Annotated in this window: 53 protein-coding genes, 6 pseudogenes and 1 riboswitch (2 of these 60 cut by a window edge); of the genes and pseudogenes, 52 read left to right on the top strand and 7 right to left on the bottom strand. The window is 50.5% G+C overall.

The features are described from left to right. Positions 1 to 47 carry the final stretch of an EamA family transporter gene (locus DWX76_RS04550; protein WP_182429725.1) on the top strand. The gene continues 271 nt to the left of window position 1, outside the view, so 47 of the gene's 318 nt are visible here — the last part of the coding sequence; its start codon lies beyond the left edge, outside the window; it ends in the stop codon at positions 45 to 47. Between the two features lie 9 nt (positions 48 to 56). Here the strand turns inward: DWX76_RS04550 and DWX76_RS04545 are convergent, their stop codons facing one another. Beyond that, positions 57 to 2,003, bottom strand: a complete 1,947-nt coding sequence (locus DWX76_RS04545; protein ID WP_118570188.1) for an SUV3 family DEAD/DEAH box RNA helicase — start codon at positions 2,001 to 2,003, stop codon at positions 57 to 59. Positions 2,004 to 2,246: 243 nt separating this feature from the next. Here DWX76_RS04545 and DWX76_RS04540 point away from each other — a divergent pair, with 243 nt between their 5' ends. After that, on the top strand, positions 2,247 to 2,912 hold the full coding sequence (locus tag DWX76_RS04540; protein ID WP_181357208.1) for a Crp/Fnr family transcriptional regulator: 666 nt from the start codon (positions 2,247 to 2,249) through the stop codon (positions 2,910 to 2,912). 68 nt (positions 2,913 to 2,980) lie between these two features. Here DWX76_RS04540 and DWX76_RS04535 read toward each other — a convergent pair whose 3' ends face one another. Continuing rightward, positions 2,981 to 3,925, bottom strand: a complete 945-nt coding sequence (locus DWX76_RS04535) for a LysR family transcriptional regulator (protein ID WP_118293481.1) — start codon at positions 3,923 to 3,925, stop codon at positions 2,981 to 2,983. 383 nt (positions 3,926 to 4,308) lie between these two features. Between DWX76_RS04535 and DWX76_RS04530 the strand changes: the two genes are divergently transcribed. The 10 genes and pseudogenes from DWX76_RS04530 (at position 4,309) to DWX76_RS04485 (ending at position 14,235) form a co-directional block, all read left to right on the top strand. Then, positions 4,309 to 4,986, top strand: a complete 678-nt coding sequence (locus DWX76_RS04530) for a F0F1 ATP synthase subunit A (RefSeq protein WP_107000520.1) — start codon at positions 4,309 to 4,311, stop codon at positions 4,984 to 4,986. A 39-nt stretch (positions 4,987 to 5,025) separates the two neighbouring features. After that, the gene (atpE, locus tag DWX76_RS04525) at positions 5,026 to 5,250 is read left to right on the top strand and encodes an ATP synthase F0 subunit C (RefSeq protein ID WP_022359062.1); all 225 of its coding nucleotides are present in this window, start codon (positions 5,026 to 5,028) and stop codon (positions 5,248 to 5,250) included. 31 nt (positions 5,251 to 5,281) lie between these two features. Further along, a complete protein-coding gene (locus DWX76_RS04520; RefSeq protein WP_118491621.1) occupies positions 5,282 to 5,770 on the top strand; it encodes an ATP synthase F0 subunit B in 489 nt (162 codons plus the stop codon). Then, positions 5,757 to 7,828 (top strand): annotated as a pseudogene (atpA, locus tag DWX76_RS04515) (F0F1 ATP synthase subunit alpha). The gene DWX76_RS04520 and the pseudogene atpA overlap by 14 nt, the downstream one beginning before the upstream one ends. A gap of 14 nt (positions 7,829 to 7,842) precedes the next feature. Next, entirely contained in the window at positions 7,843 to 8,745 is a 903-nt protein-coding gene (atpG, locus tag DWX76_RS04510) for an ATP synthase F1 subunit gamma (protein WP_118570187.1), read from the top strand. Positions 8,746 to 8,786: 41 nt separating this feature from the next. Next, positions 8,787 to 10,187 carry a F0F1 ATP synthase subunit beta gene (atpD, locus tag DWX76_RS04505; protein WP_107000980.1) on the top strand — a complete coding sequence of 467 codons (1,401 nt, stop codon included), beginning with the start codon at positions 8,787 to 8,789 and terminating at the stop codon, positions 10,185 to 10,187. 6 nt (positions 10,188 to 10,193) lie between these two features. Further along, entirely contained in the window at positions 10,194 to 10,607 is a 414-nt protein-coding gene (gene atpC, locus DWX76_RS04500; RefSeq protein ID WP_022359057.1) for an ATP synthase F1 subunit epsilon, read from the top strand. A 94-nt stretch (positions 10,608 to 10,701) separates the two neighbouring features. Further along, positions 10,702 to 11,661, top strand: a complete 960-nt coding sequence (locus tag DWX76_RS04495) for a LysR family transcriptional regulator (RefSeq protein WP_107000515.1) — start codon at positions 10,702 to 10,704, stop codon at positions 11,659 to 11,661. A gap of 533 nt (positions 11,662 to 12,194) precedes the next feature. After that, on the top strand, positions 12,195 to 13,028 hold the full coding sequence (locus DWX76_RS04490; RefSeq protein WP_118570186.1) for a TrmH family RNA methyltransferase: 834 nt from the start codon (positions 12,195 to 12,197) through the stop codon (positions 13,026 to 13,028). 106 nt (positions 13,029 to 13,134) lie between these two features. Next, positions 13,135 to 14,235, top strand: coding sequence for a zinc ribbon domain-containing protein (locus DWX76_RS04485; protein ID WP_118570185.1), 1,101 nt, complete (start codon positions 13,135 to 13,137; stop codon positions 14,233 to 14,235). 2 nt (positions 14,236 to 14,237) lie between these two features. Here the strand turns inward: DWX76_RS04485 and DWX76_RS04480 are convergent, their stop codons facing one another. Next, the gene (locus DWX76_RS04480) at positions 14,238 to 15,128 is read right to left on the bottom strand and encodes a polysaccharide deacetylase family protein (RefSeq protein WP_243022449.1); all 891 of its coding nucleotides are present in this window, start codon (positions 15,126 to 15,128) and stop codon (positions 14,238 to 14,240) included. Positions 15,129 to 15,424: 296 nt separating this feature from the next. Here DWX76_RS04480 and DWX76_RS04475 point away from each other — a divergent pair, with 296 nt between their 5' ends. The 22 genes and pseudogenes from DWX76_RS04475 to DWX76_RS04370 all read left to right on the top strand — a co-directional run bounded on the left by DWX76_RS04475 (position 15,425) and on the right by DWX76_RS04370 (position 40,641). Continuing rightward, positions 15,425 to 16,711 (top strand): aminotransferase class I/II-fold pyridoxal phosphate-dependent enzyme, encoded by a 1,287-nt coding sequence (locus tag DWX76_RS04475; protein ID WP_107000512.1) that lies wholly within the window; start codon positions 15,425 to 15,427, stop codon positions 16,709 to 16,711. An 81-nt stretch (positions 16,712 to 16,792) separates the two neighbouring features. Next, positions 16,793 to 17,230, top strand: coding sequence for a GtrA family protein (locus tag DWX76_RS04470; RefSeq protein WP_107000978.1), 438 nt, complete (start codon positions 16,793 to 16,795; stop codon positions 17,228 to 17,230). A 105-nt stretch (positions 17,231 to 17,335) separates the two neighbouring features. Continuing rightward, the gene (locus DWX76_RS04465) at positions 17,336 to 17,578 is read left to right on the top strand and encodes a hypothetical protein (RefSeq protein WP_118570184.1); all 243 of its coding nucleotides are present in this window, start codon (positions 17,336 to 17,338) and stop codon (positions 17,576 to 17,578) included. Continuing rightward, positions 17,575 to 20,190, top strand: coding sequence for a YfhO family protein (locus tag DWX76_RS04460; protein ID WP_243022448.1), 2,616 nt, complete (start codon positions 17,575 to 17,577; stop codon positions 20,188 to 20,190). Before DWX76_RS04465 ends, DWX76_RS04460 begins: the two co-directional genes overlap by 4 nt. Before the next feature lie 32 nt (positions 20,191 to 20,222). After that, positions 20,223 to 20,747: an adenine phosphoribosyltransferase gene (locus DWX76_RS04455; RefSeq protein WP_022359322.1), complete on the top strand. Its 525-nt coding sequence runs from the start codon at positions 20,223 to 20,225 to the stop codon at positions 20,745 to 20,747. 277 nt (positions 20,748 to 21,024) lie between these two features. Continuing rightward, complete coding sequence (locus tag DWX76_RS04450; protein ID WP_022359323.1) at positions 21,025 to 23,310, top strand: RelA/SpoT family protein; 2,286 nt, start codon at positions 21,025 to 21,027, stop codon at positions 23,308 to 23,310. Between the two features lie 68 nt (positions 23,311 to 23,378). Next, positions 23,379 to 24,023 carry an MBL fold metallo-hydrolase gene (locus DWX76_RS04445; RefSeq protein WP_022359324.1) on the top strand — a complete coding sequence of 215 codons (645 nt, stop codon included), beginning with the start codon at positions 23,379 to 23,381 and terminating at the stop codon, positions 24,021 to 24,023. Next, complete coding sequence (gene hemZ / locus DWX76_RS04440) at positions 24,020 to 25,471, top strand: coproporphyrinogen dehydrogenase HemZ (RefSeq protein WP_118570183.1); 1,452 nt, start codon at positions 24,020 to 24,022, stop codon at positions 25,469 to 25,471. Before DWX76_RS04445 ends, hemZ begins: the two co-directional genes overlap by 4 nt. Before the next feature lie 148 nt (positions 25,472 to 25,619). After that, positions 25,620 to 26,882 carry a histidine--tRNA ligase gene (gene hisS / locus DWX76_RS04435; protein WP_107000509.1) on the top strand — a complete coding sequence of 421 codons (1,263 nt, stop codon included), beginning with the start codon at positions 25,620 to 25,622 and terminating at the stop codon, positions 26,880 to 26,882. A 53-nt stretch (positions 26,883 to 26,935) separates the two neighbouring features. After that, positions 26,936 to 28,744 carry an aspartate--tRNA ligase gene (gene aspS / locus DWX76_RS04430; protein ID WP_118570182.1) on the top strand — a complete coding sequence of 603 codons (1,809 nt, stop codon included), beginning with the start codon at positions 26,936 to 26,938 and terminating at the stop codon, positions 28,742 to 28,744. A gap of 358 nt (positions 28,745 to 29,102) precedes the next feature. Then, positions 29,103 to 29,779, top strand: a pseudogene (locus tag DWX76_RS04425) (response regulator transcription factor). Beyond that, positions 29,776 to 31,533, top strand: coding sequence for a sensor histidine kinase (locus DWX76_RS04420; RefSeq protein ID WP_118570181.1), 1,758 nt, complete (start codon positions 29,776 to 29,778; stop codon positions 31,531 to 31,533). Before DWX76_RS04425 ends, DWX76_RS04420 begins: the two are co-directional and overlap by 4 nt. 384 nt (positions 31,534 to 31,917) lie before the next feature. Further along, positions 31,918 to 32,637: a C40 family peptidase gene (locus DWX76_RS04415; RefSeq protein ID WP_022359330.1), complete on the top strand. Its 720-nt coding sequence runs from the start codon at positions 31,918 to 31,920 to the stop codon at positions 32,635 to 32,637. A gap of 264 nt (positions 32,638 to 32,901) precedes the next feature. Next, positions 32,902 to 33,102 (top strand): hypothetical protein, encoded by a 201-nt coding sequence (locus DWX76_RS04410; RefSeq protein WP_118570180.1) that lies wholly within the window; start codon positions 32,902 to 32,904, stop codon positions 33,100 to 33,102. A 217-nt stretch (positions 33,103 to 33,319) separates the two neighbouring features. Beyond that, on the top strand, positions 33,320 to 33,640 hold the full coding sequence (locus DWX76_RS04405; RefSeq protein WP_117796172.1) for a rhodanese-like domain-containing protein: 321 nt from the start codon (positions 33,320 to 33,322) through the stop codon (positions 33,638 to 33,640). 273 nt (positions 33,641 to 33,913) lie between these two features. Then, positions 33,914 to 35,079: pseudogene (locus DWX76_RS04400) on the top strand (class I SAM-dependent RNA methyltransferase). Then, positions 35,069 to 36,778: a lectin like domain-containing protein gene (locus DWX76_RS04395; RefSeq protein ID WP_118570179.1), complete on the top strand. Its 1,710-nt coding sequence runs from the start codon at positions 35,069 to 35,071 to the stop codon at positions 36,776 to 36,778. The pseudogene DWX76_RS04400 and the gene DWX76_RS04395 overlap by 11 nt, the downstream one beginning before the upstream one ends. Before the next feature lie 115 nt (positions 36,779 to 36,893). Beyond that, complete coding sequence (gene rdgB, locus DWX76_RS04390; RefSeq protein ID WP_118570178.1) at positions 36,894 to 37,493, top strand: RdgB/HAM1 family non-canonical purine NTP pyrophosphatase; 600 nt, start codon at positions 36,894 to 36,896, stop codon at positions 37,491 to 37,493. Then, positions 37,493 to 37,989: pseudogene (locus tag DWX76_RS04385) on the top strand (metallophosphoesterase). Before rdgB ends, DWX76_RS04385 begins: the two are co-directional and overlap by 1 nt. Positions 37,990 to 38,123: 134 nt before the next feature. Next, positions 38,124 to 38,753, top strand: a complete 630-nt coding sequence (locus DWX76_RS04380; protein ID WP_181357183.1) for a DUF3877 family protein — start codon at positions 38,124 to 38,126, stop codon at positions 38,751 to 38,753. A 16-nt stretch (positions 38,754 to 38,769) separates the two neighbouring features. Next, positions 38,770 to 39,630 (top strand): SseB family protein, encoded by an 861-nt coding sequence (locus DWX76_RS04375; protein WP_118570177.1) that lies wholly within the window; start codon positions 38,770 to 38,772, stop codon positions 39,628 to 39,630. 15 nt (positions 39,631 to 39,645) lie between these two features. After that, positions 39,646 to 40,641 (top strand): aldo/keto reductase, encoded by a 996-nt coding sequence (locus DWX76_RS04370; RefSeq protein WP_118491599.1) that lies wholly within the window; start codon positions 39,646 to 39,648, stop codon positions 40,639 to 40,641. 69 nt (positions 40,642 to 40,710) lie between these two features. On the opposite strand, the gene DWX76_RS04365 is transcribed toward DWX76_RS04370, so the two are convergent. Continuing rightward, positions 40,711 to 41,055, bottom strand: coding sequence for a NusG domain II-containing protein (locus tag DWX76_RS04365; RefSeq protein ID WP_182429724.1), 345 nt, complete (start codon positions 41,053 to 41,055; stop codon positions 40,711 to 40,713). Continuing rightward, the gene (locus DWX76_RS04360) at positions 41,036 to 42,061 is read right to left on the bottom strand and encodes an FAD:protein FMN transferase (RefSeq protein WP_118570176.1); all 1,026 of its coding nucleotides are present in this window, start codon (positions 42,059 to 42,061) and stop codon (positions 41,036 to 41,038) included. Before DWX76_RS04360 ends, DWX76_RS04365 begins: the two co-directional genes overlap by 20 nt. 390 nt (positions 42,062 to 42,451) lie before the next feature. Here DWX76_RS04360 and DWX76_RS04355 point away from each other — a divergent pair, with 390 nt between their 5' ends. The 4 genes from DWX76_RS04355 (at position 42,452) to DWX76_RS14900 (ending at position 45,527) form a co-directional block, all read left to right on the top strand. Continuing rightward, a complete protein-coding gene (locus DWX76_RS04355; RefSeq protein ID WP_118491593.1) occupies positions 42,452 to 42,985 on the top strand; it encodes a Gx transporter family protein in 534 nt (177 codons plus the stop codon). A gap of 172 nt (positions 42,986 to 43,157) precedes the next feature. Continuing rightward, positions 43,158 to 44,663: a UDP-glucose--hexose-1-phosphate uridylyltransferase gene (gene galT / locus DWX76_RS04350; RefSeq protein WP_118570175.1), complete on the top strand. Its 1,506-nt coding sequence runs from the start codon at positions 43,158 to 43,160 to the stop codon at positions 44,661 to 44,663. Positions 44,664 to 44,673: 10 nt separating this feature from the next. Beyond that, positions 44,674 to 44,976 carry a hypothetical protein gene (locus DWX76_RS14905; RefSeq protein ID WP_412693987.1) on the top strand — a complete coding sequence of 101 codons (303 nt, stop codon included), beginning with the start codon at positions 44,674 to 44,676 and terminating at the stop codon, positions 44,974 to 44,976. Next, a complete protein-coding gene (locus DWX76_RS14900; RefSeq protein ID WP_412693786.1) occupies positions 44,973 to 45,527 on the top strand; it encodes a hypothetical protein in 555 nt (184 codons plus the stop codon). Before DWX76_RS14905 ends, DWX76_RS14900 begins: the two co-directional genes overlap by 4 nt. A gap of 104 nt (positions 45,528 to 45,631) precedes the next feature. On the opposite strand, the pseudogene DWX76_RS04340 reads toward DWX76_RS14900, so the two are convergent. Further along, a pseudogene (locus DWX76_RS04340) lies at positions 45,632 to 46,652 on the bottom strand (PTS sugar transporter subunit IIC). Between the two features lie 235 nt (positions 46,653 to 46,887). On the opposite strand from DWX76_RS04340, the gene DWX76_RS04335 reads away from it, so the two are divergent. The 12 genes and pseudogenes from DWX76_RS04335 (at position 46,888) to DWX76_RS04290 (ending at position 56,049) form a co-directional block, all read left to right on the top strand. Continuing rightward, on the top strand, positions 46,888 to 47,358 hold the full coding sequence (locus tag DWX76_RS04335; RefSeq protein WP_118293476.1) for a hypothetical protein: 471 nt from the start codon (positions 46,888 to 46,890) through the stop codon (positions 47,356 to 47,358). Between the two features lie 166 nt (positions 47,359 to 47,524). Further along, positions 47,525 to 48,384 (top strand): annotated as a pseudogene (gene metF / locus DWX76_RS04330) (methylenetetrahydrofolate reductase [NAD(P)H]). Then, on the top strand, positions 48,384 to 48,581 hold the full coding sequence (locus DWX76_RS14895; protein ID WP_412693986.1) for a hypothetical protein: 198 nt from the start codon (positions 48,384 to 48,386) through the stop codon (positions 48,579 to 48,581). Before metF ends, DWX76_RS14895 begins: the two are co-directional and overlap by 1 nt. Positions 48,582 to 48,655: 74 nt before the next feature. Then, positions 48,656 to 49,036, top strand: coding sequence for a vitamin B12 dependent-methionine synthase activation domain-containing protein (locus tag DWX76_RS14890; RefSeq protein ID WP_347474974.1), 381 nt, complete (start codon positions 48,656 to 48,658; stop codon positions 49,034 to 49,036). Between the two features lie 31 nt (positions 49,037 to 49,067). Next, on the top strand, positions 49,068 to 51,545 hold the full coding sequence (locus DWX76_RS04320) for a homocysteine S-methyltransferase family protein (RefSeq protein WP_118524544.1): 2,478 nt from the start codon (positions 49,068 to 49,070) through the stop codon (positions 51,543 to 51,545). Positions 51,546 to 51,619: 74 nt separating this feature from the next. After that, positions 51,620 to 51,895: an HPr family phosphocarrier protein gene (locus tag DWX76_RS04315; RefSeq protein ID WP_118570174.1), complete on the top strand. Its 276-nt coding sequence runs from the start codon at positions 51,620 to 51,622 to the stop codon at positions 51,893 to 51,895. Positions 51,896 to 52,023: 128 nt separating this feature from the next. Next, positions 52,024 to 52,389, top strand: coding sequence for an acyl-CoA thioesterase (locus DWX76_RS04310; RefSeq protein WP_243022447.1), 366 nt, complete (start codon positions 52,024 to 52,026; stop codon positions 52,387 to 52,389). A 329-nt stretch (positions 52,390 to 52,718) separates the two neighbouring features. Beyond that, positions 52,719 to 52,823, top strand: a riboswitch (THF riboswitch). A 61-nt stretch (positions 52,824 to 52,884) separates the two neighbouring features. After that, entirely contained in the window at positions 52,885 to 53,448 is a 564-nt protein-coding gene (locus DWX76_RS04305; protein ID WP_022359353.1) for a folate family ECF transporter S component, read from the top strand. A gap of 127 nt (positions 53,449 to 53,575) precedes the next feature. After that, a complete protein-coding gene (locus DWX76_RS04300; RefSeq protein ID WP_022359354.1) occupies positions 53,576 to 54,160 on the top strand; it encodes a biotin transporter BioY in 585 nt (194 codons plus the stop codon). A 311-nt stretch (positions 54,161 to 54,471) separates the two neighbouring features. Beyond that, positions 54,472 to 55,299: an Mrp/NBP35 family ATP-binding protein gene (locus DWX76_RS04295; protein WP_118472159.1), complete on the top strand. Its 828-nt coding sequence runs from the start codon at positions 54,472 to 54,474 to the stop codon at positions 55,297 to 55,299. Positions 55,300 to 55,336: 37 nt separating this feature from the next. Further along, a complete protein-coding gene (locus DWX76_RS14885; RefSeq protein ID WP_412693985.1) occupies positions 55,337 to 55,564 on the top strand; it encodes a hypothetical protein in 228 nt (75 codons plus the stop codon). Continuing rightward, positions 55,561 to 56,049: a GTP pyrophosphokinase family protein gene (locus tag DWX76_RS04290; protein WP_412693984.1), complete on the top strand. Its 489-nt coding sequence runs from the start codon at positions 55,561 to 55,563 to the stop codon at positions 56,047 to 56,049. The genes DWX76_RS14885 and DWX76_RS04290 overlap by 4 nt, the downstream gene beginning before the upstream one ends. 65 nt (positions 56,050 to 56,114) lie before the next feature. Here the strand turns inward: DWX76_RS04290 and DWX76_RS04285 are convergent, their stop codons facing one another. Beyond that, positions 56,115 to 56,996: a GNAT family N-acetyltransferase gene (locus DWX76_RS04285; RefSeq protein ID WP_182427369.1), complete on the bottom strand. Its 882-nt coding sequence runs from the start codon at positions 56,994 to 56,996 to the stop codon at positions 56,115 to 56,117. A gap of 280 nt (positions 56,997 to 57,276) precedes the next feature. Here DWX76_RS04285 and DWX76_RS04280 point away from each other — a divergent pair, with 280 nt between their 5' ends. Together DWX76_RS04280 and DWX76_RS04275 are read left to right on the top strand one after the other, a co-directional pair. After that, the gene (locus tag DWX76_RS04280) at positions 57,277 to 57,642 is read left to right on the top strand and encodes a CidA/LrgA family protein (RefSeq protein ID WP_107000488.1); all 366 of its coding nucleotides are present in this window, start codon (positions 57,277 to 57,279) and stop codon (positions 57,640 to 57,642) included. After that, a protein-coding gene (locus DWX76_RS04275) for an LrgB family protein (RefSeq protein ID WP_107000487.1) crosses the window boundary here: on the top strand, positions 57,639 to 57,671 show its start. The gene runs 660 nt beyond the window's last position; the window shows 33 of its 693 coding nt (coding positions 1-33); the start codon lies at positions 57,639 to 57,641; its stop codon lies beyond the right edge, outside the window. The genes DWX76_RS04280 and DWX76_RS04275 overlap by 4 nt, the downstream gene beginning before the upstream one ends.

Raw genomic sequence — 57,671 nt, 5'->3', positions numbered from 1 at the left:
TTTTTACGGCATTGGTGGTGTTGAACAGCCGGAACGTAAAACGGTAAAATCAAGGGCTAATCGATAATGGAACTGTGACGAAAACACGGATCACAAATCTTAAACGGATATCCAACCGGCAGCATCCGTCCGCAGCGCTGGCAGCGGGCGATGTAGCTTTTTTTGCCTTTGGACAAATACTGCATGATCGTGCCTTCAGTGCGGCTGCGTTCCTGTTCGAGCCAGTCCTCATCGATGATCTTGTCAAAACGGTGGGAGAACTGGTAGTAGAGGTCGAGCTTGCGGTAATATGTTTCGTATTTCTGCAGCCCCAGCTTGGAGCCGGCGCCTTTGTCCGGGTGTTTCAGGCGCTTGTCCGCCGGGTAATCCTTGCAGTAGCGCAGCCATTGCAGGACAACCTGATGATCCTTGATATCGATGGGACAGCTGATCATGCGGTAGAGAATCCGTTTGTCATCGAATCCGTAGATATCGTCTCTGTGGCGTTCTGCCTGTGCATAAAGGCTTAAAATCTCATCGACGCTGACCTTTTCAAACGGAGGTGTCGGCTCAACGGATTTCCAGACTTTGATGATAACGTCCAGCGGCTCGTCCAGATCGAGGAGAATCTGCGGGAAACCGAGGCTGACTTTTTCGATCGGTTCCTCCTCCTGAGTAAGCTGTTCCCGGATATAGTCGAGGGATTCCTGCCCCATCGCATTGACGTAGCCGGTGTCAAAGAGTCCGAAGCGTCCGGCGCGTCCGGCGATCTGCTTGATCTCCGGTACGGACAGACCGCGCCGGGTGGTACCGTCAAATTTCTGGGTCTGTACAAATACGATACGCCGGACAGGCAGGTTGAGTCCCATGCCGATCGCGTCGGTGGCGACGACCACCTTGGTTTTGCCGCTGGTAAAAAGCTGCATCTGGCGGCGGCGGATCTCCGGCGGCAGGCTTCCGTATATAACACTTGCCTTGATACCTTCTTCTTCCAGACGTCCCGCCACATCCAGCACGGATTTTTTGGAAAATACGACGAGTGCATCGCCGGGAAGAACACTTTCCGGGAAGGAAAATGGCGTGTCCTCACAGATGAGTGCAGTTTTGCGCTGATAACGGCAGATGGCAAGGCTGTCGCCGCATAGATGGATCAGGTGTGTGACAGCAGATTCAGCGGCGGGACTCATGCAGACATGGATTTCGTGAGCTTTCAGCCCCAGAATCGCCTTTGTCCAGCAATGCCCGCGGTCTGGATCGGCGGTCAGCTGTGCCTCATCAATCACGGCAATATCGTATTCCTCCGAGAAATCTGCCATCTCGATCGTCGAAGCTGTGATCCGGCTGTCATCGTCGGCGATACACTCCTGACCGGTCAGCATGGTGCTGGGAACGCCGCAGTCGTGCATTTTTTCATATACCTCAAGCGCCAGAAGGCGCAGCGGACCGAGGTAAGTGCCCTTTTTCGCTGTTTTTAAGCGTTCCAGCGCGTGAAATGTTTTGCCGCTGTTGGTCGGTCCGATGTGGAGAATGAAACGGCGGTTCATCGCCATAGTCTCCGGAAATTCCAGCTCTGGGCGGGATGGGACGAGATCCATGATTTTATACTGGATGACGTAGCGCTTATAGATCTGGTAAAGCTCCAGAAGTGTCTGCGTGCAGAGCTGACCATCCAATTCTGTTTCCAGATAATTCAGAAAATCCACGGAAATATCATCGCGCTGGGCGGGCAGAAACATTGCCTCATCCAGGCGGATGAGCTGTGGCAGCAGGCTGGTTTCAATGAGCTTTGTGACAGCATCGTTGTGCGAACGGTACGCAAAATAAGCCAGATTTTTGATCTGGCGGTGCCATTCCTCCAGCGAGAGGCTGGTGACCTGTGTCGGTTTGGTGCGTTTCAGTGTTTTAAACAGCCGGTTGGTCCGCTCGCTCAGATCGCGGGGGCGGGAACTGGTCTTTCTTTTTTTCTTGCTTGCCGCCTGATACTGGCGGATATATGTCTGAAGAAGCTGGTTTGGCTCGATCATTTGAAAGTCTCCTCTTTATGTAAATATCCTGTCCGATAAATCTTCTGGTTTAAAGCTTCATTTGATATAGGAATGTTTCTATTATCGCAGAAGTTGCATGGATGTGCAAGAACGGGAAATCAGATTGCAGAAAAATATAAAAATATTTGATATAATAAGAACACTTAGTTAAAACAGAAAGGTCAACATTATATGGCATCAAACTATAAAACGGGCGCCAGCCTGAATTTAACTCCCTTCGAAATGCAGCTTCTAAGCCGCAGCCCCCTGTTTCGAGGCGCGGGCGAATCCGGAATCGGGGAGATGCTGTCCTGTCTGGGGGCGGAGGAACGCAGTTATGAAAAAGAAGAAATGATTTATCGCGCGGGGAATACGGTCACATCTCTGGGTGTGGTGATGCACGGAAGTGTGATGATTGTCAACGATGATCTGTGGGGCAACCGCAGCATTCTAGACCGGGTAGAACCGGGACAGATTTTTGCGGAGACATATGCGTGCGTGCCGGGGGAAAAGCTGCTGGTCGATGTGTTTGCAGCGGAGGTGACGGAAGTGCTGTTTTTAAATGTTGGAAAAATGCTGTCGCAGTGTCCCAATTCTTGCGGACATCACACGCAGCTTATCCGCAACCTGCTTGCAATCTCGGCGCAGAAAAACTTGCAGCTGTCCCGCCGGATCTTCAATACATCGTCGAAATCCATCCGGGGACGGCTTCTGTCGTACCTCTCCGATCAGGCGGTAAAAAATGAGAGCGAGAGATTTGATATCCCATTCAACCGCCAGCAGCTCGCCGACTATCTGGGCGTGGACCGGTCGGCGCTGTCGGCAGAGCTGGGGAAAATGCAGCGGGAAGGGCTTCTGGAATTTAGAAAAAATCACTTTCATTTATATGAAGAGGTTAGAAGCTTGTAGATTACAAACAAAAATACCCTGTCAGGAGCATTAAAATCCGACCGACAGGGTATTTTTAGTGAAAATCCCTATGGGTGTAACAAGACCGGCTGTCCATTCCCTATACTTTCCTGCACCGGCTGTTTCAGCATATCCAGAAATGCCTGTGCCGCCGGCGTCAGCGGGCGCATCGGGTTTTGCAAGACGAGGATCTGGCGCTTCGGGATAGGAATATTTAGGTGAAGCTGGAACACGCGGTAGTTGAGCAGGTAGTTCCGGGCAAATTCCGAGGGAACAAAGCCGATTCCCAGATTGTGGGAGACGGTCGGGGCGATCAGGTCGTTGGAAGAAACTTCGATGCTCGGGTGCAGATCCAGCCCCTGTTCCTCAAAGAGATTGTCCCAAAAAAGCCGCGTCGTCGTGCCGGACTCCATGCTGACAAGTGGGTGCATACAGAGCTCTTCAAGGGAGAGTGTGCGGTTCTGCAGCTCGGAAAAACGGTTTCCGGCGATGACGATGTCCTGGAACTCGGAAACCGGCATCACGTGAACCAGATCCAGCTCCTTCATGATCTCGTGGATCGGAGAAATGATGACGGCAAAGTCATTTTCCCCGGCCTTTAAGGAAGAAGCGGTGATCGGCGCAGAGTTGGAATGAATCTGCACGGTCACATTCGGAAAACGCTGCTGGAATTGTTCAATATAAGGAAGCAGAAAGAAGCGCATTGTCAGCTCGCTCGCACCGATCGAAACCTTGCCGCTCTGACTGTTCGTGTATTCTTTTAAAAGCTCTTCTGCTCGTCCCATCTGCTGGCAGGGACGGTTGATCTGGCGGAACAGGATCCGCCCTTCATCGGTCAGGGTCACGCCTTTTTGGGAGCGGTTGAAAAGTTTGCACTGAAGCATATCTTCTAAATTATGAATGTATTTTGTTACGGTTGGCTGCGTGAGGCAGAGATTCAAAGCCGCCTGGGTAATATTCTGGCATCGAGCCACCTCATAGAAAACCTTGTAGTAGTCGAAACTGATGTCCATGTATGTAGTTGAAATCCTTTCTGTATGTCGGACTGTTTCTGCCTGATTGAAACAGTGTTTATCTGATTTTATATCTGTACGTGTATTTACCAAATATAGTCACACTTTATCGTATTTTTCCAGAAATGTCCAGCCACAATAACGATTACCAATAACTATCACCATTCATTTTATCTATGGATATAGGAAAAAAATATAATTTTACCATTTGTATTTCTGGGAGTAAGATCGGGAACAGACGGGAAGAATGTGGAGACACAGGCGAAAACGTTACTGGGCACGTATGCGTGAACAGTAACTAGAACACGTGGCGGCATCGGGAAATGAAAGAAAAATAACCGGGGCAGCCGCGGGAGAACAACCCGGAGAGAGGAAGTGACAGTATGGGAGATCTGGGTGCGACCCTGATCAAGGAATTGAACTGTGAGACAGCCTTTACAATTGGCGGGATCGGCATATCAGAATCCGTTGTGGTTACATGGATCATGATGGCAGTGGTGCTCGTGGTTTCACTGATTGTGACGCACGGTCTGAAAGTTGAACATCCCGGACGCGGACAGCTCCTTCTGGAGAACGCTGTTACGTGGCTGCAGGGCATCGGCGAGGGAATCCTCGGAGAGGAAGGAAAAGGCTATGCGCCGTATCTGACATCCGTGCTGATGTATCTGGGCGTGGCGAACCTGCTTGGTATACTGGGATTCAAGCCGCCAACCAAGGATTTGAACGTCACGGCAGCACTGGCGCTGATGAGTATTGTGCTGATTGAGACAGCAGGGATTCGGGTCAAAGGTTTAAAAGGATGGTTAAAGAGCTTTACAGAGCCGATCGCCATCGTGACACCGATCAATATCATGGAGGTATTTATCAAACCGTTGTCGCTGTGTATGCGACTGTTCGGAAACGTGTTGGGCGCGTTCGTCATCATGAAATTGATTGAATACATCCTTCCGGTAGGGCTTCCGGTATTGTTCAGCGCTTACTTTGATATCTTTGACGGTCTGATTCAGGCGTATGTATTTGTCTTCCTGACAGGGCTTTTTATCAAGGAATCAATCGAGTAATAGAAGAGAAATAGAAAATTACAAAAAGGAGACTTTATTATGGGTACAATCATTGCAATCGGAGCAGGTCTGGCAGTCCTTGCAGGCGCAGGAGCCGGAATTGGTATCGGAATCGCCACATCTAAGGCGACTGAGGCAGTCGCAAGACAGCCGGAGGCAGAGGGAAAAATCACAAAGATTCTATTGTTAGGTGCGGCACTTGCCGAGGCAACTGCTATTTATGGTTTCGTTATTGCCCTTTTGATTATTATTCTTTTAAGCTGATACGATAGAAAACGAAAGGTGGGGCAAGGCTATGTTACGGTTGGACATCAACCTGGTTTTTACGATCATCAACCTTTTAATCTGGTATGCAATTATCCGTATTTTCCTCTTTAAGCCGATCAACAAAGTGATCGATAAACGGAATGCAGCCATTCAGGAAAAGTATGATGAGGCAAAAAAGATGCAGGAAGAAGCGCAGGCGGAGAAAGAGAAATACGCAGCCTGCCAGGATGAAATAGAAGTAGAGAAAAACAAGGTGCTGGATGCGGCGCGTGCGAGTGCACGTGAGGAAGGACGCCAGCTGATTGAAAACGCCCAGAAAGAGGCAGATAAAGTCATCCGTAAGGCGGGCGAGGATGCACGCCGGGAGAAGGATAAGATGCTCGAACAGGCGAAGCATGAAATTTTGTCGCTGGTTCTGGACGCGGCGGCTGGTTCGATGAACAAGAAGTCGGATGACAGCGCTCTTTATGATGAGTTTTTGAAGAAAGCGGGTACGACGGAGAATGAAGAAACTTGATGTCTATTTACAAGAAATAAAGAGGCAGAAGATTTCTGTCGATGATCTGCAGCATGCGGCTGAGATACTGGCTGCGACACCGCAGCTTCCGGCAGAGCTTGAAAATCCGGATTTGACCCGTGAGAAGCGGGAAGATCTGGTTCGTAGCCTGTTTCCGCTGGCAGTCCGGGGAATCATCGAGGTGCTGGCACAGGATCAGACAATGAAAATGATGCCGGATCTGATTAAGGAAGCGGAGACGTTTGAAAAGCCGGATAAATATCTGCGCTGTGTGCTGGAATATGTCAAAGAGCCGGATGAAAAACAGGCAGCCGGAATCCGGAAATTTCTCTCGGAGAAATATCCGGGACGGGAACTCCGGATTGTGAAGGAAGAAAAGTCGGAGCTTGGAAGTGGTTTTATCCTCCGGGTCGGAAGTGAGGAATATGACTGGAGCACGGAGGGAAGAAAACGGGCACTGGCAGATAAATTAAAGAATCTGGTAAAAGAGCCGGATTCGGGTGATTTCCTTACCCAGAAGGGAATCATCGGGATTCTGAAAGGAAATCTGGATGGAATCGACATTTCAGCCCGTGAGATCGGTACGGTCAGCCGGGTGGGCGACGGCATCGCCTATGTGGATGGAATCGACCATGCGATGTACGGTGAGATTGTGGCGTTTGACGGCGATGTGAGAGGCATGGTACAGGATATCCGGTCGAAGGAGATCGGCTGCATCCTCTTTGGACATGCGAACACCATCGGAGAAGGAAGCCGCGCGATGCGGACCGGCAAGATGGCAGGTATCCCGGTTGGCGAGGGATTCTTAGGGCGTGTTGTAGATGCGCTGGGCAATCCGATCGACAATAAAGGGAGATTGAGGCAGCCGGATACCGTCCGGTGGAATCACCGGCGCCGGGTATTATCGAGCGTCAGTCAGTTGATACCCCGATGGAGACCGGTATCCTCTCGATCGATTCGATGTTCCCGATCGGACGCGGACAGCGTGAGCTGATCATTGGTGACCGCCAGACCGGTAAGACCTCGATCGCGGTAGATACGATGCTGAACCAAAAGGGAAAAGACGTGATCTGCATCTATGTGGCGATCGGTCAGAAGGCTTCAACGGTATCGAGACTGGTTCATACACTGGAAAAACACGGGGCGATGGAGTACAGCATCGTGCTGGCAGCGACGGCGAGTGATCCGGCGTCCTTACAGTATATCGCGCCGTATGCAGGAACGGCGCTGGCAGAATATTTCATGCATCAGGGAAAAGATGTTCTGATTGTCTATGACGATTTATCGAAACACGCGGTTGCGTACCGTGCACTGTCTCTTCTGATGGAACGTTCCCCGGGACGTGAGGCATATCCGGGCGATGTATTCTATCTGCATTCCCGTCTGCTGGAGCGCTCGGCGCGGCTTTCGGATGAACTGGGCGGTGGTTCAATCACAGCGCTGCCGATTGTCGAGACACAGGCGGGTGATGTGTCGGCGTATATCCCGACCAACGTTATTTCCATCACAGATGGACAGATTTTCCTGGAAAGTTCGCTGTTCTTCGAGGGCATGCGCCCGGCGGTCAATGTAGGGCTTTCGGTATCGCGTGTCGGCGGCGCAGCGCAGACCAAGGCGATGAAGAAGGCAGCCGGAAGCGTACGTATCGACCTGGCACAGTACCGCGAGATGGAAGTATTTACACAGTTTAGCTCCGATCTGGATCCGGCAACTAAGGCACAGCTTACCTACGGCAGCGGTCTGATGGAGCTGTTAAAACAGCCGCTTGAGCATCCGCTCTCGATGGAAGAGCAGGTTGTGATTCTGTATGCGGCGACGAGCCATCTGCTGGCAGATATTCCGAAGGAAAAGCTGAAGACATTCCAGGGTGGTCTTTACGAATATATGAGAAGCTCCTACCCGCAGGTGGGCGATGCACTCCGCACGACGAAGACACTCAGCGAGGATATCCAGCGCGAGATTGCGAAGGCGGTGGGCGAGTACAAGGCAAAATTCCTGAAAGCACAGGGAAATGCGCTGGAGGCAGCCACAGCGGATGCAAAACTGGATAAGCAGTAAGGCGGTGATGGAAGATGGCAGGACTCAGAGAGATCCAGAACCGGATCCGGAGTATTCAGGATACGCGCAAGATCACGAACGCGATGTACCTGATATCTTCGACGAAATTAAAGAAAGCCAGAAAAGAACTGGCAGAGACGGAGCCGTATTTCTATGCATTGCAAAATGTCATCCGGCGTATCCAGAGGCATCTGCCGAACATGGAAAGTCCCTATTTTGAAAAAAAAGGGCACCAGTCAAAGAAAACGGGGCTGCTGGTTATTTCCGGCGATAAAGGGCTGGCGGGTGCTTATAACCATAACATCATGAAGATGGCGGATACATTTTTAAAGGATCCTTCCCGCGAGGTACATTTGTTTGTCATCGGTGAGACGGGGCGGCAGTTTTTTGCCTCCCAGCACATCCCGATTGAAGAAAATTTCCAGTATACGGCGCAGGATCCGACGTTTAACCGGGCAAGGTGGATTGCTGGAATACTTCTGGAACGATATTTGTCGGGTGATTTGGATGAGATCCATGTCCTGTATACAAGAATGGAAAATGTGATGCAGAGTGTGGCGAAGGATAAAAGGGTGCTTCCGATTACCAAGCCGGATATGCACGGAATGGCGATTCCGGTCGATGTGCGGCTGGAGGAGTTTTCCCTCCGGCCAACGCCGGAAGAAGCGATGAATGCGATCGTTCCGAACTATGTAGCCGGATTTATCTACGGCGCGCTGGTTGAGTCGTTCTGCAGCGAGCAGAATGCCCGTATGATGGCGATGGATGCGGCGACGGATAATGCGGATGCACTTTTGAAAGATTTGAATACGATGTACAACCGGGCGCGGCAGGCGGCGATCACACAGGAGATCACCGAAGTATGCGGCGGCGCGGCTGCACAGAGACGAGAACGAGAAGAGGAGATGAGAGTGTGATGGGAGAACAGGCGGCAGAGACAAAAAAGACCGAAACCAGCCTGCCGGAAGGCAAGATTGTCCAGGTTTCCGGTCCGGTTGTCGATGTGAAATTTGAGAGCGGTCCCCTTCCGGAGATCCGGGACGCGCTCACAGTAGAAAATCAGGGAAAGACGTGTGTGATGGAAGCTGCCAAGCACATGGGAAATAATATCGTCCGCTGCATCATGCTGTCGGCAAGCGAGGGCTTGAGCCGTGACATGAAGGTAACACCGACGGGAGAAGGCATTTCCGTTCCGGTTGGCGAAAAGACGCTTGGACGTTTGTTTAATGTTTTAGGTGAGACGGTAGATGGAGGAGAAAAGCTGGATGGTGAGGAGCACTGGTGTATTCACCGGGATCCGCCGCCATTTGAGGATCAGAGCCCGGTCGCGGAGATTCTGGAGACGGGCATCAAGGTTATTGATCTTTTGGCGCCGTATTCCAAGGGCGGAAAAGTCGGTCTGTTTGGCGGCGCGGGCGTTGGAAAAACAGTCCTGATTCAGGAGCTGATCCGGAATATTGCGATGGAGCAGGGCGGTTATTCTATCTTTACGGGTGTCGGTGAGCGTTCCCGTGAGGGCAATGACCTCTGGAGTGAGATGAAGGCATCCGGTGTTCTGGAAAAGACAGCGCTCGTGTTTGGACAGATGAACGAGCCGCCGGGAGCTCGTATGAGAGTTGCAGAGACCGGGCTTACGATGGCAGAATATTTCCGTGACAAAATGCACCGGAATGTGTTACTATTTATCGATAATATTTTCCGTTATGTACAGGCAGGTTCGGAGGTTTCAGCGCTGCTTGGGCGTATGCCGTCGGCGGTTGGTTATCAGCCAACGTTAGCGAATGAGATGGGCGAGCTGCAGGAGCGGATTGCCTCGACGAAAGATGGTTCGGTCACTTCAATCCAGGCAGTCTATGTACCGGCGGATGATTTAACCGATCCGGCACCGGCGACTACCTTTACCCATCTGGATGCGACTACGGTTCTTTCCAGAAAGATCGTAGAACAGGGTATTTACCCGGCGGTCGATCCGCTGGAATCCTCGTCCCGTATTCTGGAACCGGATGTGGTCGGAGAAGAACACTATGAGACGGCCAGACGGGTGCAGGAGATTTTGCAGAAATACAAGGAATTGCAGGATATCATTGCAATTCTGGGTATGGACGAGCTGTCTGAGGAAGATAAGCTGACCGTCGGCCGCGCAAGAAAGATACAGCGTTTCTTATCCCAGCCGTTCCACGTGGCGGAGAACTTTACCGGTGTACCGGGCAAGTATGTGCCGTTAAAGGATACCGTCAAGGGCTTTAAGGCAATTCTGGATGGTGAGATGGATGCGTACCCGGAGGCAGCATTCTTCAATGTCGGAACGATCGAGGATGTAGTGGCAAAGGCGAAGGCTTTAGAGAAACAGGAGGCGTAGGAACGGATGGCAGATTTTCATGTAAAAATCATATCCAGCAACCGGACATTCTATGAGGGAGTCTGCCACTGTCTGATCCTTCCGGCGGTGGACGGTGAGATGGCTGTCATGGCGCACCATGAGAGCGAGATCGTGGCAGTCAAAGCGGGAGAAATGCGTTTCCAGGCGACAGAGGACGGTCCGTGGGAGGCGGCAGTCGTCGGGCAGGGCTTCTGTGAGATCGCCAACAACCGTGTTATGCTGCTGGCAGATACGATCGAGAAACCGGAGGAGATCGACCGGATCCGGGCGCAGGAGGCATTAGAGCGTGCGAAAGAGCGGCTGCGCCAGAAACAGAGTATTTCCGAGTATTACAGCACCCGTGCGGCGATGGCGAGAGCGCTGGTTCGTCTGAAAGAGACGGAAAAATTTGTGGACTAGGTGCGTTAGAGGCGGATTTGAGCCTGATGTAATTTTGTGGCAGATGCGGTTCAGAAAGAAATGACAGAAAATCAGTAAGAATGGAGAACAGGGCATGACATTACTTCAGTTAAAATACGTGGTGGAGGTGGCGGCAGCCGGAACCATCAGCGGGGCGGCAAAAAAACTTTATATTGCACAGCCGAGCCTCACGGCGGCGATCAAGGAACTGGAGCATGAGATTGGATTTTCCCTGTTTACCCGCACGAACAAGGGCGTGGTGATTTCCCCGGACGGGGAAGAATTTCTGGGGTATGCGAGACAGGTGATCGAGCAGGCAAACCTGATCGAGGAGCGCTATTTTGGTGCTGTGCCGCAGAAACGCCAGTTCTGTGTCTCCACCCAGCACTATTCCTTTGCCGTTGAGGCGTTTGTCGATCTGATCCGCGAGTACGGCGGAGAAGAGTACGATTTCCGTATCCGCGAGACGCAGACGTATGAGTTGATTGAGGATGTGGCGAAGCTTAGGAGCGAGGTTGGCGTGCTGTATCTGAACCGTTTTAACGAGACGGTGATCCGCAAGACGCTGCGGGAACACGACCTCAAATTTACGCGGCTTTTTATGGCAAAACCGCATGTATTTATCGGTGCGGCCAATCCGCTTGCAAGCCGCAGTTCTATCACCCTGTCGGATTTGGAACCTTATCCGCGTCTGTCCTATGAGCAGGGCGAGCACAATTCCTTTTATTTCTCCGAGGAGATCCTCAGTACGCTGGACAGCCGCAAGGACATCCTGGTGTCCGACCGCGCGACCCTGTTTAATCTTCTGATCGGGCTGAATGGGTATACGATCTGCAGCGGTGTCATCAATGAGGAACTGAACGGACCGAATATTGTAGCGATTCCGCTTGATGTGGACGATTATATGGAGATCGGTTACATTACCCACAATCGCGTGACACCGGGACGGTTTGCGGGGCTGTATATTGAGGCGTTGAAGCGGAGAGTGGGAGTGCCGGTTCCCAAAGTGTCTACCCGTGAACCAATAACCAGAATTCCTGTTTCCGACAGGTGATTTTTTGGTTTGACTTTTTTAAAACAGGAAATATAATAATACCGAAACGAGTAGCAAACGAGTGTAAATCCAGCTTTTGCTGCTCTTTTTTTATTATTTCATAAAGAATGTGCCAAGGTGCATTTTTTATTAAATTTCATAAAAATGCCATTAAAAAGTGTGTTGCAAAATAAATGCTTTTGAAATAAAGTCTTCCGGAACGGGAAAACATGAGTCAATCCGAGAGTTTTACAGAAAATATTCAAGGAATGTGCATAACCTATATTTGCTGTCACAGAAAAATGTGGGGAAAGAGGAAAATTTATTGTTGAAACCGTTTTATTTGCTGCCATTTTTAATGTGACAAATCGCAATCTTTTGCCGAAGATAGATTTATATGGAAATAGGAACGAAATCGGAAAGAGGATGATAGAATGCGGCAGAATAGAGGAATGATTTCATGTCAGCGTCTATAATCGGCACTTCCTTTTTGTAAGAAATGTGGTATACTCGATAGAACATGAAAACCATATTAAAAAAAGGTGAAAAGCAGAATGAATCATATTTCAATTACAACCCTGGAAGCGCCGGAGCTGGATATCTACGCCCGGCTGAGCGAGGGGCAGTTATTTCATTATAATGAACCAAAGGAAGGTCTTTTCATTGCGGAAAGCCCTAAGGTCATCGGGCGGGCGCTCGACGCGGGATATGAGCCGGTTTCTTTTCTGATGGAAGAACGCCATATCGAGACAGAAGGGCGGGAGATTCTGGAACGCCCGGTGTGTGCGGGAGTGCCTGTGTTTACGGCACCATTTGATGTGCTGACGCGCCTGACCGGCTTTAAACTGACGCGCGGTATGCTGTGTGCGGTGAAACGGAAGAAAACGCCGGGGATCGAGGAAATCTGTGCAGGTGCCAGACGGATCGCGATTCTTGAGAATGTAGAAAATCCTACGAATGTGGGGGCGATTTTCCGGTCAGCGGCGGCGCTCTTTATGGATGCGGTGCTTCTGACACCGGGATGCAGTGACCCGCTGTACCGCCGCGCAAGCCGTGTCAGTATGGGAACAGTGTTTCAGGTGCCGTGGACGTACATTCCGAAGGGCGACTGGGCGGAGAACAGTATGGAAACGCTTAAGAAGCTGGGATTTCGCACGGCGGCGATGGCGCTCAGTGACCGTTCCGTGAGTATCGCGGATCCGGCGCTTTTGCAGGAAGAAAAATTAGCGATCATTCTCGGAACCGAGGGTGACGGGTTGGCGGCATCGACGATCGCGGCGTGCGATTACACCGTGAAAATCCCAATGTCACACAGCGTGGATTCGCTCAACGTGGCAGCAGCGAGTGCAGTGGCATTCTGGCAGCTGGGCATGGGAAACAGGAAATAAAGTTCTGGCTGTGTAAAAAAATGTACATTGTTTAAATGCGTTTCAAATGCCAGAAATGAGTGCGGAAATGGATGGAAAGAATCGTTTGGAGGAAGGAGAAAATAGAATGAAGTGTCCAAAATGCGGACAGGAAGCAGTTGGAAATTTTTGCAGTAACTGCGGAACTCCGCTTGTAAATGATACAGTACGCCGAGAACAGGAAACGGTGGGAAGAAAGCCAGAAAATAGCTATGACGACGGTGATTCAGAACAGCGGAATCCAGCTCGGATGGAATCGGATGAGAAAAAGGCGGAATCCGGCTCTGGATCGAAACGAAACAGTCAGGAAAAGAGGAGCAGCCAGAGTCAGGACGCACAGAAGCGTGAGGAAGAGCGCCGCGACAATGAACGCTGCCAATCCCAGGCACAGGAGGATGCCCGCCGTGACCGTGAAGCGGCATCGCGCAGACGACAGGACGCGAGACGTTCTTCTTCCAGCGCGAAAGAGGATAAGCGGGATGCAAAACAGCAGAAGCAGATGGAAAAACGCCTTCATGCTCTGGAGTCGGAGCGGGAGCGCTCAGAGCGTCAGAAAAACCGGATGGAGCGCAGCCACCAGCGGGAACTGGAACGCCAGTCCCGGGAGGCAGAGCGCACCAGACGGGCGGCGGAGCGCAGTGAGGCGCATACGCAGAGTGACTCTAATGACGGTCCGTCCGTGCTGGATGTGACGGCAGCCGGAGTAACCGGCGTGGTTGTGCTGATGGCGCGCGTGATGCAGGCAGCCAGCTTTCTTCTGATGGCGGGAATCACCTGGGCGAATGCGAAGGCATTTCGGTATGGCGGCGACGATCTGGGCTATATCGGAACTATGATTACCGAGGAAAATTATGGTCTGGGGCTGTATGTAGGGATTGGCGTATTTCTGGTACTGATGGGCGCGATCTGGTGCCTGTGGATTCTGTCAGGCAAGCACGCGGGTGGTAAAGTACGGCTGCAAAAATACGATACGGGGCGCGGATTTATCCCGTTTATAATCATCCTTGTTCTGGTATTAGTAGCCGGTCCGGCAGCGTACCTGATGCCGAAGAATGCGGGCAGCTTACAGCCGATTGTGGACGGCGTCTATGCGGCGCTGGAGGCGATCAATGCAAACCACGGATTTCTGCTGTTCTGCAGCATCGGAGGCGCGATCCTTTCGTTTATCCGGAAAATGCTGCTGGTATAATTTTATAATTCATCTAATTGCCCGAACTGATACCCCATTTCCTCCCATTTTGCCAGAAGTTCATCGAGAATCTGAGCGTTGGTCTGCGAAGTGCTGTGCAGAAGGACGATCGCGCCGGGGTGGATGCGCGTCAGAAGCTTGGAAAATGCTTCTTCTTTGGATGGCTGCTGATCCTGCATCCAGTCCACATAGGCGAGACTCCAGAAAAAGGTCTTGTAGCCGAGCTCCTTTGCCATCTGCAGGTTCGATTCACTGTATTTGCCCTGCGGCGGACGGTAATATTTTTTCATTGTCTGCCCGGTGACGGACTGGTAGAGTGTTTCCAGGGCAGTCAGCTCCTTTTCAAATGCTGCTTTGTCGGAAATGCGGGACATATCGGGATGGTGATACGTGTGGTTGGCGACGGTGTGACCCTCTGCGATCATCTGTTTTACCAGTTCAGGACTGGTTTCGAGATAGTTGCCGACGACGAAAAAGGTTGCCGGGACATGGTGTTTTTTCAGTGCTTCCAGAATGGCAGGTGTGCAGCCGTTTTCATATCCGGTGTCGAAGGTCAGATAGATGACGGGCTTGGAGGTATCGCCTACATAGAAAGCGTCAAAGTTTTTTAAAGTGTCGGCGGAGGCATTGCCGACCGGTGTCTGCCCTGGACTGGGAAATCCAAGTCCCCAGTTTCCATCTGCGACCGGAATCGAACCGGAATCAAAGGCAGGCGGGAGCGAGCCACAGGCGATAACAGGCGCTGAAACCGTGTGCCCGGATGGATGGCGCAGGAAATGCGCGGCAGTCTGCCCGGCGAAGAAAGCGATGGCAAACAGGGCGGGAACCAGCAGCGGGGAAATGATGTGCCGGAAACGTGATGGAACATAATGCATGGGAAAATGAATGAACATGATGTGACCTGAAAGATATATTTTCATAAGTATATGAAAGAAGGGGGAACATCATGTTTTTATTATAATTTGGTGTCCGTGAAATGCACCGAATCGGAAAAACCAAGCAGTACCATATAACAAATTTTATGTGCTGACATAACAAATTAATGCTTGTCATGCCCTTTGTACCTATGTTATTATTATAACGATGCTTAGATGAGATGCTCCGAACCCTTGAACAAGGGGAGCTGGATGAAAAGCAGATTATGAAATTATGATGAAATAAATAAGAGAAACAAGGAGGATGTTGAAGGATGAAGCCTTATAGCGAGATGACGAAAGAAGAACTTCTGGAGCTTAAGCGTGATCTGAGCGATCAGTACCGGGAGTTTCAGGGCAAGAATCTGACGCTGGATATGTCACGCGGTAAGCCAAGTGCAGAGCAGCTTGATTTATCGATGGGAATGATGGACGTACTGAGCAGCGACAGTGATCTGACCTGCGAAGATGGGACAGACTGCCGCAATTACGGCGGCCTGGACGGTATCAGCGAGGCGAAGGAGCTGTTAGCGGATATGATCGAGGTTCCGGCTGACAATATCATTATCTATGGAAACTCCAGCCTGAACGTAATGTACGACACCATCTCCCGTTCTGTGACTCATGGCGTTATGGGAAATACCCCGTGGTGCAAGCTTGACAAGGTTAAATTCCTGTGTCCGGTACCGGGATATGACAGACATTTCTCCATTACTGAATATTTTGGCATCGAGATGATCAACATTCCGATGACCGCAGATGGTCCGGATATGGATCTGGTGGAGCAGTATGTGACAACCGACCCGACCGTAAAGGGAATCTGGTGTGTTCCAAAATACTCCAACCCGACCGGTAATTCCTATTCCGATCAGACTGTCCGCCGTCTGGCACGCATGCATCCGGCAGCTCCGGATTTCCGTATTTACTGGGACAATGCTTATGGCATCCACCATTTATACGATGATGAGCAGGATCATGTGCTGGAGATTCTGGCAGAATGTAAGAAAGCCGGCAACCCGGATATGGTTTACAAATTCTCTTCAACCTCCAAGATTACGTTCCCGGGTTCCGGCATTGCGGCAATCGCAACCTCCCACAATAACCTGGATGATATCAAGAAGCAGTTAAAGATTCAGACTATCGGTCATGATAAAGTGAATCAGCTCCGCCACGTGCGTTTCTTCAAGGATATCCACGGCATGGTAGAGCACATGAGAAAGCATGCCAACATCCTGCGCCCGAAATTCGAGGCAGTTGAGAACATTCTCGACCGCGAGCTGGGCGGACTGGAGATCGGTACCTGGACAAAACCGCACGGCGGCTACTTCATTTCCTTTGATTCACTGAACGGCTGTGCGAAGGAGATCGTTGCGAAGTGCAAGAAAGCAGGCGTTGTCATGACCGGAGCCGGTGCAACTTATCCATATGGCAAGGATCCGGAGGATCGCAACATCCGTATTGCTCCATCTTATCCGCCGCTGCAGGATCTGATCACTGCAACCGAGCTGTTTGCACTCTGCGTCAAGCTGGTCAGTGTCAACAAGCTATTAGAGGAAATGTAATATTAAACCAAAAAGTACAGGAATTGTATGGGTATGTCGAAGGACCGCTGCCCATACAATTCTTTTTTCGGAGAAAAAGTGATGATAAAGGAAAAGTTATCCCTGATCTGGGGAAAGTTTGTAAACAGGGAGACGATATCGTATCTGATATTCGGCGTTCTGACGACGCTGGTGGACTGGATTTCCTATGCGGTTTTCCGCCACAACGGCATGAACTACCGTATGGCGACGATCTGCTGTCAGGCGGCGGCGATCCTGTTTGCATATGTGACAAACAAGATCTGGGTATTCCGAAGCTACAATTTCCGCCCTGTATATCTTCTTAAGGAAATGGCTTCGTTTTTCTCCTGCCGTATTCTCACATCGGTGTTCACGTATGTGGCGATGATCGTGATGGTAGACGGCATGGGAATCAAACAGGATATGATCTGTAAGATTGTGGTATCAGCGATCTCGCTGGTGCTGAATTATATTTGCAGTAAATTATTTATTTTCAAAAAGAAAGAATCCTCGAAATAGGGCTGTATGGGGAAATGACAGCGGAAATGGATGCTGAAGACAGACCGGAAAAGCCGGAAATAGTAGAGAAAACGCCGCCTGAACAGGATTCTGGATGGAGGGAAGATGGAGCAAAGAGAACGAGACGAAAGTTCCAGTAAACTGGAAGAAGCACTCAGGGAGCTTACGGGAGCGGAAACAACGGGGAAAATAGAGGAGTATGAGAACGAGCGGGAAGGTACGGACGTGGATTCGGAGACTGCCTGTACAGATATGAGACGCGCTGAACGAATGCCTGCCTGGAGACAGGAAGAAGATGCCAGAAAATCTAACTTTCAGAGTCCAGAGCAGATGTCGTTAATGAGTTGAATGATGATGACTGGGAGCAGGAAGAATTAGATGAATTAGATGAGTGGGATGAACCAGAGAAATCACCCCGCGGAATGGGGCGCCTGGCTGCGGTTTTCCGTCCGTCGGATGATCTCCTGGCGGCATTTTTCCTGCCGGTGGTGATTTTGATCCTGATTTTTGCATACCGCGGTATTTTCCCCTTTGGGCAGGAAAGCTTCCTGCGGACGGATATGTACCACCAGTATGCGCCGTTTTTCTCGGAATTCCGGCATAAGCTTTTAAGTGGCGAGAGCCTGCTTTACAGCTGGGATGTCGGCATGGGCGTAAACTTTGCCGCGCTCTATGCGTACTATCTGGCGAGCCCGTTTAACTGGCTGCTGCTGTTATGCCCGTCGTCCCTGATTATCGAATTTATGACCTACATGATCGTGTTCAAGAGCGGTCTGGCGGGTCTTTCGATGGCGTGGTATCTGAAAAAGCACACGGGTTCACAGAAGTTTGGAGCGTGCTATTTCGGCGTATTCTATGCGCTGTCCGGCTATATGGCGGCGTATAGCTGGAATATCATGTGGCTGGACTGCATCGTGCTGCTGCCGCTGATCCTGCACGGCCTGGAGCGGCTGGTGCGCGAAAAAAAAGGGCTTTTTTACTGCCTGATGCTGGGACTTTCAATCCTGTCCAACTACTATATATCAATTATGATATGCCTCTTCATGGTGATTTACTATGTGGCGCTCCTGTTTCTGGAGAAACGGCCGGGATGGAAAGATTGTCTGCACAGCTTTTTCCTGTTTGGTGTGTATTCGCTTTTGGCGGGTGCGCTGGCGGCTGCGGTGCTTCTTCCGGAGATTGCGGCGCTGCAGAGTACGGCGTCTGGCGATTTTAATTTTCCGACCACACTGGAAATCTACTTCCCGATCTTTGACATGATCACGCGGCACATCGGAAATGTACAGGTGGAGACGGGACTCGACCATTGGCCAAACCTCTACTGCGGCGTGGCAGTCTACATTTTCATGGGGTTGTATTTTCTGAACCGCCGGATTGCGATCCGGGAAAAGGTTGTGTACGGTGTGCTGCTGCTCTTTTTCTATGCCAGCTTTTCGTTCAACGTGCTGAATTTTATCTGGCATGGCTTCCATTACCCGAACAGCCTGCCGTGCCGCCAGTCGTTTATCTATATCGCGCTGGTGCTGACGATGTGTTTCCGGGCGTATCTATATCTGGATGAAATATCCAAACGGCAGTTTGCCGGGGTGACATCCGCCGCGATTGGCTACGTGATTCTGGCAGAAAAGCTGGTGACGGACGATGCGTTTGAGCCAGTTGTCTGGTATGTGGCAGTGGTGCTTCTGCTGTTGTATCTGGGCGTCTTTTATTTCTATCAAAATAAAGAACATTTCGCGTTCACGGCGGCGCTTCTGGCGATGGCGCTGGTAAGTGTGGAGGCGCTTGCCAATATGGCGGCAACGAGCATTCCGACGACGAGCCGGACTGATTATGTGGCAGACAATCAGGATGTTGCAGCGGTGACAGAGCCGCTCAAAAAGACGGAATTTTACCGGATTGATAAAACGAATGCGCGCACGAAAAATGATGGCGCGTGGATGCATTTTCCATCCGTATCACTGTTTTCATCGGTGGCAAATGCCGGGGTGACGGATTTCTTCAAACAGATGGGCTGCGAAGGTTCGACGAACGCATACAGCATCGTGGGAAGTACGCCGCTGGTGGATTCGTTATTTTCAATCAAATATGCACTCTATGAGGGTAAGCAGGACAATCCGCGCCTGTCGCTCTATGCATTTTCAGGTGACACGTACCTCTATGAGAATCCGTGGACGCTGCCGCTCGGCTTTATCCTGCCGGACATAGTGGAAACGGGCTGGAAGCGCGATCTTTCTTCGCCGGCGGATGTCCAGAACGATTTATCGGATGTGCTGGGCGTGCCGGAGTGCCTGATTTTCACGGACGGGGAGGAGCAGGGGAATCGTTTTTCCTTTACAGCACCGGAAGATGGGGAGTATTATATAAGTGTCGCAAACCGTCAGATTGATTCGGTTAAACTGGATGTCGGCGGGGAGAGCCGCAGCATTGATACGTTGAAACGCGGGTATCTGGTGGAAACCGGATATGTGAAGGCAGGCACATTGATTCTGCTGGAGAGCAATGACAGTGTCGGAAGCATGGACGCGAGCGCGTACCGCTTTGACGAAGCCGGGCTGCGTGCGCTCTATGAGCGCCTCAACCAGCATCCATTTGAACTGGAAACATTGGGTGAGGAGGCGATGAAGGGCACGATCGACGCGGGCGAGGGCGGAACGCTGTTCCTCACGATCCCGTATGACGAGGGCTGGACGGTCACGGTGGATGGAAAAGAAGCTATCACGCGTCCGGTCTGGAAGGCATTTACCGGCGTGGAACTGACGGCGGGAACCCATACGGTGGAACTCAGGTATTATCCGCAGGGACTGCATGAGGGACTGCTGATCAGCGGAGGTGCGCTGTTTGTGCTGGCGGTGATTGTGGCTTCTATGTATATAAGGAAGAAGAAGCAGGGGAAAACTTCTGCAAAAATGAGAAGAACGGTGGAAAAAGAGCCGGATGGCGATTTGAAACTGAGAAATTGAGATACAAAATTTATAGAAAAGAGGTTAAAATCATGAAAAAGCTGGAAGAATATGTAAGAAGCATTCCGGACTTTCCGGAGCCGGGTATCATTTTCCGCGATATTACTACGATTTTACAGGATGCAGACGGACTGCAGCTTGCGATCGACGGAATCCAGAAATCCTTAGAGGGCGTGGATTATGATATCGTGGTTGGTCCGGAGTCCCGCGGGTTTATTTTCGGCGTGCCGGTTGCATATGCGATGCACAAGGGATTCGTGCCGATCCGCAAGAAAGGCAAACTGCCGTGCAAGACGGTATCTGTAAGCTACGATCTGGAGTATGGCAGCGCGGTTCTGGAGATGCATGAGGATGCCATTAAACCGGGACAGAAGGTAGTTATCGTTGACGACCTGATCGCAACCGGCGGAACGACCGAGGCGATTGTCAAGCTCATCGAGAAGATGGGCGGCGAGGTTGTAAAAATCTGCTGCGTGATGGAGCTGGCAGGCTTAAAGGGACGCGAAAAACTGAACGGATATGCGGTGGATGCCCTAATTACCTATGAGGGGAAATAGATAACGGTTCACGGGTAGGCACTTTTGGAACCGAAAGTGCCGTAAGAAAACGTGGCGACAGCAGGAATTTGCCGTATTTAAATGCGAAGCCACGGCAAATTCCGTTACTGGGCACGTATGCGTGAACAGTAACAAAATAGTTTGCCGTTGCATTTTTTGTCAAATATTCGTATAATAGGGGTATTCTATATAATATTTTATTTCATTTGCGTGAACCGCTTTCCGGATTCCGAACGGCAGGCGTTTCAGTTATCTACGGAAGGGTCAGGAGGCATATATGGGAAATTTGGATAAAATAAAAAAGCTGGATCAGGAAATTGAAGCGCCGGCGGATTTTACGAGTCCGGAGGTACTGTATAATGAGTTGATTGCCGCCATTCGCAAGTACCATCCGTCGGATGACATCAGCATGATTGAGAAAGCGTACCAGATCGCGTATGACGCACACAAGGACCAGAGGCGTAAATCAGGTGAACCGTATATCATCCATCCGCTCTGTGTGGCGATCATTCTGGCGGATCTGGAGCTGGATAAAGAGACTCTGGTGGCAGGTATCCTGCACGATGTCGTGGAAGATACGGTCATGACAGAGGAGGAGATCACGGCGATCTTTGGCGAGGAGGTAGCACTTTTAGTAGACGGCGTTACCAAGCTGACCCAGATCTCGTGGACGATCGATAAAGTAGAGATTCAGGCGGAAAACCTGCGTAAGATGTTCTTAGCGATGGCGAAGGACATCCGGGTTATCCTGATTAAGCTGGCAGACCGTCTGCACAATATGCGGACACTTCAATATATGAAGCCGGAAAAACAGAAAGAAAAGGCGCGTGAAACGATGGATATCTACGCGCCTATTGCTGATCGTCTCGGTATTTCCAAGATCAAGACCGAGCTGGATGATTTGTCTCTCAAATATCTCCAGCCGGAGGTTTACAAAGAATTGTCCGAAAAACTGGCGCTCCGTAAGGACACCAGGGAGGCGTTTATCCATAAGATTATGGATGAAGTCAAGAAACATATGGACGATGCGGGCATCGAAGCCAAGGTAGACGGCCGTGTGAAACATTTCTTCAGCATCTATAAAAAGATGGTAAACCAGGACAAGACGCTGGATCAGATCTATGATATTTTTGCGGTCCGGATTATCGTGGAGAGCGTGAAGGACTGTTATGCGGCGCTCGGTGTCATCCATGAGATGTACAAACCGATTCCGGGACGTTTTAAAGATTATATTGCCATGCCGAAACCGAATATGTACCAGTCGTTGCATACGACTCTGATTGGCAGCAGCGGACAGCCGTTTGAGATTCAGATCCGCACCTATGAGATGCACCGTACCGCTGAGTATGGTATCGCGGCACACTGGAAATATAAGGAGAGCGGCAGCAGCAAGGCGGCGATCGACAGCGCCGAGGCAAAGCTTTCCTGGCTGCGTGAGATCCTGGAATGGCAGCGGGATATGTCCGATAATAAAGAGTTCTTAAGTCTCTTAAAGAGTGATCTGGACCTCTTTACGGATGATGTATACTGCTTTACCCCGACGGGCGATGTCAAGAACCTGCCGAGCGGTTCCACCCCGATCGATTTTGCGTATTCGATCCACAGTGCGGTCGGCAACAAGATGGTTGGTGCCCGTGTCAACGGAAAACTGGTCAACATCGATTATGTCATTAAAAATGGTGACCGTGTCGAGATTATTACCTCCCAGAATTCCAAGGGACCGAGCCGCGACTGGCTGAAACTGGTTAAGAGCACACAGGCGAAGAATAAGATCAACCAGTGGTTCAAGAGCGAGCTGAAAGAGGACAATATCCTGCGCGGCCGTGCGCTTCTGGATAAATATTGTAAGGCGAAGGACATCAATTATTCAGAGTTAAATAAACCGGAATATATGGAAAAGGTCATGAAGCGCTATGCGTACCGTGACTGGGATTCCGTTCTGGCATCGATCGGACATGGCGCCCTCAAAGAGGGACAGGTCATCAACAAGATGCTGGATGAGCGCAACAAGAAGTTAAAGAAGGAAGTAACCGACACGACGATCCTCGATAACATGGCGTCGGATGGAAACAAGGTTCCGGTGATCGCAGCCGGGAAGTCGAAGAGTGGTATCGTTGTCAAGGGAATCCACGATCTGGCGGTTCGTTTTTCGAAGTGTTGCAGCCCGGTTCCGGGCGATGAGATCGTCGGATTTGTCACAAGGGGACGCGGTATCTCGATCCACCGGACAGACTGCATCAATGTGATGAATCTGCCGCAGGAAGAGCGTGAGCGCCTGATTGAAGCCGAGTGGCAGCAGCCGGAAGCACAGACGGGCACGGAAAAATACTCCACCGAAATCAAGATCTATGCGAACAACCGCATCGGCATGTTTGTGGATATTTCCAAGGTATTTACCGAGCGCCAGATCGACATTACCTCGATGAATGTGCGTACAAGCAAGCAGGGCAAGGCGACGATCGTCATGACGTTCGATATTCACGGAATTGAGGAATTAAATAAATTATCTGATAAACTCAGACAGATTGAAGGAGTATTAGATATAGAGAGAACTGCCGGATAAGCGGTTCTCTCTATATTTCACAGGTACTTATACCCTGTGAAAGTTTCACATATTATTAGGAGGAAAAGATGGAGATAAAACGGCTGATCGTGGGAATGGTCCAGACGAACTGTTATATTGCGGTGCATCCGGAGACGAAAGAAGCTGTGATTGTCGATCCGGGCGATGAGGCGGCGCGGATCGAGGATGCACTGGCGCAGACCGGAGCGAAGGCAAAGGCGATTCTGCTGACTCATGGACATTTTGACCATGTGACGGCGATGGAAGAGCTGAGACGGGATCTGGGCGTGCCGGTCTATGCCTGTGAGCAGGAGCAGGCGGTCTTGGCGGATCCGGATAAGAACCTGTCCGTCCAGTTTCAGGGCGGCGGTTTGCATCTGAAAGCGGATATGCTTTTGAAGGATGGAGAGACGTTCGAGGCAGCGGGCTACACGTTCCAGATGCTTCATACACCGGGACATACGGAAGGTTCCTGTTGTTATTATGTAAAATCAGAGAAGGTGCTGTTTTCGGGAGATACCTTATTTGAAGGTTCTTACGGACGCATCGATTTCCCGACTGGAAGCGGACGTCAGATGATTCATTCGGTGGCAGATATCCTTCTGAACCTGCCGGATGATACGAATGTATATCCGGGACACATGGGATATACGACGATCGCCGACGAAAAACAGTACAATCCGCTGGCAGGATACAGGGGGCGCGAAGCATGATAGCGATTTTGTTAAATGACGCGTCCTTTGAACAGGATATCCGTGAGCTCCTGATGGCATTTTATCCGGGCGAGACATTTACGCACAAGGAAGAGGAAGCCGGGGAGGCGGAGTTGATTGTACGGGGAGTCCGGGACGGAAACTCGTTTTCCCTGGATGTGACGCCGGTGAAGAAAGAAGCTGTTCACTTTGCTTTGATTTATCCGGATTTTTCCAACCGTTTTGAGACGAAAAATGAGATCAAACAGACGTTATACCGTCTTTTGAGTGCCCGGACCGGCAGAGAGCTTCCGTGGGGAACGCTTACCGGTATCCGTCCGACGAAGATTGCGCTCACGAAGCTGTATGATGGATGGACGGACGAGCAGATCGAGACCTATATGCGCGAGACGTATTTTACCAGCAAGGAAAAGATCGATCTGAGCATCGACGTGGCGGAGCGCGAGAGACGCCTGCTGTCCACGATCGATTATGAGAATGGGTATAGCCTGTATGTGGGAATCCCGTTCTGTCCGACGACCTGCCTGTACTGTTCGTTTACTTCGTTTCCGATTGTGAAATGGGAAAAACGGATGGACCTCTACAAAGAGGCGCTTTTTAAGGAAATGGAATATGTGGCGGAGCAGATGAAGGATCGCCCGCTTTCGACCATCTATTTTGGAGGCGGCACACCGACCTCGTTAAATCCGCAGGATCTGGATGAGATCCTGACAAAGGTGGAAGAATTATTCCCGGTGGAACAGGCAGTTGAATTTACCGTTGAGTCGGGACGTCCAGACAGCATCACGCGCGAAAAGTTGCAGGTGCTCCGGAATCACGGCATTTCCCGTATTTCCATCAATCCGCAGACGATGAAGCAGGCGACGCTCGACCTCATCGGACGCCGTCATACGGTGGAGGATGTGAAGGAAAAATTCCTACTGGCGCGGGAGTTGGGATTTGATAATATCAATATGGACCTGATCGTGGGTCTGCCGGAGGAGACGATCGACGATGTCCGTCAGACAATGGAGGAGATCAAGGCACTCAGACCGGACAGCGTGACGGTGCATTCGCTGGCGATCAAGCGCGCGGCGCGCCTGAATATCTATAAGGAGCGCTACGGAAATCTGAAGATTGTCAATACACAGGAGATGATTGACCTGACCGCGCAGTATGCCGAGGAGATGGGACTGAAACCGTACTATCTCTACCGCCAGAAAAATATGGCGGGCAATTTTGAAAATGTCGGTTATGCGGTTCCGGGCAAGGAATGTCTCTATAATATATTGATTATGGAAGAAAAACAGACGATCGCCGCCTGCGGTGCGGGAACGACCACCAAGGTTTATTTCCCGGCAGAAAACCGGATTGAGAGGGCGGAGAACGTCAAGGAAGTTGAGCAGTATATCGACCGGATCGATGAGATGATCGGGCGGAAAGAGAAGCTGCTTGGACGAAGAGAGTAAAAACGAAAAATTCACAGATACAGGGTGTCAGATGCAGAAAAACACTTTGTAACAGAGAAAAATAAAAATCCAGTTTCCAGCATGGAAAAGTGAAGTTTCCTTTGCACAGGAAATATGGTTGCAGAAAGACATAGAAGGAGTTTGACACATGGCTTTAAAGAAAAAACCAGTTACAGGCATGAAGGACATTCTTCCGGGCGAGATGGAGATCCGGGATTATGTGCTGAATATCATCAAAGATACCTACCGCGGATACGGCTTCTCGGCGATCGAGACTCCGTGCGTGGAGCACATTGAGAACCTGACCAGCAAGCAGGGCGGCGACAATGAGAAGCTGATCTTCAAGATTTTAAAGAGAGGCGAGAAGCTGAACGTCGAGGCAGCACAGACAGAGGCAGATGTCGTAGACGGTGGTCTCCGCTATGACTTAACTCTGCCGCTCAGCCGTTATTATGCAAACAATTCTGCTAATTTATCAGCGCCGTTCAAGGCGCTGCAGGTCGGAAGCGTATGGCGTGCCGATCGTCCGCAGAAGGGGCGTTTCCGTCAGTTTGTACAGTGTGATATCGATATTTTAGGTGATGCGACAAACCTGGCTGAGATCGAGGAGATTCTGGCGCTTACCAAGGCGCTGAAGCGCATCTGCCCGGACAAGGCATACACTGTCCGCGTCAATGACCGTGCGATCTTAAAGGGCATGGCAGATTACAGCGGATTCCCGGAAAATGAGACCGATAAGGTATTTATCATTCTCGATAAGATGGATAAGATCGGTCTGGACGGTGTCCGCGAAGAGCTGCTTGCAGAAGGTTATGCGCCAGAGGCGGTTGAGAAATACACCGGACTTCTGGCAGAGATTCAGAACGATGCGGCAGGCGTCCGCGCGCTGGGCGAGAAGCTCTCCGGCGTGATGGATCCGGCAAAGGCAGAGAATCTGGCAACGATCATGGAGACAGTTAAAGCGGTTGCAGACATCGAATTCGGTCTTGAATTTGACCCGACGCTGGTGCGCGGCATGGGCTACTATACCGGAACGATTTTTGAGGTTTCCATGGAAGGCTTCGGCGGCTCCGTTGCAGGCGGCGGACGTTACGACAAGCTGATCGGCAAATTTACCGGCGTCGATACACCGGCGTGCGGATTCTCCATCGGTTTTGAGCGTATCATCACGATCCTGATGGATTCCGGTTTCAAAGTACCGGAGGCAGCCGGCAAGAAAGCATTCCTGTATGAGAAAGGTTTAAGCGGCGAGCAGTTCCGTGCCGTCTTAAAGAAAGCACAGGAAGAGCGCGCTAACGGCACCCGCGTGGCAGTCGCACAGATGAACAAGAACAAGAAATTCCAGAAGGAGCAGCTGGCGAAGGACGGCTACGAGGAGATCGTGGAATTTTACAAAGACAGTTTGAAGTGATTCAGTTTTTGAATTTTTCAGATAAAACTATAATAAACGGAGGAAATACTATCATGGCAGAATCTATGGCAGGACTGAAACGTTCCCATCGCTGTACCGAGCTGGGAACTGCCAATATCGGTGAGAAAGTAACCGTTATGGGCTGGGTTCAGAAGAGCAGAAATAAAGGCGGCATTATTTTCGTGGATCTGCGGGATCGTTCCGGTATCCTGCAGCTGATCTTCGAGGAAGCTGACTGCGGCGCTGAGAGCTTTGCAAAGGCAGAAAAGCTGAGAAGCGAGTTCGTTATCGCCGTAACCGGACGCGTAGAGGCACGTTCCGGTGCAGTAAATGAAAACTTAAAGACAGGTGCGATTGAGATCCGCGCGGATTACCTCCGCATTCTGGCAGAGTCTGAGACACCGCCGTTCCCGATCGAGGAGAACTCCAAAACCAAAGAGGATCTTCGCCTGAAATACCGTTACCTGGATCTGAGACGTCCGGATATCCAGAGAAACCTGATGACAAGAAGCCGCGTGGCTATCCTGACCCGTGCATTCTTAGCAGAGGAAGGCTTCCTTGAGATTGAGACTCCGACTCTGATTAAAAGTACTCCGGAGGGCGCGAGAGACTACCTGGTACCGAGCCGTGTACATCCGGGCAGCTTCTATGCACTGCCGCAGTCTCCGCAGCTGTTAAAACAGCTTCTGATGTGTTCTGGATATGACCGCTACTTCCAGCTGGCACGCTGCTATCGTGACGAGGACTTAAGAGCCGATCGTCAGCCTGAGTTTACCCAGATCGATATGGAGCTTTCCTTCGTTGACGTTGAGGACGTTCTGGATGTCAATGAGCGTCTGTTAAAGAAGCTCTTCAAGGAGATCTGCAATTACGATCTGCAGCTTCCGATCCAGCGTATGACCTGGCGCGAGGCAATGGATCGCTTCGGTTCCGATAAGCCGGATCTGCGTTTCGGCATGGAGCTGAAAAACGTATCGGATGTAGTAAAGGACTGCGAGTTTGTTGTGTTCAAGAGCGCGCTGGAAAATGGCGGTTCTGTCCGCGGTATCAACGCAGAAGGACAGGGCGCTATGCCGAGAAAGAAGATCGACGCGCTGGTTGAGTACGCAAAGGGCTTTGGTGCGAAAGGTCTTGCATACCTGGCAATCCATGAGGATGGCACCTACAAGTGCTCTTTCTCCAAGTTCATGAAACAGGAAGAGCTGGATGCACTGGTTGCAGCTATGGGCGGTAAGCCGGGCGATCTGCTTCTGTTCGCAGCTGACAAGGATAAAGTTGTATTTGATGTACTTGGAAACTTACGTCTGGAGATCGCTAGACAGCTTGACCTCTTAAAGAAGGATGATTTCAAGTTCCTGTGGGTAACCGAGTTCCCGCTGCTTGAATATTCAGAGGAAGAGGATCGCTACGTAGCTATGCACCATCCATTTACCATGCCGATGGAAGAGGATCTTCCGCTGATCGATACTGATCCGGGCAAGGTACGTGCAAAAGCATACGATATCGTCCTGAACGGTACCGAGATGGGCGGCGGTTCTGTCCGTATCCATCAGGCAGACATCCAGGAGAAGATGTTTGAGGTTCTTGGATTCACGAAGGAGAAAGCACAGGAGCAGTTCGGCTTCCTGTTAGACGCATTCAAATACGGAGTACCGCCGCACGCTGGTCTGGCTTACGGTATGGACCGTATGGTTATGCTGATGGTCGGCGCAGACAGCATCCGCGACGTCATCGCATTCCCGAAGGTAAAAGATGCTTCCTGCCTGATGATGGAAGCACCGTCTCAGGTTGATCCGAAACAGCTTGAAGATCTTTCCATTGGTGTGGTCGAGAGCGATGAAGCGGAGAAGACCGAAGAATAAAATATAAGATATGGAACAGCCTGGGAAGACTGTGAAATAGAAAGCAAACAGGGCTGGATGAGAAATGCAGGGAAATACTGGATTTTGTCGGACAGTCCTGTTTTGCGTGTGAGATGAAAAAGTTCCATTTGTCCTTGGCAACTGAATATATAAATTGCTTGCATTGGGGAACCCAGGAGGATGGAAAAGGACTCTCTTTTCTATATGTGGTAGAAACTATGAATCTTTTGTGAACCTATGGAATCTCCCACCCGAATCTGCTAAAATACAGACAGATTGAGAATGTAATCAGGATATGACAGCGTGGAAAAAGGTTCTGTCATACACGGCAGAGTAAAATAAATGAGGTGAAGATTTTATGGATAAGATTAAAATACTGGTCGTGGACGATGAGGCGAGGATGCGGAAGCTGGTGAAGGACTTCCTTTCGATTAAAGGGTATCAGGTGCTGGAAGCCGGGGACGGCGAGGAGGCGGTGGATCTGTTTTTCCAGCAGAAGGACATTGCGCTGATTCTTCTGGATGTGATGATGCCGAAGATGGACGGCTGGGAGGTTGTGAAGACGATCCGCAAGTATTCGCAGGTGCGATCATCATGCTGACGGCGAGAGGCGAGGAGAGCGACGAGCTGCAGGGCTTTAATCTGGGCGTGGATGAGTATATTTCCAAACCGTTCAGTCCGAAGATCCTGGTCGCACGTGTGGAGGCGATCCTGCGCCGCAGCAACGGCGGCAGCCAGGATGTGATCGATGTGGGCGGCATCCACATTGATAAGACGGCACATCAGGTCAGCGTGGATGGAAAACCGGTGGATTTAAGCTACAAGGAATTTGAGCTGATGACGTATTTTGCAGAGAATCAGGGAATTGCGCTTTCGAGAGAAAAAATTCTGAATAATGTATGGAATTATGATTATTTCGGCGATGCGCGGACGATCGATACGCATGTGAAGAAGCTTCGGAGTAAGCTGGGCGAGAAAGGCGAGTACATCAAGACGATCTGGGGCATGGGCTACAAATTTGAGGTAAGCGAATGAAACGTTCGGTCCGATGGAAATTTACAATCATATTTGCCGGGTTGATGACGGTTGCAATCGCGCTTATCTGGTGTATCAATAACTGGTTTCTGTCCGGATATTACCAGAATTATAAGATTCATACGCTGGAAAAGGGATATCGGGCGATTGACGCGATTATCCAGGATGAGGTCCGGAATGGCGAGAGTTCGCTGGAGGACGCACAGGCGGAGCTGAATTCGGGTTGGAAAGAGTACCAGAAGTCGAAAGATGGAAGTTCTGATATAGACAGTGCGGATGGCGGTTCGGCTCAGTCTGGTAAAAATGGAACCGGTGATAGGGCTGGCGATGAGACACAGGATGCGCTGGGTGAATATGCGGAAGGTGACACGGTGGTGCTGGAGGATGACTCGGAGGAGGCATCGGCGGATGCACTGGATGGGGAGGAAGCTTCGAGCGGCGGTGTCCGGCTGGCAAATGTGATCCGCGAGCTGCGTGACCGGTCGAATATTTCCCTGCTTTTATATGACAGCGAGAGTGACCAGACACTCGTCTCCTCGGCGCGGGATGTGGAAGTCATGCGTGACCGGGTGCGGCGCTATATCGTCGGTCATGCGGGGGCGAAGCGGGATGTATTGCGGGAATATGACAACTACATGATTCAGAAGACGTTTGACCCGCTCAGCAAGACGTTTTATCTGGAAAGCTGGGGATTTTTCTCGGATAATGCGACCATTTTCATCATGACGATGCCGATGGAGAGCATCCATGAGAGCGCGGCTATCTCAAACCGGTTTCTGATGTTTGTTGGAATCGTGGTAATTCTGGCGGGAAGTATTCTGATTTATTTTATTACCCGGCACATTACGATGCCGATCAAACGGCTGTCGGAGCTGTCGGAAAAGATGTCGAACCTGGATTTTGATGCCCGTTATGAGACAAGCCGCCGCTCGACGGAGGAAATTGATACGCTTGGAAACAGCATGAATGTGCTTTCTGAGCGCCTCAAGACAACGATCGGGGAACTGAAAGAGGCGAATGCACAGCTTAAAAAGGATATTGACGAGAAAGTGCAGATCGATGAGATGCGGAAGGAGTTCATTGCGAATGTGTCGCATGAGTTAAAGACGCCGATCGCGCTGATTCAGGGCTATGCGGAAGGACTCGTCGAGGGCATGGCGGAGGACAAGGAGAACCGCGATTATTACTGCGGCGTTATCATGGACGAGGCTGGGAAAATGAATCGGATGGTGCGCCAGCTTCTGACTTTGACGGCGCTGGAATTTGGCGGAGAACGGCTGTCTGTGGAGCGGTTTGACCTGACGGAGCTGATTGCCAGTGTGATTTCTTCTTCCGGTGTGCTGCTTAAGCAGAATGAGCTGACTGTGGATTTTGACGGGAAGGAACCGGTCTACGTCATGGGCGATGAATTTAAAATAGAGGAAGTCATCACCAATTATCTGACGAACGCGATTCATCATGTAGGCGGCGGGGAGAAGAAGATTCAGATTCGGATTGACCACCGGCGCGATGGAAAAGAGGTCTGCGTGGAAGTGTTTAACACGGGAAATCCGATCCCGGACGAAGCGCTTCCGAACCTCTGGACGAAGTTTTACAAGGTAGATAAAGCGAGAACGCGGGAATATGGCGGCAGCGGCATCGGGCTTTCGATCGTCAAGGCGATCATGGAGATGCACCATAAGGCGTGCGGTGTGAAGAACCATGAGAACGGTGTGGAGTTCTGGTTTACGCTGGACACGGCTGGTGAAAAATGAAAATAAAATTTTGCCAGAGACAGAATCTTAGAATTATGAAATATGTTTCAGAATCGTGATTTGCATTATATATAAGATGATATAAAAAACACTTGAAAATACAGGGCATTTCGGCAGCCTGGGGCAAAAATATTTTGTACCAATATGGTTGAAATTCCCTGTATTTTTGCGCTTTTTTGTCGGAAATTAAAATCTTAAATAAATATAAAAGATCCGTCATTTCCTTGACAACGAAAAGAAAAGAAAATATAATAACAATGTAATAAGATTTAATAATTATGTAACATTTCGAACGATAGATAACACCACAGCGATTGGGACTCGATTCTTTTGTTTCAGCAATATCTGCGGGAATCACAAAATCTAATTAAGGAGTTTTGAAGCATGAATTTAAATAGAACAAAGAAACTTTTCAGTATGGTATGCGTGTGCTCAATGCTGACCATTGGTAGCGCGCAGGCAGCTTTTGCGGGGCCGTCTACAGGTTATGAGAGCGACATGGTGGCAACCGTGGCAGCAGACCTTTCGATCTATGCGGATGAGGATGAAAACTCAGAAGTAGTAGCGATGGCTGAAAAGGGCGAGTCCTATGACGTAGTTGGAAAGGCAGATGACAGCTGGATCAAGGTAGCGGCCGGTGAGATGGAAGGCTATTTGAAGGTTCAGAGTAGCGTTATGCTCAGCAAGGCAGAGGAAGCAGCTGCAGTCGCAGATGCATTTGTCGCAGAGCAGAGCAATCTATCGACTAGAGAGCAGTTAGTCAATTATGCACTGCAGTTTGTAGGTGGACGTTATAAATTTGGCGGCAGCGACCCGCACACAGGGGTTGACTGTTCTGGTTTTACGAAATATGTGATGCAGCACGGTGCCGGTGTGAGCCTGAACCGTTCTTCAACTTCCCAGTCCAAGCAGGGTACAGCAATCAGCGCTGACCAGATGCAGCCGGGCGACCTGATTTTCTACGGAAGCGGAAGAGGTATCAACCATGTAGCGATGTATATCGGCGACGGCAAAGTGGTACATGCTTCAACTGAAAGGACCGGCATCAAGACTTCCCCATGGAACTACCGCACACCGGTTAAGATTGTGAACGTGCTGGGTTAAGAATGAATTTACGAAACATCTGCATTGAACCTTTTCATGAAAAAAGGGTTGGATGCAGATGTTTTTTGATTTCATAGGAAATTGCGTCCGATGAAACAAAAAAATATTACTGGCATAAAAAGTAAGAATTACCCTGCATACTTTCGCAGTAAAATTCCATACTAAGACCTGTAACAAGAAAGTGACGGTTAAGCGGCTGTTCACAGGAAGCCGGAACCGACACGTAGAAAACCTGACAGGGCAGGAATTTAGGAGGAATGACTTATGTCAAGCAAAAACAGTTACAGCAACTATGATAACAGTACTGAGAAAAACAGCACCAAAAATGCATCCAAGAACAGCTCTAATTATGGTTCCAACCAGAGCCAGAACCGCATGCAGAACCAGAGCCAGAACCGTTCCAAGAATAGCTCTAAAAACCAGTATCAGGACAAGACAGAGGATGATTACAGCGATTGTGACTGATGAGACAGGCAGATAAGAGAAAAAATAGTGAATGCCGGGAATGCGGAATATCCACCGTTTCCCGGCATTTGTTCGTTTTCTAGCCAATGGAAGAGGCTGCCGCATCTCCTCCGACACCTGTCCGCCGGACAAAGCATATATTAATATTACATAGAGTTAAAAAAGAAATCGGGTTCTGTCAGAAACCGTTTTTGTATAAAATGAGGAGGGATGACGGATGTATCAGACCATACCGGTGCGGTATCTGGACGCGTGGCTGGAGCAAGGGTACACGGGACGGCTGATTGACCTTCGGACGCCGGAAGAATATAATGTGTCTCACCTCTGCGAGGCGGAAAATATTCCATTTTTATGGCTTCAGGATAACCGGCAGACACTTACAGGTGAACGTCCGCTTCTGTTTTACTGTGCGCGGGGGAGTGAAAGCCTTTTGGTGTGCGGCTGGTATGACCGGATGGGATATGAGGTTTATAATCTGGGCGGCGGTTACCGCTTTTATCAGGGAAAGTATCAGTGCAGTGTTATTGTACACGGGTAGGCACTTTTGGAACCGAAAGTGCCGTAAGAAAACGTGGTGGCAGCAGGAATTTGCCGTATTTAAATGCGAAGCCACGGCAAATTCCGTTACTGGGCACGTATGCGTGAACAGTATCAGTGCAGCCTGAGATAGACACTTTTGCCGCGGCTTTTCATTGACAGATGCAGACCAGTCAACTAGAATAAAAATGGTGAAGACTGTAATGAAAATAAAAGGGTTCTTTGCATGAAATGATTTGGCAATGAATCCACAGAGAGATAAGAGGAAAAAAGATTGGAACGATATGAACTGATTGCTCCCTGTCATTTTGGACTGGAAGCAGTGTTAAAAAAAGAGGTAGTGGATCTGGGCTATGAGGTTACCGAGGTGGAAAATGGCCGCGTAACCTTTATCGGCGATGCGGAGGCGATCTGCCGTGCGAATATTTTTCTGCGGACGGCGGAGCGCGTCCTTTTAAAAGTGGGAAGCTTCAAGGCAGTGACCTTTGACGAGCTGTTTGAGGCGACCCGTGCGATTCCGTGGGAGAAATATCTTCCGAAGGACGGTAAATGCTGGGTTAAAAAGGCGTCGTCTATTTCGAGTAAGCTGTTCAGCCCGTCAGATATCCAGAAAATTATGAAAAAGGCGATTGCCCGTCATATGCAGGAATATTACGATCTGGACCGGATGCCGGAGACGGGCAATGAATATCCGCTGCGCGTCTTTTTCTATAAGGATCAGGTGACAGTCGGTATCGATACGAGCGGCGAGTCGCTGCACAAGCGCGGTTACCGTCAGATGACGAGTAAGGCGCCGATCACGGAAACACTGGCAGCGGCGTTGATTCTTCTGACTCCGTGGAAAGCGGATCGGATTCTGGTCGATCCGTTCTGCGGAAGCGGTACTTTCCCAATCGAGGCGGCGATGATCGCGGCCAATATGGCACCGGGCATGAACCGTTCCTCCTGTCGGAGAGCTGGACAAACCTGATTCCGAAGAAATGCTGGTACGATGCGATCGATGAAGCGACCGAGATGGTGGATGATACCGTAAAGGTAGACATTCAGGGCTACGATATTGACGGCGAGGTAATCAAGGCGGCGCGGGAAAATGCGGAGAGAGCCGGAGTGGATCACATGATTCATTTCCAGGAGCGCCCGGTGGCGCAGCTGAGCCATCCGAAGAAATATGGCTTTATTATCACAAACCCGCCTTACGGCGAGCGTATCGAGGAGAAAAAGAACCTTCCAGCGCTCTATAAGACGATCGGTGAACGGTTTAAGGCGCTGGATTCCTGGTCGATGTACCTGATTACCGCGTATGAGGACGCAGAGCGCTATATTGGCAGGAAAGCGGACAAGAACCGGAAAATCTACAATGGTATGATGAAGACGTATTATTATCAGTTTATGGGTCCGAAGCCGCCGAGAAGAAAAACGGGGGATCAGGTTGAAGCGTAATGTTTTCTATGGGGCGCTTCTGGTGCTTCTGCTGGGATTTCTGGTACGCGAGAACCGTCTGATTCATATTCCGAAGCAGGTGGAAAAGACGGAGGAGAGCGCCGAGTGGCAGCCGGAGTGGTATGAGCAGATGGCCGAGGAGATTAATGACAGCCCGATCATGCTGGAAGTCGATGGAACAATGGTCGATCCGCAGCTTGGAAGCTTGAGAATGTCGCAGGACGGGCAGTTTATGATACCGTATGGGATGCTGCCGGACGCGCTTTCCTGTGCGGCGCTTCTCTACGATGGAAACCGGCTTGTGATGGAGCGCGGCAATACTCATGCGGAGATGACGGTCGGAAGCCCGGAACTTTTGCTTGGGGAGGAGAGCCAGACGATTGCAGCACCCCCAGAGTGGGAAAATGGAATCCTGTATGTGCCGCTTGAGGCGGTGACGGAGGTATTTTCCTATGAAGAAAATTGGGATGCAGAGAACCGGAAAATGGAACTGACCGGGTCAGAGGATCCAGCCACGTTTTTGCCGGAATCTTATGATTACCGGAAGGCTGGCCGGGCACCGGCGGTTAAAAACCAGGGGAGTCTCGGAACGTGCTGGGCATTTGCATCGGTGATGGCGCTGGAAAGTCGTGTCCGGCCGGAGTGGAATGTCAGCTTTTCGGAGGATCATATGTCCCTCCGGAACAGCTTCCATTTTTCACAGAATGCCGGGGGCGAGTATACGATGTCGATGGCGTATCTGCTGGCGTGGCAGGGGCCGGTGCTGGAAGAAGAGGATCCATATGGCGACGGCTATTCGCCTGACGGTTTAAGCCCTGCTTGTCATGTGCAGGAGATACAGGTGTTGCCGGAGAAGGATTATGAGGCGGTTAAACGGGCGGTTTATCTGTACGGAGGCGTTCAGAGCTCCCTGTATACGGCGATGGTCAGTGACCGCGACGACACGTATTATTACCGGAAAGAGACAGGGGCGTACTGGTATAATGGCGATGAGAAGCCCAATCATGACGTTGTGATCATCGGCTGGGATGACCACTATTCGAGAGACAATTTTAACCAGCCGCCGGAGGGGGATGGCGCGTTTATCTGCGCCAACAGCTGGGGCGGCGAATTTGGGGACGATGGGTATTTTTACGTGTCCTACTATGATACAAATATTGGGATCCACAACATTCTCTATTCCGGAATCGAGTCGGCAGATAATTACGACCACATTTACCAGACAGATCTGTGCGGCTGGGTCGGGCAGCTCGGTTACGGAAAAGAATCGGCATTTTTTGCCAATATTTATACGGCAGAGGAGAAAGAAGAGCTGGAGGCAGTCGGCTTCTATGCAACCGGGGAAAATACATCGTATCAGGTATATACCGTGACGGACGCCGAGGGCAGCTCCCAGTTCGGGCGGCGCAGAAAGGTGGCTTCCGGGGAGGTTGCGAACGCCGGATATTATACGGTTTTGCTGGATAAGACGGTGACGCTGGAGGCAGGCGAACGGTTTGCCGTGATTGTCGAGATCACGACGCCGGGAGCGATTCATCCGGTGGCGATCGAGTACAGTTCGCCGGATAAGGGACTGACGGTCGATTTAAGCGACGGTGAAGGCTATATCAGTTACCGCGGTTCCTCCTGGGAGCGCGTGGAGACGGAGCAAAACTGCAATGTGTGTTTGAAAGCGTATACGAGGAATGTGGATTCCTAGAATTGATTGCTGGTACGGATGTGAAGGTATGGCGGAAGCTGTTTTTGAAGAACGGTGATTCGGAATGTCGGGATATGAAAAGCCATGCTGTTTGAGGATAAAGGAGCGAGGAAAAGTGAGCGAGAAAATTATATTTGCGACGGGAAATGCGGGAAAGCTGAAAGAGATCCGTGAGATTTTAAAGGATTTAAACCGTGAGATTGTTACGATGCGCGAGGCTGGATTTGAAGGCGAGATCGAGGAAAATGGAACCACCTTCCGCGAGAATGCAGAGATCAAGGCGAAGGCAGTCTGGGAGAAGACGGGCGGCATTGTGCTGGCAGATGATTCTGGACTGGTGATAGATTATTTAAACGGCGAGCCGGGCGTTTATTCAGCGCGGTATTTAGGGGACACACCGTATGAGGAAAAGAACCGGATTTTGATTGAGCGCATGAAGGATGCAAAAGGAAAAGAGCGGAGCGCCCGTTTTATGTGCAATATCGCGGCAGTGCTGCCGGATGGCAGAGTGCTTCACACAGAAGCGGCGATGGAGGGCGAGATTGCAAAGGAAGCGGCTGGAAACGGCGGATTTGGATATGATCCGATTCTCTGGCTGCCGGAGTACGGCAAAACGTCAGCAGAGCTCACGATGGAGGAGAAAAACCGTATCAGCCACCGGGGCAAGGCGCTGGAGCGGATGAAGGATGCGCTGAAGGAGGCGCTTGGCGAGTGATGAAAAAGATATTAATTACAAGCGACACTCACCGTCGGATGGTAATCTGCTGGAAGTCATCCAGAATGAAGCACCGTTTGACATGTTCATTCATCTGGGTGACGCCGAGGGAAGTGAGGACATGATTACATCGTGGTGTAAGGAGCAGAACCCGGACTGCGAGGTCTATATGGTGCTGGGAAATAATGATTTTTTCTCCCATCTGGACCGCGAGAAGGAGATTTCGATTGGAAAATACCGCGCATTTCTGACCCACGGTCATTTTTATAGCGTATCGGTTGGGACGGAGCGCCTGATCGATGAGGCACAGGATCGCGGCGTGCAGATTGCGATGTTTGGACATACCCACAAGCCGTATCTGGAGCGGCGCGGGGATCTGACTGTGTTGAATCCGGGCAGTCTTTCATTTCCGCGCCAGGAGGGCAGACGCCCGAGCTACATGCTCATGGATCTGGATGACGAGGGCGAGGTGCATTTTACGACCTGCTATTTGTAGAGGTCTGTTACTGGGCACATATGCGTGTCACTGTTCACGTATACGTGCCCAGTAACTATGCGTGAACAGAAACCGAAAAAGCAAATATCCGCATATTGACGCATTTTCGGTAAATTGTTATAATGAGAGAGATTGTGAAAAAGGTACTTATCAATGATTCAATCGACCCAATAAAGATGCCGGGGACGGAGGTTTCGTTTCCGAGGCAGGAGTATGACATGAAACTGGAAGCTTTAATTCAAAATATGACGGATCAGATCAAAGAGGCGCAGCTAAAACTTGGTTATGCCAGGGAGACGATGCGCCTTTATTATCCGCTTTCTTCCCTGAATGCGATGCTGGAGATGCAGGAGACGGATATCCGGGAGCTGGCGAAGAAGATACGGCATGATCTGGAGGCGAAGAAGGAGAAAATGGGAGATACCCAGATTCGGATCCACGCCGATCGGATCGTCTTTACTATCCCGCCGGATTTTGTGGAGTATGTCCATGAGCAGGTGCCGGAACCGCCGTTTTTAAAAGAGCTGATCCAGTTGTTTCGGGAAAAGCACGCCTGCACAAAGGAAGAGATTACCGCTGTGTTTGAAAAATTCGGCGCGTATGAGTGCCGGCAGATGCCGGACGGCATGGATTTTGATTATGTCATTTATTTTACAGACAGCAGCATCGATGCATATGATTACTGCATCCGTGAGGAGATGGGGCACACGATTTACCACCGATTTGCACGGGCTGATTTTGAGGCATTGATGACGATTCAATAAAAAGGAGATTAGATGGATGGAAAACGAGACAAAGCAGACAAATACGAATGAACAGGAGCCGGATATCTTCGCACAGAAGTTAAGAGAGGCAGATTCCTTATATGCCATTCTTTCTGGATGTACGAAAGAGCCGTATGTATACTGTGATCCGGAAACAATGGATGATGCCATCCTGCTGTTTACGGACGAAGAGGGCGCAAAGGCAGGCGCACAGAAGCTGGCAGAGCAGCAGATTCCGGTAGGAATCGCGAAGGTGGACAGAAAGAGCCTTCTGCTTTTCTATACCAGCCTTTACACGATGGGTGTCAATGCTATCCAGGTACACGTGGGCGAGGAGCAGAAGATGATTCAGCTGACCGAGTTTGTAAGACGCAAAGACCCGGAGGATAGCAAGAATGGAAAAGTCTGGGTGGAGAACCCGGAGCTGCACCTGACGATGCTTTACTATATGCAGGATCTGCGCCGTCAGCCAAATCAGGAGATTACGCCGGAATTAAACGATTTACAGGAGGAGATCGGCGCGCACTTCACGAAGGGCCGCTATATCGTGCCGCTTCCAGAGGAAGGAAATGGCATTCCGCTGGTTAAATTAAAGAGCGGAGATATTTTCCAGCCGATCTTTACGGATGTGATCGAGTTCCAGCGTTTCAACCGTGAGAAGAAATTCCGCCCGGTTGTCGTAGATGCGCTCAAGCTGGCTCAGGTACTCCCGGAGGAGGCAAAGGGCATCGTTCTCAATCCGCTGGGCGTTAATATGCCGCTGACCGTACAGAAAGTAAAGAAGCAGCCGGAAGCACCGGTCCAGAAGCCGGTATCCGTAGAGGCACAGATCGACGCAGCTATCCGCGAGGTTCAGGCAGAGGCTGGACGGGAGTAGGAAAGGAAAGAGTATATGTATCAGGCAGCAGGCACAAGATATGATGGAATGACCTACAACCGCTGCGGCAGCAGCGGACTCAGACTCCCGGCAGTTTCGCTGGGATTCTGGCATAATTTTGGCAGCACCGGCGTCTATGAGACAATGCGGAAGCTGTGTTTTACCGCCTTTGACAATGGCGTCACGCACTTTGACCTTGCCAACAATTATGGACCGGAGCCGGGAAGTGCTGAGGAAAATCTGGGACGGATTGTAAAGGAAAATTTCATGCCATATCGAGACGAGCTGATCATCAGCACGAAAGCCGGATACGAGATGTGGAACGGCCCTTATGGAAACTGGGGCAGCCGCAAATACCTGCTTGCAAGCCTCGATCAGAGCCTTACACGCCTGGGACTTCCGTATGTAGACATTTTTTACCATCACCGGATGGACCCGGAGACGCCGCTTGAGGAGACGATGGGAGCACTCGATCAGGCAGTTAAGAGCGGAAAAGCTCTCTATGCAGGACTTTCCAACTACAATGGACAAAAAATGCAGGAAGCCGCTGCGATCCTGCGCGATCTGAAATGCCCGTTCGTCATCAATCAGAACCGCTACAGCATCTTTGACCGCACGATCGAAAACAACGGCTTAAAAGAAGCCGCTGTCAAAGAAAAGAAAGGTCTGATTGCATTCAGCCCGCTTGCACAGGGAACCTTAACCGACCGTTATCTGTACGGCATCCCAGCCGACAGCCGCGTCATGACCGACGGCAGATTTCTCAAAAAAGACCAGCTCACCGAAGAAAAAATCAGCCAGATCCGCGCCCTCAACGAGATGGCCGGACAGAGAGGCGAAAAACTCTCCCAGATGGCGCTCAAATGGGTCATGAAGGATCCTGTGGTAACCAGCGTTCTCATCGGTGCGTCCAAACCGGAGCAGATATTAGATAATCTGAAAATGTTGGATGGGGCACCGTTGAGCGAGGAAGAGCTGCTTAAAATCGATCAAATTTGTGGAATAAAATAAACAGAAAACGCCCAGCGGCGCAATTATGCGTACCCGCTGGGCGTTTCCGTCCGTGTTGGCAAACCATATCTATTTAACCGCCACAACCACCCTATTCGGCAGGCAAACCAGCGATTCCCCACTCTCTGAAATGGTTCCCTGCTTCACACAGAGCTTGTCCGGGCAGTCTGCCTCTTCGATCCGGGCACATCCATCTTGAATCACCAGATGATTTTGTCCCCCCTGATACCCGTCGATCCAGGTGTCTATCTCCTCATCCAGCCGGTAGGTGGCGACGGTTGTTCCATTGACACTGACATCAACGGTAAAAGCATCCTTCTGGCGCTGCAAGCGCACAACCAGAAAACCGATGAGTATGACGGCAAGAAGAACCAGAATCAAAACAAAATCATTTCTATTTTTCTTTGATTTCATCAATAAATGCCTCCGCTCCATCCGAGTAAATCAGTTCATAATCATCCGTGATAAAATAAGCATAAATGCCATCCATCGAATTGATGAGTTCCAGGCCCTTATCCAGTCCCATCGAGAAACAGGTCGTGCTGAGTACATCGCCGTCCACCGAACGCGGGGAGACGATCGTCACGGAAACCAGTCCGTTCTGGTACGGATAGCCAGTTTTCGGGTTTAACAGGTGATGGTAATTGACACCGTTTTTCTCAAAATGGCGCTCATAGACGCCGGAGGAGACAACGGACATGTCATCAATATTCAGATCGGCAAACACCGTTGCATAGTCGGCAAACGGTTTCTGCAGCCCGATGCGGAACGGCTGGTGATTTGTGCGTTCACCGACACAGAGTACGTTGCCGCCCAGGTTGATGATGGCGCTTTCGACGCCGGATTCGGTCAGATAGTCTTTCATGCGGTCGGCAATGTAGCCCTTGGCGATGGAGCCGAGGTCAATCGTCGTGTCCGGGGAGAGGAAGGTTAAAGTATTTCCGTCAAGTTTCACATTTTTCCAGTTGACGCGTTCTGCCGCCGCTGTTATGTCATCCTCCGCCGGGATCACGTGCTCGTCGCTGGTAAAATTCCAGAGAGAACTGAGAGGTTCGATCGTCAGGTCGTAGGCACCATGGGAAACCTCACTGTAATGCAGTCCTTCAGAAATCATCGCCGCCATATCGTCGGAGACGGTAAAAGTCGTCTCGTCGGAGCTGCGGTGGTTTAACTTGTAAAGCTCGCTGCCCTCGATCGTCTTGCTGAAACGGTTTTCGTACTCCTGGCACATGTCCACACAGTGGTCAAGGATCGCTTCATCCTGCGAATCATAGAGTGTGATGTTGACAAATGTATTCAGCAGAAACGCGGAACGGCTGATCGGCTCCCGGCGGGATTTGCTGAAAAGAAGCGCCGCGCCGCAGCCAAAAAATACGACGGCAAGAAGTGTCAGAAGCGCGGATAAATCCTTTTTTTTCATAAAGAGCTCCATTCTTAAAAATATCGAAAATTCGGTTTGAAACTATGTTTGCAAAAATGTCTGCAACTACTCTAACAAAGGTTGATAGGAAAGTCAAGATTACGGCCCAGAAACTAAACGCATCGGCAGCCAGAACGTTACTGTACACGGGTAGGCACTTTTGGAACCGAAAGTGCCGTAAGAAAACGTGGTGGCAGCAGGAATTTGCCGTATTTAAATGCGAAGCCACGGCAAATTCCGTTACTGGGCACGTATGCGTGAACAGTAACGCCAGAACTGTATCGTACGGAATTTTTAGTTCAGAAAATTCCTATCTGTGAACCGTTACGCGCTTTACAAAACTAAAAATTTTTACTAATATATTCATAGAGGTATACAGAGGAGGAAGAAATGCAGAAAAAAGGACGAGCAGGCACATCCAGAGCCGGAAAAATCGCTTTATATGGAATGATGACAGCGCTGGCATTTCTGCTGAGCTATGTCGAGACCCTGATACCGCTCAACCTGGGCGTTCCGGGGGTCAAGCTGGGATTGGCGAATCTGGCGTCGATCGTGAGTCTGTATCTGCTGGGAGCCGGTGCGGCAGCGGCGATTGCATTGGTGCGTATCGTGCTGGTAGGATTTACGTTTGGAAACCTGTCGATGATGCTGTATAGTCTGGCAGGTGCTGCGGTCAGCCTTCTTCTGATGGTGGTGTTCCGCCGGTTGGACTGGTTCGGCGTGACCGGTGTCAGCATCCTGGGTGGTGCGGGACACAACATCGGGCAGCTTATCGTGGCGGCGCTGGTGGTGGAAAATGCGAGTCTGTTCTACTATCTTCCGGTGCTTCTGGCAGCCGGAACGGCAGCGGGGGCGCTGATTGGGCTTCTCGGAGGAATCCTGGTAAACCGCTTAAAATGTCTGGATTTGACAAAATTTATGTAAATGGAAGCCACAAGAGTAAGAGGATGTACAGTGACTGTTCATATGCAGGCATTTTTGGAACCGAAAATGCCATGAGATAAGGTGGCGCAATGGTATACGGGCAGCTAAAGTTATAATGATAAAAGGATAAGAATGAAACAGCAAGGTTGTTTTTCAGTCAGGAGGATAGGGTATGGCAGTATATGAAGCAATCAGAAATTTAGTACAGTACGGAGTCAATACGGGGCTTCTTCAGGAGTCGGATCGCATTTACGCGACGAACCAGATTCTCGAGGTTCTGGGACTGGATGAATATGAAGAACCACAGGGCGCATGCAGGGAGATTTCACTGGAAGAGACGTTGGATGCCCTGCTTGATTATGCACATGAGACGGGCGTTTTGAAGGAGGACGGCGTGGTGTACCGCGATCTGTTCGACACGAAGCTGATGAACTGCCTGATGCCGCGCCCGAGCGAGGTGATTGGACATTTCTGGAAATTGTATGAGGAATCGCCGGAGGCGGCAACCAATTATTATTACAAATTGAGCCAGGATTCCAATTACATCCGCCGTTACCGTGTTTCCAAGGATATGAAATGGAAAACAGATACAAAATACGGGGAGCTGGACATCACGGTTAATTTATCCAAGCCGGAGAAAGATCCGAAGGCAATCGCGGCAGCCAAACTGGCAAAGCAGAGCGGTTATCCGAAATGCCTCTTATGCAAGGAAAATGAAGGCTATGCCGGACGTGTCAACCATCCGGCGCGCAATAACCACCGCATTATCCCGATCACGGTCAATGACAGCCAGTGGGGTTTCCAGTATTCGCCGTATGTGTATTACAATGAGCACTGTATCGTGTTCAACGGTGTGCACACACCGATGAAGATCGAACGGGCAACGTTTGTCAAATTGTTTGATTTTGTGAAATTGTTCCCGCACTATTTCCTGGGGTCCAATGCGGATCTGCCGATCGTCGGCGGTTCGATTTTAAGTCACGACCATTTCCAGGGCGGACATTACACGTTTGCGATGGCAAAAGCGCCGATTGAACAGAAATTTGAGATGGAAGGCTTCGAGGATGTGGAAGCCGGAATCGTTAAATGGCCGATGTCAGTTCTGCGGACCCGTTCCAAGAATCCGGACCGCCTGATTGATCTGGGTGAAAAGGTGTTGCGTGCATGGCGCAGCTATACGGATGAGGATGCTTTTATTTATGCTGGGACGGACGGAGAACCGCACAACACGATCACGCCGATTGCCAGAAAGAATGGCGATTTCTACGAGCTGGATCTGGTGCTCCGCAATAACATCACGACGGATGAGTATCCGCTTGGTGTTTACCATCCGCACGCGAAGCTGCATCACATCAAGAAAGAAAATATCGGTCTGATCGAGGTCATGGGTCTGGCGGTGCTCCCGTCCAGATTGAAACAGGAGCTTGCCGATCTGGCGGAGGCGATCCTTTCCGGAGGCGATATCCGTTCCAATCCGGAGCTTGAAAAGCATGCGGACTGGGTGGATGAGTTCCTGCCGAAGTATGAGCATATAACAAGTGAAAATATAAACGAAATCCTGCAAAAAGAGGTAGGTCTTGTCTTTGAGCAGGTACTGGAAGACGCGGGCGTATATAAGTGTACGCCGGAAGGCAGGGAGGCATTTGCCCGGTTCCTGCGCTCAGTGGGCTTCCGATAAAGAGGAGATAATGGAGAGAGAGTTATTTTTAAGAAAATATCGGATCGAACAGGAAGACTTTGACGCGGCGGGCGTTTCCTGGGAGGAATTGACTGCGATCGCGGATCATTATGCGACGATCGAGGGAAAGCTGCGGGAGATTGGCAAGGATTTTGTAGATAAGTATCTGTATGATATTGAAAAAGCGGGGATCCATTCCTACCGTTACCGTACCAAGGCACCGGGGCATCTGCTGGAGAAGATCATCCGCAAGAAAAAAGAGCAGCCGGAGAAATTTGCCAGCTGGGAGTTGATAATTACTGGAAATACGTGACGGACCTTATCGGTATCCGTGTATTCTTCCTGTACCGTGAGGATTGGCGTCATTTCCATGAATACATCACATCGGCGTTTGAAAATGCCCCGGAGCAGTATGTAAAAGACCGTGAGCGCGATTTTGACAACGATGAGACACACTGCTACATTGCAGAGCGTCCGAAGGTATACCGCCGAAACGGGGACAGCCGGATCTACGATGAAAATGTGATCGAAATCAAGTCAGGCGGTATCTACCGTTCCCTTCACTACATCATCAAATACCGCGGTTACTACGTCGAGATTCAGGCGAGAACGCTGTTTGAGGAGGGATGGAGTGAGGTTGACCACGACATTGTTTATCCGTACCACAAGGACGACGTGATGCTGCGCGATTTCTCCCGCCTGTTAAACCGGCTCTCCGGCATGGCGGATGAAATGAGCTCGTATTTCCGCCGGATGAAGGTGGAGAAGGAGTTTGAAGAGGTCCTGCTCGGAGAATATAAGGAAGACAAAGAGGCGAAGCTACTCGCAAGTATGCGGGAGCTGCTGGGGAAAGAAGAACGATAAGGAATAGGGAAAAGATAACTGGATCAAAAAACAGGCATTGGAATGCTTGCTATCCACACAGTGTGGATGAAGAGCATTTCAATGCCTGTTTTATGGAGCTATAATTATAGATCCAGCTTCAAATCGCCGTCCTTGATCCATCCAGCTTTCCGGCAAAGTGCGCCGAAGAACAGGGTCAAAACAGCCGGAAGCACGAAGCAGATGAGCAGGATGCCCGGCCACATCATCGAATTTCCACTTCCCTGCATGGCGGTGTAGATGCCGATCGGTCCGACGAGACCGCAGGTTCCCATGCCGGAACCGGCTGGAATATTTTCCAGATGGAAGACCATCGTGGAGAGCGGACCGGTGACCATCGAGGCGAGTGTCGGTGGAATCCAGATTTTCGGATTCCGGACGATATTTCCCATCTGGAGCATCGAGGTTCCGAGTCCCTGTGCCAGAAGACCACCCCATTTATTTTCACAGAAGCTTAAAACGGCAAATCCGACCATCTGCGCGCAGCAGCCTGCGGTGGCGGCACCGCCTGCCAGACCGTCGAGGCTTAACATGATGCAGATTGCCGCACTGCTGATCGGAAGCGTCAGGCGATGCCGATCAGGCAGAAACCAGAATACCCATGAAAAGCGGCTGCATGACGGTCGCTGTCTTCACCAGATTTCCGAAAGCGGTCATGAATGCGGAGACGCCCGGACCGACAAACTGTGCGGCCAGGATGCCGGAGATGATGGTGACGCCCGGGGTGACGAGAATATCAACCGGTGTCTCTTTGGAGACGATTTTTCCAAGCTCGGCTGCGATGATGGTGGCAACGAGCGCGCCGACCGGACCGCCGAGTTCATTGCCCGCGATGCCGACGGTAGCGGCGGAGAAAAGGACGAGCGTCGGTGCCTTTAAGGCGTAGGCAATCGAGACGCCGAGCGCCGCACCGGTCGCGCTCTTGGCGTAGCCTGCGATCGTGGTAAAAATTGCAACGCCTGTCTTCTCCCCCAGTGTGCCGAAGATGGTACCGATCAGAAGAGAAGCAAACAGACCAAATGCCATCGCGCCCAGCGCATCGATGAGATACGTCTGAACGGAGATGACAACCTGCTTCCGTTTCAGAAAAGCTTTCACACGTTCCATATTGATAGAACCTCCCAGAGTAAAATAATTGTGAACGGAATGAATCGTTTCAGCCATTCCGGTCAAATAAATGGCTTACACCTGTCTTGACAGTGTAATGGACGTTTGTATTTTAACACGAAATGGAGAAAATACAAGAGAAAATATAGAAAAAAGTAAAAAAGTTATGGTACAATAAAAAATAATTGACGAGGTGTTTTCGAAAAAGTATGTTCGATCCGAGGGGAGGTATTTCATGCAGAGACGAATTTGTCCGATTTGCGACCATCCGATCAAGTATGGTCATTATTGTTCTTTTTGTAAACAGTGGATCCGGAATCCTAACTATGTCAATGCAACTTATTATCTGAATGAGCGCCACCCGGCGCATGAGACGGACTGTGAGTACCACAATGCGGGATCTGCCTCGTGGGAAACGAGTGCAAGGGCAGGCACAGATGCCATCCGCACGCTTGCGGACCGGGCGAAGGCATATTCCCAGACGCAGAAAGCAGCAGGCGCAGGCAGACAGGCATCCGTCCGGACACAGAACCAGAACAGTATGTCGTATCAGACAACGCAGAGACGAAGCGCGGTGCAGCAAGGAAAAAATCAGAAAAAGAAGGGGAAAATGAGCCTTGTGCTGGTGATTTTACTGATTTTGTTTGCTTTGTCTGGAATTAATTATCTGTATCGTATGTTTATGTATTTTATTTGGTTTCTATAGATTTTACCTATGGCAAGATATAGAAAATCAATCCAGAAGATAGCTGCCGGAAGTCTGGCGTTCATTGGGGAAATATGGTATACTGAGCAAAAATCATATAGAATACATAGGCAATAGAGGTCCGGGGCAGAACCGGACGAAATGATGAGAACAGGAGATAAATACGATGAAGATTAAGGATATTTTAGCCAAAGGACAGCCGACGCTTTCGTTTGAAGTGTTCCCGCCGAAGGAGGAGAGCAACTTCGCTTCCGTTGAGAAAGCAGCGCTTGAGATTGCAAAGTTAAATCCGTCATTTATGAGCGTGACCTACGGAGCAGGCGGCGGCACAAGCCAGTATACGGTCCAGATCGCATCGGATATCCAGAGCACCTGCCAGGTGCCGGCGCTGTCACATCTGACCTGCGTCTCCTCGACCCGTGAGAAGGTGCACAGTGTCCTGCGCGAGATTCAGCACACGGAATTGAGAATGTCCTGGCACTTCGCGGCGATATTCCGAAAGACGGCAAGGTAGAAAAAGATTATCAGTATGCATCCCAGCTGATCCGCGAGATCCGTGAGACCTGCCCGGAGCTGTGCATCGGCGCAGCCTGCTATCCGGAGGGACATGTGGAATCGGTCAACAAGACGGTGGATATCGGGCATCTGAAAGAAAAAGTGGAAGCGGGCTGTGATTTTGTGACGACCCAGATGTTCTTTGACAATAATATCCTTTATAATTACCTATACCGTATCCGAGAAAAAGGAATCACGGTTCCGGTTGTCGCAGGCATCATGCCGGTGACAAACATAAGTCAGATCAAGCGCATCTGCAGCATGTCCGGCACCTACCTTCCGGCACGCTTCAAGGCGATCGTAGATCGTTTTGGTGATAACCCGGCAGCGATGAAGCAGGCAGGTATCGCCTATGCAACTGAGCAGATCATCGATCTGATTGCGAACCATGTAAATGGAATCCATGTATATTCGATGAATAAACCGGATGTAGCGGCGCAGATTAAGAACAACCTGTCGGAGATTCTGTAATGGCGGAAGTCAATCGAAGAGAAATATATCGGTATTTAGGAATTAAAGGGCAGCAGGAGCCGGATCTGCAGACGAAAGATCTGGTGGAGGACTGTCTGGGAGAATTAGAGCGATCCGTCAACTGCCGGAGCTTTTACAGACGATATCCGCTGACGCTGCTGCCAGATTCAGAACTTGATTTTACGTGTTTTAAGTAAAAAGCCGGGCGCTCAGCCGCAATTTAAAGGACTGCCAGGAGATCATCCTTTTTGCGGCGACGCTGGGTGCTGGTGTGGATCTGCTTCTGCGCCGATACAGCCGTCTTTCGATGAGCCGGGCGGTTGTCCTGCAGGCGTGCGCGGCGGCACGGATTGAGAGTTACTGCAATGAAATCAATGACAAATTAAAAGCGGAGGCAGCAGAAGAAGGACTCTATCTGCGTCCCCGCTTTTCGCCAGGTTATGGAGATCTGCCGCTTTCGTGCCAGCCGGATTTCTGCCGGGTACTGGAAGCGGAAAAGACGGTGGGGATTACATTGACGGAAAGTTTTTTGATGATGCCGTCCAAGTCGGTGACGGCGGTCATCGGAGTATCGAAGATAGCGGCGGGCTGTGTGAAAGAGGGCTGTGAGGTCTGTTCAAACAAAAACTGCCTGTACCGGAGAGATAAATAAGTAAGAAACAAAAAACAGAGAGGAAGCTGACATGGGTATACGGGAAGATTGGAACGATAAAATACTGGTATTTGACGGAGGAATGGGAAGTCTTTTGCAGGGAGCCGGGCTGAAACCGGGCGAACTGCCGGAAACCTGGAATATCAAGCATCCGGAGGTTCTGGTAAAGATCCATGAGGATTATCTGAACGCGGGCGCAAATATTATTTTATCGAATACATTCGGCGCGAACCGCCTGAAATACAATGAGACAGCCGAGTTTAATCTGGATGAGATCGTGGATGCGGCGATGAAAAATGCCCGGACAGCGGTAGAACACTGCGGCCGTGGTTATGTAGCGCTGGATCTGGGACCGACCGGACGCCTTTTAAAGCCAATGGGCGATCTGGACTTTGAGGAGGCGGTCTCCATCTATACCGAGGTGGTAAAGGCAGGCGTGCGAGGCGGCGCGGATCTGATTCTGATCGAGACGATGAGCGACACGTATGAACTCAAGGCAGCGGTTCTGGCGGCAAAGGAAAATTCCGATCTTCCAATCTTTGCAACCACAATTTTCGATGGAAAAGGCAAACTTTTAACCGGCGGAACACCGAAGTCCGTTGTGGCACTTTTGGAAGGTCTGGGCGTGGATGCGCTCGGAATCAATTGTGGATTAGGTCCGGTTCAGATGAAGCCGATTGTGGAAGAACTGCTTCGGTATGCGTCGATCCCGGTGGTTGTCAATCCAAATGCGGGACTTCCGCGAAGCGAGGGAGGAAAGACCGTATATGATATTGATCCGCCAGAATTTGTCGAGGAAATGAAAGGAATGCTGGAGATGGGCGTTTCGGCAGTCGGGGGCTGCTGTGGTACGACCCCGGAGCACATCCGTCTGCTGGCAGAGATGTGTAAGGGCAGAACGAGAAAGCCGATCGAGCCGAAAAATGACACTCTCATCACTTCCTACGCGTCGGTAGTAGAGATGGGAACCGATCCAGTCATTATTGGCGAGCGCATCAATCCGACCGGAAAATCAAAGTTCAAACAGGCGCTGCGCGATCACAACCTGGAATATATCCTGCGCGAGGCGATCACCCAGCAGGAAAATGGCGCTGCGGTGCTTGACGTCAACGTGGGACTGCCGGAGATCGATGAAGTGGCGATGATGCGCGAGGTCGTACAGGAATTGCAGGCGGTGACCGAGCTTCCGCTGCAGATTGATACGACTGACACAGAGGCGATGGAACAGGCGCTGCGTATTTATAATGGAAAGGCACTGATTAACTCTGTCAATGGCAAACAGGAGGTCATGGACGCTGTATTTCCGCTGGTAAAACATTACGGCGGCACGGTGGTTGCGCTGACGATCGACGAGGAAGGCATTCCGGCGACGGCGGACGGACGTATGGCGATCGCGCGGAAAATCTGTGCGGAGGCGGAAAAGTATGGCATCCAGAAAAAAGACATCGTGATCGATGCGCTCTGTATGACGATCAGCTCCGAGCCGACCGGCGCGCTGGTGACACTGGAGACGGTGCGCCGTGTCCGTCAGGAACTTGGCTGCAATACGATTCTCGGCGTTTCAAACATTTCCTTCGGATTACCGCAGCGTGAGATTGTCAACTCCAATTTCTTTACGATGGCGATGCAGAGCGGTCTGACCGCGGCGATCATCAATCCGAATTCGGCGGCAATGATGCGTTCTTATTATAGTTACCGGGCTCTGGCAGCACTGGATGAACACTGCGGCGATTATATTGAGCAGGCAGCGCGGCTGGCGATCCCAAAGGCAGGTGCGGGCGGAGCTTCCGGCGCAGGTGCAGCAGGCAGCGCAGGTTCGGGTGCCCCGGCGGCAGGTGCAGCTGGAGCTTCCGGCAGTGCGGACACTGGCAGCCAGGCATCCGGTCCGGAGCATCAGCTTACGGTCAGTGTGGAGAGAGGTTTAAAAGAGCAGGCGGCATCGGCAGCCGGGGAACTCTTAAAGACCATGGATTCCCTGACCGTCATCAATTCCTGCATGATCCCGGCACTCGATAAGGTCGGAAAGGGGTTTGAGGCAGGCACCGTCTTTCTGCCGCAGCTTCTGATGAGTGCGGAGGCGGCAAAATCGGCGTTTGAGGTCATCAAAAACCAGATGGAGTCCTCCGGGGAAGCAGGAGAGAAGAAGGACAAGATTGTGCTGGCGACCGTCAAGGGCGATATTCATGACATTGGAAAAAATATCGTAAAAGTATTATTGGAGAATTACAGCTATGATGTGCTGGATTTAGGTAAGGATGTAGCTCCGGAGGCGATCGTGGAAGAGACGATCAAGAACCATGTAAGACTGGTCGGTCTGTCCGCCCTGATGACGACCACCGTGCCGAGCATGGAGGAGACGATCAAGCAGCTCCGCAAGGAAGCACCGTGGGCGAAAGTCATGGTCGGCGGCGCGGTTCTGACCCAGGAATACGCGGATATGATCGGAGCGGATGCGTATTGCCGCGATGCGATGGCGTCTGTTAATTACGCGCAGCAGGTGCTGGTCTAACGCTTGACAGTCTGCCCTACTTAGACTAAAATTAGAGTAATTAAAAACTAAGAATTGACGAGGGAGGGACAGCTATGGTATCGAAGAAAGTGAAAGTGGTTAATCCATCGGGACTTCACCTGCGGCCGGCTGGCGTGCTTTCGCAGACCGCGATGAAATTTAAGAGCCGGACTCTGATTGAGTGCGGGGAGAAACATATTGTGGCAAAGAGCGTGCTGAACGTGATGGCAGCGGGTATCAAGTGCGGCACCGAGATCACGGTTGCCTGCGACGGACCGGATGAGGAAGAAGCGCTGAAGACGATTATCGAGGCGATCGAGAGCGGACTCGGAGAAGAACTGGAACAGTAAGGTATCAGCCATTGCCTGCACAGTGTGCGGACGGTGACACACATATCAGAACCAGAGGGGGATATTGCAGAACGGCAGAAATTGCAGTTGTGCAGGTATCCCTTTTTAGATGGAAAAGAGGGGTTTTTATGGAACTGAAAATTTACGAACACAAAGCGCAGTATTATGAAACCGACCAGATGGGAATCATTCACCATGCAAATTACCTACACTGGTTTGAGGAAGCGCGGATCGACATGATGGAGCAGATGGGAATGGGATATGACATCATGGAAAAACAGGGGATCATAAGCCCGGTGCTGTCGGTTCACTGCGATTATAAGAGCATGGCGCGGTTTGGCGAGACGGTGCAGGTGCTGGTTCAGATGAAGGAATACAACGGCATCCGCATGACGCTGGAATACACGGTTTTTGACAAGGAAACGGGCGCAATCCGCTGCGTGGGCGAGAGCCGCCATTGTTTCCTGACCCGCGACGGAAAGCCGGTTTCCTGAAACGCAACTATATCGAGATGGATCGTGCGTTTAGGGAATACAGCGAACAGAGCCAAAAAGAAGAGTAAATGCTGACTGGTTCGAAAATGGACTGCCAGAGGAGTCTTGGTGTAACTGTTCACGGGTAGGCACTTTTGGAACCGAAAGTGCCGTAAGAAAACGTGGTGGCAGCAGGAATTTGCCGTATTTAAATGCGAAGCCACGGCAAATTCCGTTACTGGGCACGTATGGGTGAACAGTAACGTCCTGGTGCGGAAATGACAGATGCGCTTATAAAGTGCTTGAAAAGCGGGAAAATTGTGGTATGATGTAAAAGATAAAAAAAGAAACGCAGAGTAGGAATACAGGCGTTAAGTGCCGGTTGAACAGGGAGTTGTCAGCTGGACGAAGAGACCCTCCGGGGTTTCGCGGTCAGTATTCCGCATCCCGCTGCATCGTTGATACAATCTATCTCCTGATGTGGTTCGAGAGATCTGCAGAAAAGGAGGTTTTTTTATGAAAAAATTTGCAGTATGTTATCAGGCATCCTTTCAGGAACTGAAACACGTGAAAACACTCACGACTGCCGCCATGCTGATGGCTGTCTCCGTTGTTCTGGGATACTTCACGATTGAGGCTGGTCCGTATTTGAAAATCGGATTCGGCGGTGTGGTCAACCAGTTTGTCTACTACCTCTTCGGTCCGGTGGCTGGAGCGGTTTATGGCGGAGTCCTGGACCTGGTCAAATATGTCGTAAAGCCGACGGGGGCATTTTTTCCGGGATTTACGCTGAATGCGATGCTGGGCGGCGTGCTATATGGCACAATTCTGTATCGGAAACCGCTTACCTTCCGCCGGGCGCTCTGGGCGGATCTGGTGGTGGCGCTGATCTGCAACATATTTTTGAACACACTCTGGCTTAGCATGATGTCTGGAAAAGCAATGATGGTGCTTCTGCCGATGCGTGTGCTTAAGAATCTCATCAAGTGGCCGGTGGATGCAGCACTCTTTTATCTGATTGCAAAACGGATGGAGAGTCTTGGGCTTGTGCGGATGATCCGTAAATTCCAGGCGGAGTGATGCTGGAGGATTCGTTTTGAGCAAAAGGAAACATACATGGACAGCGAAAGTCTGCAGGCACGGTGGCTGCATGCCATGAAAGGAACCGTTTATGAAAAAATGCATCATGCATGATGGAGGAAAACAGATGAGAGAAAAAGCAGTTTCGCGGAGCCGGGAACATTCGAAGGATGTGGCGCTTTGCGGTCTGTTTGCGGCGCTGGTCGCCGTGGGGGCATTTATCAAGGTTGTCATTCCGACCGGCGCAGATACCATGAACTTCACCTTGCAGTGGTTTTTCGTGATGCTGGCAGCATTTCTGCTGGGCTCCAGACGGGCATTTACCAGTGTGGGTGTCTATTTGCTGATTGGACTTGCGGGCGTCCCGATCTTTGCACGCGGCGGCGGTCCGGCGTATCTGCTGCGCCCGACCTTTGGTTTTCTGCTGGGATTTCTCCTTGCGGCGTGGGTCATGGGGAAGGTCTGTGAATGTTTGAATTCCTGGAAAATGGGAGCGCTGATGACGGCGGCGACGGCTGGATATGTGGTATATTATGGAATGGGAATGGTTTATTTCTATCTGATTACCCATCTCGTAACCCTGCAGCCGATCGGCTGGAAAGCGATTGTGCTGGTTTACTGCCTGCCGGAGATGCCGGCGGATTATATTCTCTGCATTCTGGCGGCGATCATGGCAAGACGGCTGCGCCCGATGGTACAGGCGTATCTGTAGAGAAATATGAATAGGATATAAAAAAGACAGACAGTCTGAATGCAGTGCAGCAAACGGGCTGTCTGTTTTTGTCTCATAGAAAACGTTACTGTTCACGCATACGTGTACAGTAACGGCACATTCTTTTGTAACGCTGCCAGTTGTGTTTGCCCCTATCATTTTTGCAGAAAATATGGTAAAATGTACGGAGATTACGACAGGGGAGGATTTGGGCGTTACAGGTTTTTGGTTTTGGAAAACGTCTGAAGAGGATGCAAAAACGAAAACCAGCGAACGATCAGAATCCAACCTGATAAAAAGGAGAAGTATGTATGAGTGAGAATTGCAGTCATAATTGTTCAAGCTGCGGCGAAACGTGTGCCAGCCGGACGATGGAGAGTTTCCGGGTGCCGTTAAATCCACAGAGTTCAGTTAAAAAAGTAATTGGTGTAGTCAGCGGCAAGGGCGGCGTCGGAAAATCCCTGGTGACATCCCTGATGGCATGTAAGATGCGTGCGAGAAACAACCGCGTTGGCATTCTTGATGCAGATATTACAGGACCGTCGATCCCGAAGGCATTTGGCATTCACGGCATGGTAGGTGTGACAGCGGATCAGCTGATGCTGCCGCGCACGACCTCGACGGGGATAGAGATTCTTTCTTCGAACCTGATTCTGGAGCATGAGACGGATCCGGTAATTTGGCGTGGACCGGTTGTGGGCGGCGTGATTAAGCAGTTCTGGAGCGAGGCACTCTGGAAGGACATTGATTATATGTTTGTCGATATGCCTCCGGGAACCGGCGATGTGCCGCTGACTGTATTTCAGTCCCTGCCGCTGGCAGGTATTATTATTGTGACTTCCCCGCAGGAGCTGGTTTCGATGATCGTGGCAAAAGCGGTCAACATGGCGAAGAAGATGGATATTCCGATTCTGGGATTGGTTGAAAACATGAGTTATCTGGAATGTCCGGACTGCGGAAAGAAGATTTCTGTGTTCGGTGAAAGCCATATCGAGGAGACGGCAGACGAGTATGGGATTCCGGTGCTTGCGAAGATTCCGATCGATCCGTCGATTGCGTCCAAGGTGGACGAGGGGCTGGTTGAGTATGTGGAATCCCCATGGCTGGATGCGGCGGCTGACGCAGTTGAGAAGGCATAAAAGAATATAGATATATAGAAGAGGTGGAAGAATACAAATGAATATTGCTCAGAATCCCAACAGCGAGCTGAGCCATTTCGCGGTCAATACGCCTCAGGTGTTTGAGATTCCTGAGACATTCCGGGAGACGGCAAGGCAGTTTCAGGAAGCGATGATGCAGTACAGCTGCGCGATTCGAGAGTTTAAGACGAAGCTGGAAGTGCTCAACGATGAGCTTTCCATGCGGAATGCAAGAAACCCGATCGAGATGATCAAGCGAGAGTGAAGAAGCCGAAGAGTATTGTAGAAAAACTGCAGCGGCGCGGACTTCCGCTTTCGATCGAATCGATGGAGTCCAACCTGGATGATATAGCGGGTGTCCGTGTGATATGTTCGTTTGTGGACGATATTTACGAGATCAGCCGGATGCTGGAACGCCAGGATGATGTGACCATCATTGCGATCAAAGATTATATCAAGGCGCCGAAGGAAAACGGCTACCGCAGCTACCACATGATCGTGGAAGTACCGGTATTCTTTTCAAGCAGTAAGAAAAATATCCGTGTGGAAGTCCAGATCCGCACGATCGCCATGGATTTCTGGGCGAGTCTGGATCACCAGCTCAAGTATAAAAAGCAGCTGGATGCCCAGGAAGCCGCAGAGATCGGTGCGGAGCTGAAAAAGTGCGCGGATGTCATCGCGGAGACGGATTGCAAGATGTTAAGCATCCGTCAGAAGATTGAGGAAAAACATCCGACGCAGGAAGAATAGTCGTGATGTAAACGAATAGCCCATGTATCGGGGTGCTTTTGGCGGCTGAAGCGCCTGCCATATCTTTAATACATAAAATAGGACAGGGTTTCGGTAATTCGGAACCCTGCTTTTTTATAGATCGAGAGTGCCGGATAATTGTCACTGCTGACGTGAAGAACAATTCGGGTGCAGCCGCGCGCGATCAGATCGTTTAAGAACAGACAGAAAGCAGCTTCACCGATTCCCAGTCCGCGGCAGAGGTCATGGACCCGGAAACCGTAGAAACAGGCATGAAATGTGCCGGGAACGTCCGGGACGGGCTGCATACGCGCCATGCACACGGCAGCCGGAGAGCACATCGGATCTGGCGGAGTCTCTAAAAATTCATAGGTCAGAATTGTAACGGCCGGATCTGGATCATCGGCGCTGTGGAAGCAGTCCCAGCAGCTGTCGGGATCAACACTTTCGTTGACGTCACCTTCCGGTGCAGAAGTGCAGGTAAAGGTAAGCGGGCGTTTTTCAACCATGGGAGAGTCAAAGCGTTCGGCCGCCGGGTCAAAGTCCCATTTCATCTGATATTCCTGATCAACGCGGTCAGCGTGAATGGCTTTCATCGTGGCAGCCGTATCAGCAGATTCCGGGTCAACCGGAAATAGAATATCGTGCTCACCGGAGATGTCGCAGGCTTTTTCTAAGAGTGAGGCAAAATATCCGCGTCGGCGCAGGGAAGGGCGGGTGAAGGCGATGCATTCGACGGGTTCCTCGTCCGAAGAGCCATCCGGTGGAAGGATCATTCCCATGATGGCTGCAAGTGTCTCTGATTCATCCAGAAGAAGCAGGAAACAATTTCCGTCTTCAAATGGAAAAGAAATGTGGATCGGCTGCGTCTTCTGGCATTCATTCAACAGTGCCAGGATCTGTTCTGCCTGTCTGGCAGAGAGAGAGTTTGTCTGAATTAAATTCATAACTTCTAATCCTTTCTTTCTTGCAATACAAAGTGTACCAGCTACAAAAGCAGCTGAGAAGATAAGTCTTTCATAAAGATAAACGTATTTGCGGATAAAAACTTCACGTTTTTTGGATCGAAAATGTCTGGATTTTACGAATCGGAAAAGCTTACCTGTATCGTATAAAAAAGACGCAAAAAATTCAAGGAAATTGACAGAATTTATGCTAATTTTCATATTGTCCTATAAATTTGGGAGTGATAGAATAGAGGCATTAAATACGAAAGGTGAAGACATCATGAAGTACTTGAAAGAAGTGACAATTATTTTTGGCATCACAATGCTGGGAGAGTTTTTGAACTATCTGCTTCCGTTTCCGGTTCCGTCCGGCGTATACGGATTGTTCATTCTTCTGCTTCTGCTTTGCACAGGTGCATTACATACAGAAGATGTGGCGGAAGTGGGAGATTTCTTCCTGGATACGATGCCGATTATGTTTATACCGGCAGGTGTAGGTCTGCTTGACAGCGTGCAGGAGGCGGAGTCCATCCTGGTGCCGCTGACAGTGATTACCGTGATTTCGACGGTATTTGTTATGGTTGCGACCGGGTGCGTGGCGCAGAGCATCATCCGCAGAAAGAATAAAGGAGGTGCGAAAGCATGAATGGACTGATTCATTCTTCTCTTTATTTT

Origin of the sequence: Clostridium sp. AF21-20LB, from assembly GCF_003478795.1 — a bacterium.
Lineage (GTDB): Bacteria > Bacillota > Clostridia > Lachnospirales > Lachnospiraceae > Otoolea > Otoolea fessa.
The sequence above is the reverse complement of the archived record's forward strand: the minus strand, read 5'-3'. Positions and strand labels throughout refer to the sequence as shown.

What these genes read in the sequence shown, in the direction of transcription:
- DWX76_RS04545 (WP_118570188.1), bottom strand. Translation starts at nt 2,003, where the DNA reads ATGATCGAGCCAAACCAGCTTCTTCAGACATATATCCGCCAGTATCAG.
- DWX76_RS04540 (WP_181357208.1), top strand. Translation starts at nt 2,247, where the DNA reads ATGCAGCTTCTAAGCCGCAGCCCCCTGTTTCGAGGCGCGGGCGAATCC.
- DWX76_RS04535 (WP_118293481.1), bottom strand. Translation starts at nt 3,925, where the DNA reads ATGGACATCAGTTTCGACTACTACAAGGTTTTCTATGAGGTGGCTCGA.
- DWX76_RS04530 (WP_107000520.1), top strand. Translation starts at nt 4,309, where the DNA reads ATGGGAGATCTGGGTGCGACCCTGATCAAGGAATTGAACTGTGAGACA.
- atpE (WP_022359062.1), top strand. Translation starts at nt 5,026, where the DNA reads ATGGGTACAATCATTGCAATCGGAGCAGGTCTGGCAGTCCTTGCAGGC.
- DWX76_RS04520 (WP_118491621.1), top strand. Translation starts at nt 5,282, where the DNA reads ATGTTACGGTTGGACATCAACCTGGTTTTTACGATCATCAACCTTTTA.
- atpG (WP_118570187.1), top strand. Translation starts at nt 7,843, where the DNA reads ATGGCAGGACTCAGAGAGATCCAGAACCGGATCCGGAGTATTCAGGAT.
- atpC (WP_022359057.1), top strand. Translation starts at nt 10,194, where the DNA reads ATGGCAGATTTTCATGTAAAAATCATATCCAGCAACCGGACATTCTAT.
- DWX76_RS04495 (WP_107000515.1), top strand. Translation starts at nt 10,702, where the DNA reads ATGACATTACTTCAGTTAAAATACGTGGTGGAGGTGGCGGCAGCCGGA.
- DWX76_RS04490 (WP_118570186.1), top strand. Translation starts at nt 12,195, where the DNA reads ATGAATCATATTTCAATTACAACCCTGGAAGCGCCGGAGCTGGATATC.
- DWX76_RS04485 (WP_118570185.1), top strand. Translation starts at nt 13,135, where the DNA reads ATGAAGTGTCCAAAATGCGGACAGGAAGCAGTTGGAAATTTTTGCAGT.
- DWX76_RS04480 (WP_243022449.1), bottom strand. Translation starts at nt 15,128, where the DNA reads ATGTTCATTCATTTTCCCATGCATTATGTTCCATCACGTTTCCGGCAC.
- DWX76_RS04475 (WP_107000512.1), top strand. Translation starts at nt 15,425, where the DNA reads ATGAAGCCTTATAGCGAGATGACGAAAGAAGAACTTCTGGAGCTTAAG.
- DWX76_RS04470 (WP_107000978.1), top strand. Translation starts at nt 16,793, where the DNA reads ATGATAAAGGAAAAGTTATCCCTGATCTGGGGAAAGTTTGTAAACAGG.
- DWX76_RS04465 (WP_118570184.1), top strand. Translation starts at nt 17,336, where the DNA reads ATGGAGCAAAGAGAACGAGACGAAAGTTCCAGTAAACTGGAAGAAGCA.
- DWX76_RS04455 (WP_022359322.1), top strand. Translation starts at nt 20,223, where the DNA reads ATGAAAAAGCTGGAAGAATATGTAAGAAGCATTCCGGACTTTCCGGAG.
- DWX76_RS04450 (WP_022359323.1), top strand. Translation starts at nt 21,025, where the DNA reads ATGGGAAATTTGGATAAAATAAAAAAGCTGGATCAGGAAATTGAAGCG.
- DWX76_RS04445 (WP_022359324.1), top strand. Translation starts at nt 23,379, where the DNA reads ATGGAGATAAAACGGCTGATCGTGGGAATGGTCCAGACGAACTGTTAT.
- hemZ (WP_118570183.1), top strand. Translation starts at nt 24,020, where the DNA reads ATGATAGCGATTTTGTTAAATGACGCGTCCTTTGAACAGGATATCCGT.
- hisS (WP_107000509.1), top strand. Translation starts at nt 25,620, where the DNA reads ATGGCTTTAAAGAAAAAACCAGTTACAGGCATGAAGGACATTCTTCCG.
- aspS (WP_118570182.1), top strand. Translation starts at nt 26,936, where the DNA reads ATGGCAGAATCTATGGCAGGACTGAAACGTTCCCATCGCTGTACCGAG.
- DWX76_RS04420 (WP_118570181.1), top strand. Translation starts at nt 29,776, where the DNA reads ATGAAACGTTCGGTCCGATGGAAATTTACAATCATATTTGCCGGGTTG.
- DWX76_RS04415 (WP_022359330.1), top strand. Translation starts at nt 31,918, where the DNA reads ATGAATTTAAATAGAACAAAGAAACTTTTCAGTATGGTATGCGTGTGC.
- DWX76_RS04410 (WP_118570180.1), top strand. Translation starts at nt 32,902, where the DNA reads ATGTCAAGCAAAAACAGTTACAGCAACTATGATAACAGTACTGAGAAA.
- DWX76_RS04405 (WP_117796172.1), top strand. Translation starts at nt 33,320, where the DNA reads ATGTATCAGACCATACCGGTGCGGTATCTGGACGCGTGGCTGGAGCAA.
- DWX76_RS04375 (WP_118570177.1), top strand. Translation starts at nt 38,770, where the DNA reads ATGGAAAACGAGACAAAGCAGACAAATACGAATGAACAGGAGCCGGAT.
- DWX76_RS04370 (WP_118491599.1), top strand. Translation starts at nt 39,646, where the DNA reads ATGTATCAGGCAGCAGGCACAAGATATGATGGAATGACCTACAACCGC.
- DWX76_RS04365 (WP_182429724.1), bottom strand. Translation starts at nt 41,055, where the DNA reads ATGAAATCAAAGAAAAATAGAAATGATTTTGTTTTGATTCTGGTTCTT.
- DWX76_RS04360 (WP_118570176.1), bottom strand. Translation starts at nt 42,061, where the DNA reads ATGAAAAAAAAGGATTTATCCGCGCTTCTGACACTTCTTGCCGTCGTA.
- DWX76_RS04355 (WP_118491593.1), top strand. Translation starts at nt 42,452, where the DNA reads ATGCAGAAAAAAGGACGAGCAGGCACATCCAGAGCCGGAAAAATCGCT.
- galT (WP_118570175.1), top strand. Translation starts at nt 43,158, where the DNA reads ATGGCAGTATATGAAGCAATCAGAAATTTAGTACAGTACGGAGTCAAT.
- DWX76_RS14905 (WP_412693987.1), top strand. Translation starts at nt 44,674, where the DNA reads ATGGAGAGAGAGTTATTTTTAAGAAAATATCGGATCGAACAGGAAGAC.
- DWX76_RS04335 (WP_118293476.1), top strand. Translation starts at nt 46,888, where the DNA reads ATGCAGAGACGAATTTGTCCGATTTGCGACCATCCGATCAAGTATGGT.
- DWX76_RS14895 (WP_412693986.1), top strand. Translation starts at nt 48,384, where the DNA reads ATGGCGGAAGTCAATCGAAGAGAAATATATCGGTATTTAGGAATTAAA.
- DWX76_RS04320 (WP_118524544.1), top strand. Translation starts at nt 49,068, where the DNA reads ATGGGTATACGGGAAGATTGGAACGATAAAATACTGGTATTTGACGGA.
- DWX76_RS04315 (WP_118570174.1), top strand. Translation starts at nt 51,620, where the DNA reads ATGGTATCGAAGAAAGTGAAAGTGGTTAATCCATCGGGACTTCACCTG.
- DWX76_RS04310 (WP_243022447.1), top strand. Translation starts at nt 52,024, where the DNA reads ATGGAACTGAAAATTTACGAACACAAAGCGCAGTATTATGAAACCGAC.
- DWX76_RS04305 (WP_022359353.1), top strand. Translation starts at nt 52,885, where the DNA reads ATGAAAAAATTTGCAGTATGTTATCAGGCATCCTTTCAGGAACTGAAA.
- DWX76_RS04300 (WP_022359354.1), top strand. Translation starts at nt 53,576, where the DNA reads ATGAGAGAAAAAGCAGTTTCGCGGAGCCGGGAACATTCGAAGGATGTG.
- DWX76_RS04295 (WP_118472159.1), top strand. Translation starts at nt 54,472, where the DNA reads ATGAGTGAGAATTGCAGTCATAATTGTTCAAGCTGCGGCGAAACGTGT.
- DWX76_RS14885 (WP_412693985.1), top strand. Translation starts at nt 55,337, where the DNA reads ATGAATATTGCTCAGAATCCCAACAGCGAGCTGAGCCATTTCGCGGTC.
- DWX76_RS04285 (WP_182427369.1), bottom strand. Translation starts at nt 56,996, where the DNA reads ATGAATTTAATTCAGACAAACTCTCTCTCTGCCAGACAGGCAGAACAG.
- DWX76_RS04280 (WP_107000488.1), top strand. Translation starts at nt 57,277, where the DNA reads ATGAAGTACTTGAAAGAAGTGACAATTATTTTTGGCATCACAATGCTG.